This is a genomic window from Halorubrum aidingense JCM 13560 (genome assembly GCF_000336995.1).
GTDB classification, from domain to species: domain Archaea; phylum Halobacteriota; class Halobacteria; order Halobacteriales; family Haloferacaceae; genus Halorubrum; species Halorubrum aidingense.
This window is the reverse complement of record NZ_AOJI01000003.1, coordinates 1-52,706: the sequence shown is the minus strand read 5'-3', so window position 1 is coordinate 52,706 and position 52,706 is coordinate 1. Positions and strand designations below refer to the sequence as shown.

Genomic DNA, 52,706 nt, shown 5'->3' with positions numbered 1-52,706 from the left:
CCGCTCAGAGATGTGTATAAGAGACAGGGGAAGATCCAGAACCTGGAGACCGCGCTCGAGTCGACCGACCCGAACGGTCGCGTCGGTATCGGACACACGCGCTGGAGCACACACGGCCCGCCGACGGACAGCAACGCGCACCCGCACACCGACTGTGACGGGAGACTCGCCGTGGCCCACAACGGGATCATCGAGAACCACGCGGAGCTCAGAGAGGAGCTCACGGCGCGCGGACACGTGTTCACCAGCGACACCGACACCGAAGTCGTGCCGCACCTGCTCGAAGAGCACCTCGACGAGGGACGGACCCCGCTGGAGGCGCTCCAGAGAACCGTCGACCGGCTGGAGGGAAGCTACGCGCTCGTCGTCGTGTGCGAGGAGAACGACGCCCTGTACGCGACGCGAAACGGATCGCCGCTCGTGCTCGGGATCGACGGCGATCGCCGATTCCTCGCGAGCGACGTGCCGTCGTTCCTCGATTACACCTCCGAAGTGGTCTATCTGGAGGACGGTGACATCGTCCAAGCGGAAGCCGGGAGCCACACCGTCGTCGACAGCGACGGCGAGACCGTCTCGCGCGACGCGACCTCGGTGGACTGGTCACCGGAGGACGCGGAGCGGAACGGCTACCCCCACTTCATGCTCAAGGAGATCAACGAACAGCCGGCCGCGCTCGACCGCGCGCTCAAGGGGCGCATCACCGATGATTGGACCGTCGACCTCGAGTCGTTCCCGCCGGGAACGTTCGAGGACGTGAGCGAGGTCCACTTCATCGCTTGCGGGACCTCGTACCACGCCGCGCTCTACGCCCGCGAGCTGTTGGTCGATCGCGACGTCCCGACGCACGTCTTCAGGGCGGGCGAATACGTGACGAGTCCGGCGCCGATCTCGGACGACACCCTCGTGATCGCAGTGACGCAGAGCGGCGAGACCGCCGACACCCTCGAATCGATGCGACACGCCATGCGAGAGGGCGCGCGGACGATCGCGGTGACGAACGTCGTCGGATCGACGGCCGCCCGGATGGCCGACGACGCGCTCTTCATCCGAGCCGGCCCGGAGATCGGCGTCGCCGCGACGAAGACGTTCTCTTCGCAGGTCGCCGTGCTCGGACTGCTGTCGGACCGGCTCAGTACGGACATCACCGGATCGCCTGCCGAGGACAGGGAGTCGTTCCTGCGCGCGCTGAAACGACTACCGTCCCAGGTACAGCAGGTGCTCGACCAGTCGACCGTGTCGACGATCGCGAACCGCTACCAGAGCAGCGACGGGCACTTTTTCATCGGCCGCGGGGTCTCGTACCCGGTCGCGCTGGAAGGCGCGCTGAAGTTCAAAGAGATCACCTACGAGCACGCGGAGGGGTTCGCGGCGAGCGAGCTAAAACACGGGCCGCTCGCGCTCGTCACGCCGAACACCCCGGTCTTCGCGGTGTTCTCCGGCCGCCACGACGAGAAGACGCTGAGCAACGCCGAGGAAGTCCGAACCCGCGGGGCGCCGGTCATCGGAATCGCGAGCGAGAAATCGACGCACGTCAGCGACGTCGTCGACGAGTTCCTCTCCATCCCCGATACCCACCCGCATCTCACGGGGATACTCGCGAACGTCCAGCTTCAGCTCGTCTCGTATCACGTCGCCGACCTCTTGGATCGTTCGATCGACCAACCTCGGAATCTCGCCAAGAGCGTGACCGTCGAGTGATCCACCAGACCACCACGCTCCGGGGACCTATCAGTCGTCGCCGGGGTGACGAACTCGACGCGACCAAAGGCGGGGATCGAGTCTCACGGTAACTCGTACCGATGTCGGGTTCTGACCAAGTTATATTAAGCCAGGACGAGGCGTACGACCTCCTTAGCAACGCGCGACGGCGGTTCGTGATATCGTACCTCCGTTCGCAGGACGGACCGGTGGCGCTCAACGAGCTGTCGCGACGCCTCGCGGCACAGGAAAACGACACCCCGGTCGACGAGCTGACCGACCAACAGATAAAGCGCATCTACGTCTCGCTGTACCAGACCCATCTCCCGAAGCTCGAAGAAGCGGAGCTGATCGAGTACGACAGGGACCGCAGCGTTCTCGAGTTGCGTGAAGCGGCCGACCGGCTCGACGAGTATCTCCCGACGGAGGAGTCGGAAGGGCGGAGCTGGCAGCTGGTGTACGGCGTGCTCGCCGGAATCGGGCTGTTGGTGTACGTCGTCGTCGGCCTCGTGCCGTCGATCCCGATATCGATGGGCCAACTCGGTATCGCCGTCATCGTCGCATTCGCCAGCGTATCGCTCGCTCACTACGTATCCGAACAGAGCTAACCATGAGCCACGACCACGAGGCGGCCGATCCGATCCGCCGCCCGTCGCGGTCCGAACCGCGTTCCGGCGGTGATCAGCGGTGACCACCGACTGGGACGTGGTCGGGTACGTCATCAGCTCCGACCACCGCACGGCAGTGATGGGCCGGCTCGCGGAGGGGCCGGCGACGCCGACGCAGATCGCCGACAGCGTCGATCTCTCCGTTACGCACGTCTCGCGGGCGCTCCGATCGCTTCGAAAGCGCAGCCTCGTCGACCTGCTCGTTCCCGAAGAGCGACGGAAAGGGCGGATATACGGAATCACCTCGGAAGGGAGGGAGGTGTGGGAGCTCATCGACGCGAAAGGGTTAGCCGAGTGACCCGGTGACGACCCGGATCCCCCGGTGGGACGGCGGGACAACGGGGCTTCGTGTCGAGATGAACCCGCTTGGAAACCGTTGTTAAGACGTCGTTAAGTCGCGGGTAACGCCGGTAGGACGACCATTACCATAGGCTCGACGCCTCGTAGCTACGGCCGCATGCGACGAAAGCTCACTGCAGCGATCCTCATCGCCGGCGTACTACTCACCGCGTTGATCGTCGAACGGACGACGCGGCCGGAACTCGTCGACGAATACGGCGACTAGCTCGCCGACACGGAGGGAAACAGACCGATTGCTAACGCACCGCAGATACGCGAGTATCGATTATCGTTCGGACCGAAGCGGAGCGCGTGGAACTCTCAGGTGAACGGCGGCTCCCCGCCGTCGTTCTGCGAGGTATCGCTCACAGGTGTTTTTCGCGCAACACGGCAGCCGCCGAGTCGCTCAAAACGGCACGTATCGAGGCAACCGATCGTCGGTGCCGACGGTGTTTGTGCTTATACATAATTATTAACCATAGGAATACAGATACGTATCTGCACAGACAGATAACATATAAACGTATGCAAGGAAACGCCCGACGCTGCCCTAGTAGTGGTCACCCATATAATCACAGTACAGTTATATTCCTAGGTGCATGACGTACTCCTAGCAGAACCACCGGGCCGAAAAAGACGACGGCTGCGAGCGGTTCGACGACGAACCCAGTTCGGCTTTCAGAAAATCATACATGATTCAAAAAAAGGACCCTGACGACGAGAATACGGCTTCTGGCGAGCGCTTGCGGTACGCAGAGCGAGACGACACCGTGTCGACATGTACCGCCATCGTCGAAGCCGTTGCCGCCGTTTCGGACCATGACCCGGCCGATCTACCGCCTCTGTACGAGACCATCGACCCCGACGCGCTGAACACGTTGCTCGGTCCGGCGGGCGACCGCTCCGATCAGCCACTGGCCGTTTCGTTCGCGTATTTCGGGTACAACGTGCGCGTGGATCGGAACGCGGTCGAGATTCTGTCCCTGGAGTCCGACCAAGACAATTCAGAGTGAAACACGCTTCTCATCGAGGGAACGGAGCAAACGGTAATACCCCGGGGAGAAATATCGAGCCGTGTTGGTCGACACCTGCTCCGAAACGTGCGCCCCCGACGGCGCGAGAATGCGCTCCCACGCGACATGACGGTCGCTGACTCGACGGCGCTATCGACGTACACGGCCTCGATCGCTCGACGCGGGGGACGAAGCGAGTCCGGTGCGCTGGCGCTCGAACGGGAGCTGGAGCGACTGCCGGGAGTCCACGACGCGGCGGTCTCGTTCCGGAACGAGAGCGTGCACATCACCTACGACGCCGAGATCGTCTCCGCCGGCGAACTCAGGGACGCCCTCCAGAAGCGCGGCGTCAGGATCCGGGAGGATCACGAACAAGTCACCGCCCCGAACGCGCCCGATGACGCCGATCGACGGTCGGGCGCCGAGATAGAGACGGCCGACGAACCCGAAGGGGCTCACTCCGGAGGTGCCCGACTCAGTGATGCGCAACTCGGTGATGCCCCGCTCGGAGATACCCAACCCGGACGCGATCGGTCGGCGCTGCGCGTCGAGGCCGCGTTCGTCGCGCTCACGCTGCTCGGGATGGTCGTCGGACTGAGCGCGAACTGGCTCGGCGTCGGCGACGCCGTCAGTTGGGCCGGGTACGGCGCGGCCTACGTCTTCGGCGGCTGGTACGGGCTCAAAGGCGCCGTCGAGACGCTACGTCACCGGGCGGTCGACATCGACCTGCTGATGATCGCCGCCGCGCTCGGCGCGCTTTCGATCGGTGCGCCCTTCGAGGGAGCGATGCTCCTCTTCCTGTTTTCGCTGTCGAACGTGCTCCAGCACTACGCGATCGGTCGTTCCAGGCGCGCGATCACCTCCCTCGTGGAGATGCGCCCCGACGCGGCGCAGGTGCTTCGCGAGGGCACGGAAGTCACCGTCCCAATCGACGAGGTCGAGATCGACGACGTGTTCGTGGTCCGCCCAGGGGATCGGATCCCGCTCGACGGAACGGTCGAGTCCGGCGAGAGCACGGTCGACGAAGCCTCGCTCACCGGCGAATCCGTCCCGGCGCCGAAGCGCCCCGGCGACGAAGTGTTCGGCGGGACGATAAACGAGAGCGGGAGTCTCGAGGTTCGAGTGACCCGACGCGCCCACGAGTCGGCCATCACCAAGCTCATCCACATGGTCGAGGAGGCCCAAAGCGAGAAGGCGCCGACCCAGCGGCTCATCGACCGCCTCGAACAGCCGTACGTGCTCGGCGTGTTCGGGCTCACCGTCGCGGCCATCGCGCTCCCGCTGGCCCTCGGCGCAGAGTTCACGGCCACCTTCTACCGGGCCATGACGCTCATGGTCGCGGCCTCGCCGTGTGCGGTCATCATCTCGACGCCGGCGGCGGTGCTCTCCGCGATCGCGTCGGGCGGGAGACAGGGCGTGCTGTTCAAAGGCGGCGAACACGTCGAAGCCGCGGCGACCGTCGACGCCGTCGCCTTCGATAAGACGGGAACGCTCACCGAAGGCGACACGCAGCTAACCGACGTGGTCGTCCGCGACGGGGCGGAAAGCGGAGCGCTCAGCGACGATCGGCTGCTCGGGCTGTCGGCGGCCGTCCAGTCGCGATCGGAGCATCACTTGGCCGAGGCGACCGTGGAGGCGGCCGCCGAACGGGCGGTCGACGTGCCCGACGCGGACGGGTTCCAAGCGGTCGCCGGGAAGGGCGTGCGGGCGACCGTCGAGGGCGAGACGCTCCACATCGGGAACCGCAGTTACGTCGAGACGGTCCTCGGGGACGCGCCGATCGAGGGGATCGATGCGGGGCTGGAGGCGGTCGCGGACCTGGAAGCGGAGGGAAAAACGAGCGTGCTGGTCGTCCGCGAGACCGACCGCGGCGTGGCTGTCCTCGGCTGGCTCGCGTTCACCGACACCGTTCGTCCCGGCGCGGCCGAGATGATCGAGCGGCTCCGCGAGCTCGGCGTGTCACACATCGCCATGCTGACCGGCGACAACGAACGCGTCGCGCGCCAGATCGCCGACGAGGTCGGGATCGACGAGGTGCACGCCGCGTTGCTGCCGGAAGAGAAGGTCGAGCGCGTCGAGGAGCTGGTGGCCCGCCACGAGAACGTCGCCATGGTGGGCGACGGCGTGAACGACGCCCCGGCGCTGGCGACCGCGACGCTCGGAATCGCGATGGGCGGCGCCGGGACCGACGTCGCGCTCGAGACGGCGGACGTCGTGTTGATGGGCGACGACATCGGGAAGGTCCCGTACGTGCTCGGACTCGGCCGCCGGACGCGCCGGACGCTCACGGTCAACCTCGCGATCGCCTTCGGCGCGATCGCACTGATGGTCGGGGCGATCCTCCTGCGAGGGATCCCGTTGCCCCTCGCCGTGATCGGCCACGAGGGGTCCACGGTGGTCGTCTCGCTGAACGGACTCCGGCTGCTCGGGTTTAAAGAGTGAGTCCCGGTCACGGCCGAAGCCGTCTCTCTCTCGGCAGCGGCGGTGGCGCAGCGCCCTCAGTAACTCCTCATTAACAGGTCAGCGCGGCGAGCTCCGTTCGTTTCGGTTCGCCGCCCCCGGCGGTCGGAATCTGCTGTTCGACCGTGTAGACCTGGACCTCAGTCGGCTCGACGCCGTGTTCCGTCTGGACTCGCTGACAGAGGTGGGACGCCAACTGTCGCTGTTCCCGCTCATTCGTGAATCGCAGTTCGACGAGGTACCGCAGCCATAGTGCGCTCGGATAGGTGTCTGCCGCGTCGGGCGGCTTCTCCCACTCGAGCGTTCCCCCGCGAAACGCGTCTATCCGTTCGCTCGATTCGAGCGTCGTCGGCGCGACGAACCACCGCGTCGTGGTCGGCGTGTTCGGGGCGAACAGGGTCCAGACGTAGCCGTCGGCTTCGATCACGGGGTCCGCACCGGAGTCGGCGCCGACACCGAGCTCGGCCGCCGGCCAGGCGACACTCGTAATCAAGACGATCGCGAGCACGACCGTCGCCGCGACGCGAACGCCGCGGCGCACCGCGGACGGCACCTCCGTCGGTGAATCGTCCGCCATCGATCGGGGAATGCTCACGATCGGTCCGGGAATGCGGGCCCGAACGCCGGCTCCGGCCGGGCGAGAAGCGACCGCCGAGAGCGTTTCGAGCCGGTTCCACGCAGACGGCGGGAGGTACAAGAGCAGGAACGCGATGACGATGAACGGAAACAGTCCCAGACGCAGCGTGGCGATCATTCCGGCGTGTGCGGCGACGAATCCCGCCACGGCGGCCGTTCTGAGCCGTCCGGTCGAAAGGATCAACAGCGGCGACGCGGCCATCATCCCGATCCACAGCCAGTTCACGGCGGTCAGAAGCGCCGGATACTGAGTGAGCGACGGCCCCAAGAAGACGGAGAACTGTTCGAGTTCGAGGGCGTACTGGACGCCGTTGCCGGCCATCCAGGCGTCGCTCTGTGACTTGAACGGGACGTTCACGACGTAGACGATGACCAGCTGTAGCAGGACCGTCGCCGTCGCGAGGGAGGTGACGTGGGGCCGGGGCTCTCGCGAACGCGGCTCTCGCGCCCGTCGGTCGGCGTCGACGGCGTATCGCTCTCCGAGCGGGAGGAACGCGCCCAGGAAGAGCGCGACGATGAGCAGGCCGTCACCGCCGTTGAGCACGTAGGGATTCCGCGCGTACAGCGAGACGTGCAGGAGCAGTACGCCGACGAGGACCGTCCGGGTCCGATAGCCGACGGCGAGGAGAACTGCCAGCCCCCCGGCGAGCGTGAAGAGCACGGCCTGACCGGTCACCGACCCCGAGACCGTATGCAGCGACGCCGTCGCGAGGGTCGGAAACAGTTCCGCAAGCGCGGAGCGGGGCAAGACGCCCCAGTCGGTGTAGAACGTCCGTAGTTCGCGGGCGCGGAACAGCAGGTCGCCGACGACGAGCAGTCCGAGCGCCACCCGGAACGCCGCGAGACCGCGGGTGTCGATGCCGAAACGCGATCCGAGGAGAGAGCCGAGATGGCGACGGAACTCGGTGGTCGATGTGGCCGAGGCGCCCGAGGTGGCCGAATCCCCGGACCCGCGGGGTGATAAAGCAGTCACGTTGTTGAGAATTCTCCGGGTGACTGTAATAGGTCTTCTGTCGCTCTCGACATGTCACATCACGTGGAGGAATTCGCGCGGAAATCACGCGGTGAGCTCGCTCGGTGAGCCCGCGTGGGGAACCCGCAGCTGCTCTCGGTTCGTCACGTCTTCCGTCGGAGAGGGAGAAAACTGACCGCGACGACGCCGCTTCGGTGCGTCACCGATCGACGGCGTCGGGGTCGAAGGGGCTCGCGGTCTCCCAGTAGCGCTCGAACGTCTCCGCGGCCCACTCTTGGACGGTCTCCTCGTCGGTGTGGAGCGACGCCTGCAGAATTCCGCTGTCGTCCCGCACGAGGAGGGTCACCGTCCCGTCGGTGATGGTGACGGCGAGCGGAATATCGTCTCGGCGGACGCGGATCTCCGCACCGTCGCTGTCGGCGAGCGCCCGCAGCTGGGTCCACAGTCTGTCTTCCGCTGCGAGCGCCTCGATGGCGCTCTCCGAGAGCACGGCGCGAACCGTCTGTTCGCCGGCCGCGACCCGAGCGCGGATCGTCGAGAGGCTCTGCTCGTTGAGCGTGTGCGAAAACGCGCGCACGTCGGCGGCGTCGTCCATCGCCTCGAGAACGTGCTGTAACGGGGCGCTCGGATGCGTTCGAGTCGGAACGGTGACCGTCGCGTCGGCGAGGTGGCGCAGATCGAATCCCAGTTCGTCCGTCGGGAGGTGCGCGACCACGCCGCGGAGCTTGGCCTCCGTTTCGAGGACCGACACCAGATCGCCGATCCCGTCGGCGACCAGCTTGCCGGTGGCCGTGGCGGCGTACTCGCTGCCGTCGCGTCTGACCCACGATCGGTCGGCGAAGTCCTCGAGGATCCGTCCGAGCGTCGCCTGCGACGCCCCGGTGGCCGCTGCGAGACTCCGGCGCGTGTGTGACTCGGCGGCCAGCAGTCGCAACACCGCGACCCGGTTCTGCGACCGGGCGAGAAACTCGATCTCCTCAAGCGGGGCCTCCATGCGAGCACGGAGTGGTCCCCCGGATAAACCCGCTTCGTTCTTTTTTGTGTTACGGAGGTTCACTTCCAGCACTGTGTCATGTCGTGAGCTGTTTGGTACCGTGAGCTGTTTGGTACCGTGAGCTGTTTCATGCCGTGAACTGTTTCACGTCATGAAGTATTTCATGCCGTGATCGGATATCACCGCGCTCGTGTGTTTCTCTCCGCGGAATATTTTACGAATTCCGTTATACGTCTCCGGAAACTATGCGAATATATGCCTGCGATCACGAAGAAAATCACGCAATCGTTCGAATCTGTTTCTGAGGTGTTGCCGTAGCGTGTTCTCGCGGCGAACCGGTGCGTTGTTTCTCGTTTCGGCGGTGCTGTTCGGCGGGACCTTCATCGCAGCGAAGGCCGGACTGGCGTACTTTCCGCCGCTGTTTTTCGTCGCCGTTCGCTTCGACATCGGAGCGGTCGTTCTGGCGGCGTTCGCAGCGACCACCCTCTCTCGAGCGGAGCTGCGCCCGCGGACCGCTGGCGACGTCATCGGCATCCTCGCGACGGGCGTGCTCGTCATCGGGCTGACGAACGCGCTGCTGTTCGTCGGGCAACAGGACGTGACCAGCGGCGTGGCCGCGGTCGTCTTCAGCCTGAACCCGATTCTGACGCCGGTGTTCGCCGCCGTCCTGCTCTCAGAAGACCGCCTTTCGGTTCGCGGCTCGGCGGGGATGGTGTTGGGGCTACTCGGCGTCGGGCTGGTCGCGAACCCCGGTTCGACGGCGCTGCTCGGCGGCGGGATCGGGATTCTACTGCTGTTCGGCGCCGCCGTGACGAGCGCGCTCGGTGCGGTAGTGATCCGTCGCGCCGAGTCGACGATGTCGAGCACGGCGCGGACCGTCTGGGGCGTCCCGCTGGCCGCCGTTCTCTCGCACGGTCTCAGCCTCTCGGCCGGTGAATCCGTTACCGGGCTCTCGGTGCCACCGGTCGCGCTCGCGGCGCTGCTCTACGTCGGCGTCTTTTCGGGAGCGATCGCGTACCTCGCCTACTTCGCGCTCATCGACGAGGCCGGTGCGACCGAGGCGAACCTCCTGTTTTATCTCGTCCCTGTCGTCTCCGCGGTCGGGGGCTGGGTCCTGCTCGGAGAGACGCTGCCGCTCATCTCGCTGGTCGGGTTCGGCGTCATCTTCGTCGGCTTCCTACTCGTCAGCGGCCTCCCGACCGGTGTTTCGGGGGCACTCAGGCGTGCCGTCGACGACCGACTCGTCGGCAGCAGTTCTTGAACGTTACCGCAGTGCTGTTCGATTATTCTACTGATCGGCCGGTAGTTCCGCTAATTCAGTCGGAAATTCGCTCGTACGTGAGTTAGACAGATCGGTTGAGACTCACATCGTACACACGAAAACGGCTAAGTACGTTGGCTCACATTGTACACATAATGAGCACCAACAAAAAGCGCGTGCAATTTCGAGCCCCCAATCGTCTCATCGATCGGGCTGACGCGCTTGCCGCGGTTCTCGGAGAAGACCGGACAGACGTCCTGGTGACTGCACTTCGAGAGTATCTCCAAGATGCGACGCACGACGATACACTCGTCCAAGAGATCGCTGCCGCCTACTACGACGACGAAATCGCCTACGAGCAGCTCAAAGCACTCGTCGGCGCTGAAGAGGCAGCAAACCTTCGAGTGTTGAAACAGCAGTTGGACGAAGCGTTCATCGACGAGGTCGCCGGCGTATAGATGGCAGCGCTCGTCGCAGACACATCTGCACTCGTGAGTCTGGGGATCGCTACTGACGACGATCCCGACCCGCTCTCACTCTGTCTCTCCCGGTACGACGTCGTCGTTCCGACGGCGGTCATCGACGAACTCCGAGAGATTTCCTCGTACGATGATGTCCATGGACACGCCGCCTCCGTCGTGCTTGACCGATCAGATTCGTTCACGACGCAGTCGGTCAACCTCGATGCCGAGTTTCCGCTCGATGACGGTGAAAACGCGGCGGTCACTCTCGCGAACGAGCTCGGTGCTGCGCTTTTTCTCTGTGACGAGTTCAATCGACTTGGCTTGATCCACGCCTCACTCGCTGATACCCGGCTCGTCACGACACCGACGCTGCTCTCGGTTCTCGTTCGAACCGAACAGCTATCGGCTGCCGATGCTCGACTGCTCCTCGATGCAATTAGTGACACCCGTAGCTGGGAGGCGAACAGCTACGTGCAACGAGCTCACTCGTTGCTCGAGGATGTCTAACGACGGCTGTATTGAGGTGCTTTTGTGGGGATAACGCAGAGCTGGCAGTTTCTCAGACTGTTTCTGCAACGTCGAAGCAGAAACCCCTGACGAGTGGCCGAGAACGTTCACTTTCGGATGGCACCCGCTTATCTGAACACTCCCGCAAACCTAACTGTTGAATCTGAGTTTTGGATCTGAGACGAAGATATAAGATAAGAAAATAAGATTGGTGCCTAAGATGGAAACCTAAGACCGAGATCGGGGATGGATATCGATAAGGCGGTCGTGTCGTGGACACGAATAAAGCGGTCGTGTCGTGAACATGACTTCGATCGCGGATCGCGACGAACAGAGGAGAGCCGATCGCACGAATTGGCTCGAGACAGTCAGCGCTTACTCGAGTCAGTCAGCACTCATTCGAAGGAGTCGACACTCCGCTCCGTGCGACACTCCGCTCCATGAGACACACTTCTCCATGAGACACCCCTCTATCGATGTGTTCACTCCGCATCGGCAGACCTCGCCTGAGACACACACCCCTCTATCGATGTGTTCGACCGGTAGGTATCGACTGGATAACGGTCGGAAGTTGGCAACTTGCGGTCGACTATTGTGGAAATCGGCCGATCAAACCGTATGATACGCGCGATTAGAGCTGAATAGCGTCGGACAGCGTCGAACGACATGTGCGGTATTTTGTCGTTAGCAGGACCACAAAAACCGCGATGTCGAAACACATCGAACACATCGATAGAGGGGTGTGTGTGTTGTTTGTTGTTAGAAAAAGAAGAGAAGAGAGAAGAAAGAACGAACAAAGAGCAAACTAAAACGGGCGAGAGGATGCGTTGCGTGATCTAAGCGGCTCTCCGGCAGCTTCCGGCTATTCACTCGACCGAGTCACCCGACTCACCCCCCACCCACCAAAGACATCGAACACATCGATAGAGGGGTGTGTGTCTTCGACCTCGAGTCGGCTAACACATCGCCGGCCGTCATCGTGTTTTTGGGATCCAGTTGTTAATATCGGCTTCATAAAAGCGAACGAGAATCTGAAACGAGGGATCACACTTCGATAGGGGTGGGGAACCTTTTTAATACCAGCCTGTATCTGTCGTTCTATGGGTACTGACGACTCCGACGACTCCTCTGCTGAATCGGAGTCTCTGGAGGATGAGACTACGGCTCAAACCGATCTCGCGAGCGCGACGAAATCTGAGACATCATCTCAGCCATCATCTCAGTCATCATCTCAGCCATCACAAAACACATCACAAAACACATCACAAGACAATACATCACAAGACAATACACCACAAGACGACGCATCGCCGCACGTGACCGCCTCCGACCAGCCGTCCGCGGGGGACGCCGAGAGCTCCTCACAATCGATCGAGGATATGCTCCTCGAGTTCGACGAGCAGAAAGGGCTCATCCGCGACCGATCGCTTCTCGATCCGAACTATGTGGTCGAAGAGGACCGCATCGTCGGTCGCGACGCGCAGCTCCAAGAGGTCACGAAGATGCTCCGCGTTGCACTCGGGGACAACCGGCCGCCGAATCTGTTCCTGTACGGACCGTCTGGAACGGGTAAATCCCTCATCACGAAAGCCGTTTGTAACAACATCAGTCGCATCTGTGACTCTCGTGATATCCGGTTCGGCACTATCGAGGTGAATTGCCAGGACTTGGACACGCTCGGCGTCGCGGTGTACGAGCTCGCTCAACAGGCCGCGGACGAGGCCGGCGTCGAGGTTCAGGTTCCGAAACACGGGGTCGCGACCAAAGAGAAGTGGGACGAACTCTACCGCATCGTGAACCGGCACTTCGACTCGGTCGTGTTCGTTCTCGACGAGTTAGACATGCTCGTTGGCCGGCGAGATAAACAGGACCCCGCGTTCTCGCGGCTCCTGTACCAGCTCTCGCGAGCCGGTGCGAACGACGAACTGAACGCGTACATCTCGGTCGTCGCCATTTCGAACGACACGAAGATGATGGACGCGGTCGGGAGTCGCGCGGTCAGTTCGTTCACTCCGGAAGACGTCCACTTCGACGACTACGACGCGAACCAGCTTCAGGCGATCCTCCGGCGACGCCAGGACGCGTTCCACGACGACGTCGTCGACGACGACGTGATCCCGCTTGCGGCGGCGTTCGCAGCGCAGACGCACGGTGACGCGCGCAAAGCGATCGATCTCATGCGAGTCGCCGGCGAGCTCGCTGAACGCGAAGGCGATTCCCGCGTTCGCGAGGACCACGTCCGAGCCGCGCAGGCGAAAGTCGAGAAGAACCGGGTGTTAGAGGTGGTTCGCGGGATCAGCACGCAAAAGAAGCTCTGCCTGTACGCGACAGCGGCGGTCGCTTCACAAACGACCGACGGGACGGCTCGGAGTACGACCGGGTACCGAGTGTATCAGTACCTCACCGACGCGATCGACGCCGATCAGTACCACCAGGAAACGTACGTCAACAAGATGAAAGAGCTCACGACGTACTCGCTCGTCGATTTCGAACGACGGAGCCACGGCCCCAGTTCCGGGATGTTTCTCGAGTTTCAGTTCGGGGAACGGCCGGAAACGATCCTCGAAACGCTCCGTGAGGACTCCCGCATCGAGATGGTCTCCGAGAGCGAGGTTCAATCCGTCGTCAAAGCCCAGATCCGGAACCAAACGTAGCCGGATCGAACCACCGCTCGAAGTGTGACTCTCTGGTAGACACCCCTCTATCGATGTGTACAGTCAGTCTGTTATCAGTCCACAATTGGTAGTTCTGTTATTTTTCTCGCCTAACCTGTTTCAGCTGACTGGGGACACCCGACACCCCTCCATCGATGTGTGATTAGCAGGTAGAGAGCTTAAAAAGCTTTAATTCGGGGTTTAATCGTTACCGGTGGAAGGCCGTCTCGGAGGTCCGGAGTTAATTTCGCCAACCGATATCCTCCGAGAGACCCCTCTATCGATGTGTTTGAGAGCGTTACCTAGACACACCCCTCTATCGATGTGTAACCAAGGGCGGTTGCTCCCACACGCGCCCATCGACGGCGTCGAGTTCACGCCGAATCTGAGCGAGGGTGGTCGTCCGATGCCTGGGGTCTGGTGAGATCTCCGACAGGCAGTACGCGTTGACTCGGTGTGTCAGTACTGCAGTTCAAGAGCGGTTTCGCTCAGCTCGATAGCAGATCTTTTCTGACCACCCCTACCGCAACTTTATCCTGTTATGAAATCAACAATAATATCATATCCTCGTCTCAAAACAACATTTCTAAACACAATATATAATTTTGATATATATGCCGATATGTGATTGGATACTGATCCAAAGATCGGATCTGGAGATCGACCGAGAGCCAATTAACAATATAACCTTGGACTGCAGTTCGTGATTCACTGTGGTTCTGATTGTTGTCGATGTGATCATACTATTGGCTTCTGTATATCTATATGCTCCATATAGAATATTCAAAGTTAATTTCAACAAGTTATCTCACTTTTGTGTCTTTGATGAAGCTCCACCTTGACGGCACGTTCTCTCTCTACGGGATCGGTGAACTGCTCACAAATCGCTCTCTGAATTCGAACTCTCCACTGAGACAGCCGAACACACTATATATTCAATATATTATGTATGTCTGAATGTCTAATATTACTTACGGTTGAGTGCTATACTCGACGGAAATATAATTACGGCTTCGAACCTTCGCTGCCCGCCGAAATCGACACCCGAACGATCCCGCTCTCAGCGGCCGGCGTCGAGGCGGTTCACGTCACCGTCCCGTCGGTCGACACCCGCTCGCCATCGTCGGGCACGATGACGTCGTCCGTCGCCGCCCGCAGCTCCGCGCGCGTGAGCAAGCAGTGATTGATAGCTTCCATGTGGACGACTGCGACGACCGCATCGGTCGCGTCACGGACCGCCACCACGTCGTCGATCCCCATCGTGATCGGGCGGCCCTCGGTAAACCGCGCCGCTCCGCCGTTGAGAACGACGAGGTCCGGATCGTATCGATCGAGCGTCTCCGAGACGGCGTCGTACCAGACCGTGTCGCCCGCGACGTAGACCGTTTCGTCGCCCTCGAAGACGAACCCGGAGACCGGTCCCATCTCGGCCGCTAGCTCGCCGTGTCCGTGACGGCCCGGCGTCCGCGAGATCGTCACGCCGTCGAACGTCGTCTCCTCTTCCACGGGTCGCAGATCGGTGAACCCCTCCTCGGCGAACGCGTCCGCCTCCTCGGGCTGACAGAACAGGGGACCGTCCGCGTCGAGCGCCGCCTTCGCGGCGTCGTCGAAGTGGTCGGGGTGGCGGTGCGTGACGACGACCGCGTCGTGCGCGAGGTCGACGTCGGGCATCGCCACGAGGGGGTTTCGGCGATCGTTGGGGGTGTTCTGAATCGGCGGCAACGCGCCGGCGTCCGCGAACAGCGGATCGACGAGGAACGTCTTGTCGTCGACGGTGACGAGGGCGGTCGCGTTCCGGACGAGGCGGACGGTGGCGCTGGCGTTCGAGGGCATTCGACGCTCGATTGGCGTCCCGTCGTGTTGAGCCTTGCTACACGTGATCTCGCTCACGCCCCGCGTTCCCTAGTCCATCTCCCGCTTCACGCAGTACCAGTACGTCGGCCCGAAGAGCGCGAGACACCCCAACACGAGGAGGCCGTCGATCACGGCAATGGTGTATCCGGCCGTGCCGCGCTCTAAGAGCACCAACGGGAACACGAGCAACAACCCCATGACCGCACACACCGCCAGAATCAGGGGTATCTGGTCGCGTTGGCTGCATATCGCGTCGAGGAGTGCGTTTCTGCGGGTCATGGATCGTTGTGAGAATCGGTCGATAAAGACGTTCTGATCGTCGCTTCGGGTGTTCCGTCCCGACCGTGGCTTCGGGCGTTTCGTCCCGATCACGCCGGCTTGAGGCGGGGAGCCTCAGTCCTCGATCGCGCTGCTCTCCCAGTACTGGTGGTCTGGTTCCGATCTGAAACACGCGACCCGGTGAGAACGGCTGGAGTCCGCTCGATCGCTGGACGCTTCCAGATCGCTGAACTCCTCCAGCTCCGGCTGCAGCCGTGTACACGTCTCTCTCGCTTCCGGACACCGAGTGTGAAACCGGCAGCCGCTCGGCGGGTTGACCGGATCGGGGATGTCGATTTTGCGCATCGGCGGGTCGCTGGCCTCCGTCGCGTCCAGCGAGAGGTTCGGCGTCGCCCAGCGTAACACCTCCGTGTAGGGGTGCTGGGGATCCGCGATGAGACGCTCGGGCGGACCGACTTCGACCAAGTTCCCGAGGTACATCACCCCGACGCGGCCGTCGCCGTGTTCCGCGAAGTATCGCGCGTTAGAGAGGTCGTGTGACACGAAGACGAACGACGTGTTGAACTCCGACTGGAGGTCGAGCATCAGATCCATCATCTCGACCCGCAGGGAGACGTCGAGAGCGCTGATCGCTTCGTCGGCCAGTATCACGTCGGGGTTCATCAACAGCGCACGCGCGAGCGCGACGCGCTGTTTCTCACCCCCGCTGAGCTGATGGGGGTACCGGCTCGCGAAGTCGTGTGCCGGCGTCATCCCGACACGCTCCAGCAACGAGTGAATCCGTTCTCGACGCTCACCGGCCGTTATGTCGGGATGCGTCAGCCGGATCGGTTCCGCGAGCGTCTCGACGATCCGGCGGTTCGGATTCAGCGAGCTCCCCGGGTCCTGATGGATGATCTGCAACGACGACCGGACGTCCTTGAACGACAGGTCGGTGTTTCCGGCTTTCGTCTCCCAGATGTCCCGACCGCGGTACTTGATCGCCCCACCGGTCGGCTGCTGCAGTCCGATGATCGTCTTCCCGAGCGTGGTTTTCCCGCAGCCGCTCTCCCCGACCAGGGCGAGCACGTCGTTCTCTTCGATGGCGACGGAGATACCGTCGACCGCTTTGACGACGTCGGGGTCGTCGAACAGTTCGAGGATTCCCTGCTCTTTCTCGAAGTGCACCTCCACGTCCTCCGCGGCGATCAACGGCTCGGCGTCGGTCTCCGCGTCGGCGGTGTCACGAGCGCGGCTCATCGACGCTCACCTCCCGTCGACCGCCCGGCCTCGTCGCCCCCGGCAAAGCTCAGTGCGATCTCCTCTCGGGCCTGCTGCCAGTGGTGGCAGGCGACGGTGTGCTCGTCTTCGACCTGATCGAACGACGGCGCGTCTCGCGTACACGTTTCGGTCGCCAGCGGGCACCGATCGGCGTACGAACAGCCCGTCGGCACGTTCACCGGCGCCGGGCTCTTCCCGGGGATCGGCTGCATCTCCTCGAGCGGGGCATCGATGTTCGGCGTCGAATTGAGCAGCGCCCGCGTGTACGGGTGCGCCGACTCGCCGATGATCCGATCGCGGGGGCCCGCCTCGATGAGTTCGAAGGCGTACATGACGGCCATCCGATCGGCCAGCGACGCGACGAGGGGTAGGTCGTGGGTGATGAACACCATCGTCACGTCGTACTTCTCTTTGATGTCTTCGAGCAACAGGAGAATCGATCGCTGCATCAGCAGGTCCAGCGCGGCCGTCGGCTCGTCCATGACGAGGACCTCCGGCTCGAGCAGGAGGCTCAACGCGATGAGCGCGCGCTGTTGCATGCCGCCGCTGAGCTCGTGGGGGTACGAGTCGAGGACCCGTTCCGGATCGAGATACAGGTCCGAGAGGATCTCTCGCGCGAACTCCATCCCGTCCGGAACCGATTCGTTGTGTGCCTTGAGCGTGTCTTGGAAATGCGCGCCGACTTTCATCGTGGGGTTGAACGAACTCATGGCCCCCTGGAACACCATCGAGACGTCCGCCCATCGGTACTCCATGAGCTCGTCGTCGGTGAACTCCAAGATGTCGACGGTCGTGTGCTGATCGGGGTGATAGAGCACCTCGCCCGAGAGGTGGCCCGGTGCGGGGATCGCATCGAGCAGCGCCGAGGCGAGCATCGACTTCCCGCTCCCGCTCTCGCCGACCACGCCGAGTATCTCGTTGCGCTCGATCGAGAACGTCACGTCGTCGAGCACGTACGTCTCGCCGTCGTCGAACGTCACGCTCGCGTTCTTCACTTCCAAGATCGGATCTTCGACGGCGTCGTTCGAGCGATGCAGCCGTTCGGATGTGGTCGTCATTTAGTGGTCCTCCGTCATCGCCGCGTCGGTTTTGGTTCTGGTCGATTCGGAGTTTTCCGCCAGGCGCGTCCGGACGCGGGGGTTGAACACCCTGTCCATCCCCTGACCAAGCAGGATCAGCCCCAGCGAGAGCCCCATGATCGCGATCATCGGGAAGATCAGCCAGTGAGCGGCCTCCCACGTGAACAGGGCACCGCCGCTGTACGCGTAGTTCAGCGTCACGCCCCAGTTCTGTGCCGAGTACGGCAACACCCCGAGAAAGAACAGCCCGATAGACGCGAACACGACGTAGCGGGCCGCGAACACGAAGTTCACCGTGACGTACGGCATCAGGTTCGGGATGATGTCTTTCTGCAGGATCCGCGGCGTGCTCACGCCCATCGTCCGGGACGCCTCGACGTAGCTGTCCTCTCGGATCGTGAGGACCTGCGACCGCAGCGACCGCCCCAGGCCCGCCCAGTAGTTGATGTTGATCAGGATCCCGAGGACGATCGGGTTTTTCGGGTTGAACGTTACCGCCAGGATGATCACCAGTGGAAGGCCGGGAATCGCCATGACCACGTCGGAGATGGACATCAGGACGCGATCGACGACACCGCCTTTGTACCCCGCGAGGGTCCCGACGAGCACGGCGACGCCGGTCGCCCACACGCTTCCCGCGATGATCATCAGCAAGATGTCCGGCGTGGAGTGGATGATCAACGACAGCAGGTCGACGCCGGACATCGTCGTGCCGAGCGGGTAGTCCCAGCTCTGGAACGGGCCGGCGAGCTGTGTCGCCTGGTTCGTGGACGGGGCGCGGTAGAGATCGAAGACGGCGATCAGCGCCATTCCGAGATAGATACCGAGGATCAACAGCCCGATACGGGTCCGCCGGTCGGCCCACGCGACGATCGCCGGCTTGCGGATCCGTTCTTCGAAAAACTCGTCGGCGCGCTCCCAGCGGGTCACGTCGGCCGACACGCCGCTGTCGCTCCGCCAACTGACGTTCTCGTTCTCGTCGGCCTCAGTAGGCATCCGACTCACCTCGACTGATCCGCGGATCGATCATCCCGTAGGTGAGATCCGCGATGTAGACTCCGATCACCAACGCGACGGTGATGACGAGGAACGTCCCCATCATCAGCGGGTAGTCGTTGGACTCCAGGGCGGACCACATGTAGTACCCGAGACCGGGATACGAGAATATCTGTTCGAGGATCACCGTCCCGCCGAGTCGGAATCCCAACAGGAGGAGGAATCCGGTATATAAGGGGAGAATCGCGTTCCTCGCGACGTATCGAGTCGCGATTCGGCTGTCCGAGAGGCCCCGAAGCCTGGCGACCTCGACGTAATCGTTGCCCAGCACCTGAATGCTGTTCCCCCGCATCGCGAGCGCCTGGCCGCCGATCCCGGTGATCGTGTACGAGAAGATCGGCAGCGCGGCGTGGTGGAGCGCACTGGTAAAGAACGCCATGTTCACGCCCGTTTCGACGCCGACCCCGACCGTTCCGGCCGTCGGGAACCAGCCGAACTGGTACGCGAAGACGAACAGCGCGAGGACGGCGACGACGTAGAACGGCACCGACATGAGCGTGACCGACACTCCCGAAACCAGCTGATCGAACCGGGACCCCTCCCAGTACGCCTGAATCGCTCCGAGCAGAATCCCGAACACGAAGATCAGGACCGTCGAAACGAGGACGATGAACACCGTCCACGGCACCGCTTGCGCGATGATCCGAGAGACGGGCTCGCCGAGTGCGATCGACGTTCCGAAGTCGCCCTGCCCGGCTGCGAGCATGTAGTCGGCGTACTGTTCCCACAGCGGTGCGTCCGGTCTGATGTTCTGTAAGTTCGCGATCCGCGCGTCGACTTCCGACGCGGGCACGCCCTGTCTGAGGAGGTTCGCCCGAAGCAGCGAGAACGGGCCGCCGGGGAGCAGTCGGATCAGCCCGAACGACAGGCTGGCGACCAGAAACACGGTGACGAACATCCTGGCGGTCCGTCGCAAGTAGTAGTGTCCCATCTGTGTTGTGTGTGCGGTTAGCTAGTGTACGCGGTTGGTGCGTCCACGTTTCAATTCCCGCTCGCGGTGAATTCGCCGACCCGCGGCAGCCACTGGGACGCCCATTTGATCCCCAGGTTGGGGTTGTCCTCTTCGGGGGTGTTGAAGTTCTGCCCGCTGATCCACGTCTGCTCCTGTTTCTCCGTCACCGCGACGAAGGGGAGCGTCTGGTTGTGGTGCCACGCGACGCGACGGATGACGTCGGTCGCCTCGTCGTCGCTCGTCATCGACGTGATCTCTCTGATCTCTTCGAGCGGGTTGATCGTCATCTCGCCCGACCCGTCCATTGCCGGAATGGTCTTTTCGCCCGTCGGGAACGCGTGGCCGCCGTCGATGTCGGGACAGAGCATCTCCCACCGGAGCGGGTAAAACGGGAACGAGGACCGCGCGCCGCCCGGGAGCCAGTAGAACGCGCCGACTCCGAAGTTGCCCTCAATGTACCCGCCGTAGAAGTCGCTGATGGGCTTCGAATCGATCTCGAAATCGAACCCGAAGGCGTTCAACTGATCGACGACCGTGTTGGTCGCCGTCGTCCAGTCGGTCCACCCGCTCGGCGTCGCGTACTGCGCGCTGATCGACTCGCCGTTCTCGTCTTCCCACACGCCGTCGGTTTTCGTGTACCCGGCGTCGCGGAGCAGTTCGGCGGCGGCGTCCGTCTGTGACGCGGACGGCCCGTACGTCTCGAAGCGATCCATGTCGTCCCCGAGCCAGCGTTCCTGGTCGTCGACCGCGATCGCGGTAACGGCGTCGGGAACCGCCTTGGTCCGCGGCCCGGCGTTTTGAGCGACGTTCTCCCTGTTCACGACGTGCGCGATCGCCTGCCGGACGTTTTGCTTCCCGAAGTGCTCGTGCTCGTGGTTGAACACGATCCCGTATCCCCACTTGGCGGGCGTGTTGATCTCCTGTACGTGGTCGGGCATGCTGTTGGCGATGTTCGGCGGCGCGAACATGCTCGACATGGCGTCGAGTTCGCCGCCCCGCATCCCCTGCTGTAACGCGCTGTTGTCGGCCCGCTGGAGGATCTGTAGCTCGGTGAAGTTCACGTTGTCCGCGTTGTAGTACTCCTCGTTCCGCGTGAGCGTCCACGCCTGCTCGCTTTTGGACTCGAAGCTGAACGAGCCGTTTCCGACGACGTCCTCCTCCCACGCGAACTGCTGGACCTCGGCGGCGTCCTGATCGAGGTACTCCTCGTACACCGGGCTGTAGGCGTAGATCCGGTCGGACTGCGACCCGATCGCGTGTTTCAACAACAGCGGGTTCGTCTCCTCTTCGAGTTCGAACACGACCGTCTTGTCGTCCTCGCCCGCCTCAACGCTCTCCGCGAAGTCCCAGATCGCACCCGACGTCTTCTCTTCCAGCCGGAACTGCGTCACGAGGTCTTGAGCGGTGACCGGCTCGCCGTTGTCCCAGTTGAGGTCCTCTCTGATGGTCAGCGTGAACGTCTCGCCGTCGACGGACCAGTCTTCGAGTCCCACCATCTCGAACTCCTGCGTCTCGAAGTTGTACGCGACGAACCGCTCGAAGACGTGCGCCCCGACGATGTCGTCGTAGTTCTGGGTCGCGATCGGGTTGAGGTGCATGTTCGCGGGAACGCCGTTGTTCGTCGCGGAGACCATCGTGGTGTCGTAAACCTGTGACCCCGACGACCCGTCACCGCTCTCGGTGTCGTCCCCGTTCGAACTCCCATCGCTCCCGCTGCCCCCGTCGTCCCCGCCGCTCGTCCCGGAACAGCCGGCGAGTGCCGACGCACCCAGCACGCCCGCTGCTCGAACTAATCGACGACGATCAACGTAGATGTTACCACTGCTGTTACCGCTTGACATGTTCGTTCGCTCAGAACCGTTATCACTTTATAAATCATTTTATAAATTAATTTATAATATATAGATTTCATATACTGGCCGTTTGGACTGTCGGTCAGGCCCGTCGAGAGTCGCCTACGCGTCCGAAACCGGGCCGAGGCGCAGAGGTTCACTCCGTCGCCGGCGAATCCGATCGTCCCGGATCCGGACCGTATCAGCTCTCCACCGAAGATTTATAAACGGGTGCAAAGAGGTCTGTGGTATGGCAGATTCAGCGGAGCGCTTAGCGTATCGCGACGACTCGCTTTCGACGACGCAGCGGGTCGAGGACCTCCTCGATCGGATGACGGTCGCGGAGAAAGCCGGTCAGCTCGTCGGGACGTGGGCCGGTGACCTCGACACGACGAAGGGGGTCGAAGACGTCGAGTCGGAGGTGATCGACCACGGGGTCGGGGCGGTCGCGTCCTTCGGCTGGGCGGGGGCGCTCGACACGCGGCTCGACGATGTCGTCGAGACGGTGAACCGGCTCCAAGAGGTCGCGCGAACCGAGACGCGGCTCGGAATCCCGCTGCTGTTCAACGTCGACGCCGTCCACGGCCACGCGTACGTCGCCGAAGGGACCGCGTTCCCGAACGGCCTCGGGATGGCGGCCGCCCGGAACGAATCGCTCGCCGAGTCCGCGGCCGATATCACGGCGACGGAGGTCCGAGCGACGGGTGCACACCAGAACTACTCGCCCACCTGCGACGTCGCCCGTGACCCTCGGTGGGGGAGAACGTTCGAGACGTTCGGCGAGAGCCCCTTCCTCTGTGGCGAACTCGCCGCCGCGAAGGTCCGCGGCTACCAGGGCGACGACCTCGGCGCGTCCTCCTCGGTGATCGCCACCGCGAAACACTTCCCGGCGTACGGCGAGCCCGTCCGCGGTGAAGACGCGTCACCGGCGGAGGTCTCGGAGTACGCCCTCCGGAACGTCTTCGTCCCGCCCTTCGTCGAGGCGCTCGAGGCGGGTGTCGCGTCGGTGATGCCCGCGTACAACGCGACCGACGGCGAACCCGCTCACGGGTCGCACCACCTCCTCACCGAGTACCTCCGCGGCGAGTTGGGCTTCGACGGGACGATCGTCTCCGACTGGAACGGCGTTCGAATGCTCCACGACGACCACCGCGTGACGGCCGATCACCGCGACTCGGTCCGCCGGACGCGCGAGGCCGGACTCGACCTCGCCTCCGTCGACGCCGTCGCTCACGCCGAACACTACCGGTCGCTCGTCGCGGACGGCGAACTCCCCGAGTCGCTCCTCGACGAGAGCGTCCGGCGGGTGCTGCGTCTGAAGTTCGAACTGGGGCTGTTCGAAGACCCGTTCGTCGACGCGACGGCCGCCGACACCGCCGTCGGCGCCGACGACCACAGACACCACTCGTTGGAGGCCGCTCGGCAGTCGATGACGCTGCTCTCGAACGACGGCTCCCTGCCGCTCGACGCTGACGCCGACGTCCTCGTCACCGGTCCGAACGCCGATAATCCGATCAATCAACTCGGCGGCTGGAGCGTCCCGGAACCCGAGGGAACGGACGTCGTCACGATCCGAGACGCCGTCGAATCGATGTCGACGGGAACGGTCTCGTACGAGCGCGGCGCGGGTATCGCCAAGCCGGACGACATCGAGGCCGCGGTGGCGGCCGCCGAGACCGCCGACGTGGCGATCGTCGCGCTCGGGGAAAACTGGTACCTCCACGAGTTCGGCCCCAACGCGCTCAGCGGCACCGGCACCGACGAGTTCCCCAACCGAACGGCGCTCGAACTCCCCGACGCGCAGCGCGAACTTGTCGAGGCGATCGACCGGACGGGTACCCCGGTGGTCGGCGTTCTCGTCACGGGCCGGCCGCTCGCCGTGAACTGGCTCGCCGACCACGCCGCGGGGCTCCTGATGGCGTACTACCCCGGAACGATGGGCGGCCGGGCGGTCGCCGAGACGCTCTTCGGGGAGAACGACCCGAGCGGTCGGCTCCCGATCTCGATCCCGCGCTCCGCCGCTCACCTCCCGACGCGGTTCAATCACATGCCTCATCCGACGCCGATCGGTCCCGACGAGCACCTCGACTCGTACGATCCGCTGTTCCCGTTCGGTCACGGCGAAAGCTACGCGACGTTCGAATACGGCGAAATCGACGTGGACGAGACGACGATCGAGCCGGACGGGTCGACGACCGTGCGCCTCCCCGTGTCGAACACGAGCGACCGGCGCGGGACCGCGGTCGTGGACCTGTACGTGCGGCCCGACGTCAGCTCGCGGGTACGGCCGGTACGGGAACTCCGCGGCTTCGACCGCGTGTCACTCGCGCCAGGCGAGACGGGGACGGCGGAGATCGCGCTCACGGCGGAATCGCTCGGTCTCGCCCGGGCCGACGGAAGCCGGTCCGTCGAGCCGGGCACCTACACGATCGAAATGGCCGATCGGAGCGCGACCGTGACCGTCGCGCGGCCCGACGAGTAACGCTACCCGCTCGTCTCGGTATCCGCGGCGGCGTCCAACGGGAAGTCGATCGATTCGATGCTGATCCGGTGGGCCTCGATATCCTCGTACACCGCGCCCCACGAACCGACCGAGAGCGTTTCCTCGCCCGTATCGATGAACACCGTCGCATAGCTGGAGAGGTCTTCTAACGCGAGGTGGTTCCGCTCGCTCGCGAATCGAGTCGGGTAGAACGCGCCGGTGAGTCGTCCGCGAACGACGCAGTCCTGCCGGCTTCGGATGTAATTTCCGTGGATCTCGACGCCGACGTCCGCGCCGTCGTCGAACAGCGGCACGACGTCTCGCATGAACTCCTCGAGCGAGTCGTACTCGGTCCACGATACGCCACCGTCGAACAGGGGGTCCCACATGTGCCACTGGCAGCTCACGAAGTACCAATGGGTGATGAACGAGAGGATGTGGTCGTTGATCAGGACCCCGTAGTCCTCGTCGGCTCGCGTGTTCGGCGTGAAAAACAGCCAGTGGCGGTCGATGATCGACAGGAACGGACCGGGAATCGTTCCGACTCGAATGTTGAGGGCGGTGTCCTCGAGCCCTAACGACGCGGCTTTCTCGCGGAGATCCGGCTCGGCGTAGAGGTGTATCCGCACGAACACCCCGCGCTCGGCAGCGGCTTCGAGTTCGGGCAACAGCAGCTCGAGCTGTTCGAGCGTCATCGTGAACTCGGCGGTCACGGCCGCCTCGTTCAGCTGGGCACGGACCCGTTCGTACACGGTCTCGGGCCGTTTTACCACGCCGACCCGGTGCTCGTCGTGGTCCGGCTGCTCCCACCGCTCCTCGAGTTCGTCGGCCGCGCTGGTCAACAGCGAGCCGCGCGACCGGAGTTCGGCCAGCATCTCGGACGGCTCGCGCGGCTTCGCGCGGAGTCGCTCGCCGTCGATCGTCTCGACGAACCCCCGTTCCTCCAGCGACCGGAGCGTGTCGTACACCTGCGACGTCGGTATGTCGGACTTGCTCGACACGTCGACGGCGGCCAGTTCGCCGTGCTCGATCAGCGTTAGATACGCGGCCGCTTCGTACTTTTTGAGCTCGGTGTTTTCGAGCGCCCGGCGGAGTGCGTCGGCGTCCATACCCCCGTTCTGTGGGCCGCTTACAAATAACCTCGTGGGGCTCAAATCCGTCAGACATGTCTAATAGTTTATCACAAATCCGTACATATATTTTTGACATACCGTGTCGAGATGAGATACTCCCGCTCTAGAAGCATCTTATGGACTGTGTCTCTATGATTGTAGAATTTCATATTTTATATTATGTTTTCTCGATTTTCGGTCCTCGCTGTTTCGTATTATTTGTGATACTAGCGCCGTATTACAGATCGCTATACGCCCGCCTCTCGCCGAGTGCGGTTCTCGAACGAGACGCTGGCGAGGTCGACTGTGGGACACGCAACCACTCTCGATCCGGCCGGGGCGAGTCGATCTTCGCTCTACATTACAACTGTACAATTGTAATCCACGCTGATCGAGAGGTCGAACTGCGGGACGGCATTCGGACGGCGCCGGTGGACGCACGGTCGCTTTCGATATACCAACACTCACGGGATAACCACACCATTCATCGTTATGAAACGGACCTTCGCTGCTCCCGGCCGATACACCCAAGCTGCGGGCGCGTTGACGCAACTGGGCGATCAGGCGGTGCGACACGGTACCTCGACGCTCGTGATCGCCGACGATACGGCTTGGGACTTGACCTCCCAGGCCGTCGAGGAGCGCTTCGACGCCACGGTCGGAACCGCCGAGCGCGTGCGGTTCGGCGGTGAGTGTACCGCCGTTGAAATCGACCGTCTCACTACCGATGACGTACGCGTGGAACTCGACCACGGTCGGTGTGAAAACCGAAGAAACGGTACTCATCGCCGACGACCGCATCGAAGTCCTCTCGGACACGGGGGACGTACCGACGCGAACCGCCGAAGCCGTCGGCTTTGACGTCGAAATACCCGTTGCGGATCTCCTTTCGCAGTAGCTCACAGCTCAAAAGATACGATAACTTACTATTCTCTAATTCTGTTATCTATTCTGTTGGTTCTAAGCGCTTCTTTTATTACTGTAAAAGGACCCACGAACTTATCACAAAAATCGCTATTATCTTACTGTCCATATTTATATTCTGATAAATATGATGTATATTAATAAGCCATCTACCTCGGGTAGATGTCTATACTCATGAAAATTTGGAAGTTTTCTCAACTATCTATTTATAAACTATTTTCTCATCGACCGGATGGTCCATCTCACTCCGCGTCGAGCGCCGAAAGCGTGAGTAAGGCGAGACCGCCTCTGCTCGTGCGTCGGTCAGGCGAAGATCCCGGTCGGCCGCGCGGCGGTTTCGGCTTCCCGATCCGTTTTGAGAAAGTATCTTAACGGCGGTTCTTATATGAACGGTATGCACCTCCTCTGCGTTGATGATGACGCAGATATCTTGGATCTCACGGTCACGTTTCTGGAACGCAAACTCCCGACGGCCACGATACACACCGCGACGCACGTCGACGAGGCGCGAACGCTCATCGAGACGGAACCCATCACGTGCGTCGTGAGCGACTACGAGATGCCGGACCAGACCGGCCTCGCGTTCTTGCGCGCGGTCCGCGAGGACCACCCGTCGCTACCGTTCATCCTCTTTACCGGGCAGGGATCGGAGTCGATCGCCAGCGACGCCATCTCCGCCGGCGTCACCGATTACTTACAGAAGGGCGGCCCGGAGCAGTACGACCGCCTCGCCGCGCGCGTCCGTCACGCCGTCGCCGAGTATCAAACGGAACACGAACTGCGGGAACGGGTCAAAGAGCTCACCGCGATTCAGGCCGTCAGCGACCTGCTCGCCGACGGCGACGGCCAGTCCCTCGCGGAGCTCGAACAGGTCGTCGCGTCCCTCCCGCAGTCGCTCCAGTTCCCCGAGACCGCGGTCGCGTCGCTCGTCGTTGACGACGACGAGTTCACCTCGCCCGGGTACGAGCCGCCCGCTCGGAAAATCTCCGCACACGACGTCACCACCGCCGGCAACGAGCTCGCGCTCACGGTGGGCTACGCGACTGACCCCGCGCCCGAGTCGGACGACGTCTTCCTCCCCGAAGAGCGAGCGCTCCTCACCACGATTTTGCAGTTGGTCACGGCGTACCTCGACCGGCGACACGTCCTGTCGGACCTGCGAGAGGCGGACCGGCGTCTCACCCTTATTCTCGAACACGCGACCGCAGTGATGTACCTCAAGGACACCGACGGTCGGTACGTGTTCGTGAACGCGGAGTACGAGCGGCTGTTCGGGCTGGGAAACGAGGAACTCGTCGGGCGCCGTGACGCCGATCTCTACCCCGCCGACGTGGTCGAGGCCGTCGAAGCGAACGACCGGCGCGTCGTCGAGACGGGCGAGCCGATCGAAGTCGAAGAGCGGATCGCGGTGCAGGGCGAAGACCGGACCTACCTCTCGTTGAAAGTTCCGGCGCTGAACGACGCCGGCGACGTGGAGGGCGTGTTCGGCGTCTCGACCGAAATAACTGACCAGAAAAAACGAGAACGGCAACTCGAAGCGCTCAACCGCACGATCCCGCGATTGCTGTCCGCCGAGACCGCCGAGGAGGTCGCCGAACGCGGGGTCACCGCCGCCCGTGAGATCTTGAACCTCCAGGCGAACGCGATCCACCTGTACGACGCGGAGCGTGCGGCGCTCGTTCCCGCCGCGTACACGGACACGGTGACGGAACTCATCGGCGAGCCTCCGTCGTTCCACGCCGGCGAGAGCATCGCCTGGCGGGTCTTCGACGACGGGATCGCGACGGCCATCGACGACATCCGGACCGACCCCGACATCTACGATGCGGAGACGCCGATCCGAAGCGAACTCCATCTCCCGCTCGGCGAGCACGGCATCCTGATCGCTGGCTCGCCCACTCCCGCCGCGTTCGACACGCAGGACGTGACGATCGGTGAACTACTCGCCGCCCACCTCGTCACCGCGCTCACCCAGGTCAACACCAAACGGGAGTTACGCGACCGGGAAGCGGAGTTGGAAGCGCAAAACGAGCGGCTCGAACAGTTCGCCAGCATGGTCTCACACGACCTGCGCAACCCGATCTCTATCGCGCGCGGGCACCTCGATTTATACCGGGAGGCGGGCGACGAGTCGCACCTCGAACCGGTCGACACGGCGCTGACCCGAATGCAGGACCTCGTCACAGACCTCACCGCGCTCGCACGCCACGGGATGCCCGACGTGGACCACCAGCCGGTGTCGTTACCCGACGTCGCGAGCGACGCGTGGGAACTGATCGACACGCGGTCGGCGACGCTCTCGACGGAGCCGTGTACGGTGACCGGTGACGAAAGCCAACTCGCGGCGCTCTTCGAGAACCTGTTCCGAAACGCGGTCGGCCACGGCGGCGCGGACGTGACCGTCCGCGTCGGCCCGCTCGACGACGGGGCCGGCTTCTACGTCGAGGATTCCGGCGACGGCATTCCCGAGGACGAGCGTGACGACGTGTTCGATCACGGGTATACGACGGGGTACGGCGGCAGCGGGATCGGGCTCACGATCGTCTCCCGCATCGCCCAGGCTCACGGGTGGGCGGTCACGCTCACGGACGGCACGGACGGCGGCGCGCGGTTCGAGTTTCGGGCCGCGAGCGACGAGTCCGAGTCGGCTTGACTCTCCTCACGCGTGGCGGGCACGCACCCGCTGACCGACTCGATCGGCCGTTTTGAGCGCGTCGCGAACCATCGGCGACGTGACCTCGAACGGCTCGTTGTGGATCGTCTCCTCGGGGTCGCACGCGGCGTTGGCGACCGTTTCGAGCTGTGCCGTCGTCGGGTCGTCGAGCCCGATGTCGGAGAGCGTTACCGGCAGGGACAGCGCCAGCGAGAACTCCGCGTAGTCCTCGATGAACGCGTCGTCGCGGCCCTCGAGGACCAACTGCGTCAGCGTTCCGACGTTCACCTTCTCCCCGTGCGTCGCGTGGTGCGTCGCGTCTAACTGCGTCAACCCGTTGTGTATCGAGTGCGCGGCGGCCAGCCCACCGCTCTCGAAGCCGAGCCCGCTGAGCAGCGTGTTCGCCTCCGTCACGGCCGAAACGCTCTCCGTGACCGCACCCTGTTCGACGCCGTCGACGGCCGTGATCGCGTGTTCGCGGAGCGTCTCGTAGCAGAGTTCCGCTAGCCGGTGTCCCGCCCGCGTGGGGGTTCCACCGACGACGTTCTCCCCGGCCGATCGGCGCGTCGCGTCGGCCTCGAACCACGTCGCGAGTCCGTCGGCGATTCCGGATCGGAAGAACCGGGCGGGCGCGTCCGCGATGATCGCCGTATCGACCAGCACGAGGTCGGGGTGTCGCTCGTAGAACCAGTACGACTGGAACTCCCCCGCTTCGCTGTAAATGACCGACAGGGCGCTCGTCGGAGCGTCGGTCGAGGCGACGGTCGGCATCGATACCATCGCTCCGCCGGTCTCTTTGCGGACGGCTTTCGCCGTGTCGAGCGCCTTTCCCCCGCCGGCGCCGATGACGACGTCGGCACCGTGCTCGTCGACGGCCGCCGCGATGCGTTCGATCTCCGACTCCGACGCCTCGCCGTTGAACTCGAGTGACCGCGCTCCCAACCCCGCCGCTTCGAGACTGTCGAGGACCCGATCCCCGACCAGGTCGAGGACGACTTTGTCGGCCAACAGAACGCACTCGCTTCCGAGCGAGTCGACGTGCGTGCCGATCGCGTCGGCGACTCCGCGGCCTTGGACGTACGACGCCGGCGATTTGAATACGTGAGACATACTCGTACATCACACACAACCTTCATAAATATTCGTGACTAAGTCCCTCGTAGACCGATCCACGGCCGTCGGGGACCCGATCCGCCGAACGATTCAACTGGCTGTCCGACGAAGGACCCACCGGAAGCACACCGCTGAGGTAACACCGCATGTTCACAAACAGAACCGACGCCGGCCGACAACTCGCGGACGTCCTCGACGATCACGACCTTGAGGCCGATATCGTCCTCGCGGTGCCGCGCGGGGGGCTCCCGGTCGGGCGAGTCGTCGCGGACCGCCTTCGCGTCCCCCTCGACATCGTCGTCGCCCGGAAGCTCGGGGCGCCACAGAACTCGGAGCTCGCCGTCGGGGCCGTCGCCAGCGACGGGACGGTCTGGCTGAACGACTCGCTGATCGCCCAGTTCGGCGTCGACGACGCGTCTCTCGACGCGCAGATCAAGCGCGAGCGCCAGACCGCACGGGCGACCGTCGAGCGCTATCGGGGTGACCGCCCTCCGCTCGACGTCGACGGCAAGCGGGTGGTGGTCGTCGACGACGGCGTCGCGACCGGCGCGACCACGATCGCGTGTCTCCGGCAGATCCGGGCCGCGGGCGCCGAGCACGTCGTCTTGGCCGTCCCGGTCGCACCCCCCGACACGGCCGAACGGCTCCTCGCGGAAGCCGATGCGGTGATCTGCGTCGAAACGCCGCCGCACTTCAGCTCGGTCGGCCAGTTCTACGAGTCCTTCGAGCAAGTTTCAGACGATGAAGCCGAAGCGTACCTCGAGCCCGACACCGGGTGACCCCGTCGCGATCCGCTCTTGTCGGCCGCTATCGGCCATTTAAATAGATAACTCACCGCAATTCCCGATCTGCGACTATATAACTGATCGATTAGACGGAGTCTCCGAGTAGAACGACTTCAACTTCCGGAACCGATCAAAACTATCGCACGATACTAGCAACTCAACCGCGTGTCGACACGCGCTCTAACTACCACTTCTACAGATATACACGATCTCTGAGTATTACGCATCTGGACCGGCCCCCAAACGTCGATCCACGCGCGGCGAGACGTAGCCGTGTAGTCGTCGAGCGACACGTCTCGAGAACGCGTCGTCACCGATCGACGCACGGTCCGAGTCACGGACGACTGGCTCTGCCGTCTTACCATCGATAACCTGAGCGCGCTTCGCCGAGTCCCGCAGGCCCACGGCGTCCCCAGCTGTAGCTCCCGATTCCGCTGTTGCTGTGGGTGGTCGCAACCGGCTGTGCCGCCGCGAACCCCTGATCACCGTGCCGAGGCCAGCGGTGGGCGCGGCGGTACTAATTATATAATTTATAGCACATGACTCTAAAGATTTAACATTTCATACTATATCTCTCGTCGATCGTTCGGCGGGTGCAACTCGGTGCGCCGGTCGGTTCTTCGACCCGCACCGGCGGCGCCGGGCCTGTCCGGCTGCCATACTCATTACAAGCATGCGATTGTAATTGAATACGTCTCTGAAATGCCGCCGCGATGCCCGTCGGGATCGCCCTCGAGGCTGTTCCGATCGTTGACCGCCCGCATCCGTCCCTTCCCTCGTCGGTATCTTTCCTCGTCGGTACCATCCCTTTTTCTGCGTGTTTGCCCCAAATAATCACTATTGATCATCTATATTATGTCCCGCGATGCGGGACGGACTACGGCGGATACCTGTCTCATCTGTAGTATCTTTCTACGAACTTCCGCCGAATAGCGGGCGTTCCTCGAAAATCGCTCGAACGGCCGCCCCGCCTGTGGACCCACTCTTCGCTTCATCATCCCGCATTGCGGGATTTCCATCTCTCGGTACCGTACAGATGCTCGATTCACGGCGATATACTGCCGTAAAACGGGGGATTGCTCTGATAACCGAGTCAAATATCTCTAATTCGGGTATACGTCAATTTACAAGTACTCGATGTTCAACTCGATCTCGTTAACGGTACCCAACAGGAGGTTCGGTAGCTCCTCGTGGAAGTAGTCGCCCGTCAGGCGGTTGGCCGGTCCCGACACGCTGATCGCTCCGAGCACCGTGTCGCTCCCGTGTCGGATCGGTACGCCGACCGCCCGAAGCCCGACGGTCGACTCCTCGTCGTTGAACGCGTACCCCCGATCTCTGACGGTTTCGAGCTCCGCGTCGAGCGCTTCTCGCTCGGCCGTTTCGGGAGCGGCGGTCCCGTCGAGGATCTGCTTTCGGCGGTCGGCCGGCAGATTCGCCAGGATCGCCTTTCCCGCCGCGCTCACGTGTAGCGGGCCGCGCTTGCCGATCGTCGCGTCCGTCTTGACGGCGTCGGGGCCCGCGTGGGTGTACATGTACACCCGCTCGCCGTGCTCCTCGGTGATGAACTGGACGCGTTCCGACGTCTCCTCGCTCAGCTGTCTGACTTTCCGGTGTATCAGTTCGTTCGCGGGGAGCGTCTCCCGTCGCCGTCCCCCGTGCGTCAGGAACCGGAGGCTCAACGCGTACTCGTTCCCGTCGCGAACGATGTACCCGCGCTCGTGTAGCGTGGTGAGGTGGCGGTGTGCCGTGCTCGTCCCGATTCCGACCCCGTCGGCGACCGCGTCGATGCTCGCCGACCCGGCCTGATGGAGGAACTGGACGATGTCGAGTGTCGTCTCGACCGCTTTGACCCGCGACCGGTCCGACGTGTCTGTCATATCGTCACAAAAACGACCGAGGGTAATAATTGTCCCGCATCGCGGGACGAGACGGATGTCAATTCATTACGACCGATTCGCTTGGAAGCCCCGGTCGGTCGATTTTCGCCCCCCGAACGCGAGTCGCTATGCGAGCGGCGGGGCGGCGGCGTTCACTCCGGGCGGTAGTATCCCGTCCCGTCCATCAGCCGACGCTGGGTCCGGTAGACGGTCACCGACTCGACCGCTGGGACCGACTGATCGACCTCGGCGGTCGCCGCCATCGTCCCCTTCGGGTGCCCGAGCGTGACCGTCGAACCGGGGTCGTCGGCGACTTCGTTGGGGATCGTTCCGGGAAGCTGTGCCGCCGCAGCGGTACAGGAGACGCCGGTGACGGCGTACACCGGGTGGAGTTTCCCCATGCTCATGTACCTCGCCGTCAGGTCGATCTCCTCGGCCGCGACGTCGCCTCCCTCCGGCGTCGTGTAGTCCGTCGGCGGGGCCACGAAGACGAGTTTCGGGTAGCCGGGCGTCTCGATCGAGGCGTCCTCGGGAGTGTCCACGAAGCCGAGTTCGACCGCGACCGTCCCTCGGATCCGTTCGAGTCGCTCGAGCAGGTCCGCGTCGCCGTCGATCTCCGCGCGACCCTCGGTGGCGGTGAGTCCGATGTCCGCCGCGCGGACGAACGCGATCGGGGTCGTGACGTCGAGCACGGTGGTCTCGATCGTCTCCCCGTCGACGTCGATTTCGATCGTCGGGCCGCCGAGCGGGAACAAGCCGTCCGTCATCGCGCCGGCCGGATCGTGGAACGTCGTGTCGATCTGCGCGCCGGTTCCCGGCACGCCGTGGATCTTGAAGTCGCCGACGCTCGCCGCGCGGCCGTCACACAGCGGCACCGTCTGAGTGATATCGGCGTCGGTGTTCGTGTTGTACAGCGCTATCGTCACCGCGTCGTCGTCGTCATCGACCGGGACCATCCCCTCGTCGACGGCGAACGCGCCGATCGCACAGGTGAGGTTCCCGCAGTTCCCCCCGTAGTCGACGACCGCGTCCTCGACGGCCACCTGCCCGAACGTGTAGTCGATGTCGACCCCCTCGCGATCGCTCGGGGAGACGATCATCAGCTTCGAGGTCGTCGACGTCGCACCGCCGAGCCCGTCGATCTGCCTGTCGTCGGGACTGCCGAACAGCGAGAGGATCGCCTCGTCGCGGTTCTCGGCCGGCAGGTTCGCTCGGGGAATGAACACGCCCTTGCTCGTGCCGCCGCGAACGATGGAACACCCGATCGCGCGCTGGTCGCCGACCAGTTCGTCGCTCATTCCGCCGCTCCGACGTATTCGGCGGTCTCCTCGGCGGCGATCTTCCCGAACACGGCCCCGTTCGCGAGGCCGGTTCCGCCCGGGTAGTTGTCGAAGAACAGCCCTCCGGTGGTGTTGCCCGCGACGTACAGCCCCGTGATCGGGCGGCCGATGGTGTCGAGCGCGCGGGCGCGGTCGTCCGTCGCCGCGCCGCCGAAGCCGAATGTGATCCCGCCGGTGACCCGGTATCCGTGGTAGGGGGGCTCATCGAGCGGCAGCGCCCAGTTGGACTTCTCGAGATCTAGCCCGTCGGTGTGGTTTCCGTCGAGCGAATCGGGGTCGAACTCTCCGGGGTCCGTCGCCGCGTTGAACGCGTCGACCGTCGCGGCGCCCTCTTCGGGCTCCTCGCAGCCGAGTTCGGTGAGCACTTCCTCGACGGTGTCGCCGGTCACCCAATCGCCCGGCCCGGTCGCGCGCATGTGCTGTTTCAGCGGGTCGTCGATGACGATGAACGCCTCGTGGCCGGGCTCCTCGAAGATGATCCGGCCGAGCTTGGCGTACGTGTGCGCCCGGGCGTCCTCGCCCTCGTCGAAGAAGCGCTCGCCATCGTGGTTCAACAGCACGCCATACTGGTACCCGTCGACGCGGTTCGCTCCGCCCTCGTAGTCGGGCGACTCGCTGTCGATGAGCGCCATGTGGGCGCCGCCCCACTGGCCGTCCGCGCGGGCCCCCGCGTCGAGGACCATCTCGATCCCCTCGCCGGTGTTGTACCGGCTGCCGCGGACCTTCATCGCGTCGTAGTCGGAGCCGTAGTACCGGGTCCGCTTCTCCTCGCTCGACTCGTAGCCGCCGGCGGCGACGATCACGGCGTCGGCGTGGTATTCGACGTCACCGTCGTCGTTGCGCGCTCGGATCCCCGACACCGCACCGTCGTCGAACAGGATCTCGCGGGCCTCGGTGCGGTACTCGAACGTCGCGCCCTCCTCTTCGGCGGCTTCCACGAGGTCCGCGACGAGTTCCTCGCCGTCGAAGAACGTCCGCGCGACCGTGTATCCGACGTTGAGCGGCTCCATGTCCCAGCTCACCCCGCGCTCGGTGAGCCAGTCGATCGTGGGGCCGATGTTGTCGACGATGGTCCGGGCCAGGTCCTCGTCGGCCCGTCCGTTCGTCTGTTTCATGATATCCGCGTAGAAGTCGTCGGGCGTGTAGTCGTCGATGTTGTACTCGTACCCGTACTCCTCGAGGTTCGAATCCGACGACGCGACTCTGAACGATTCGCTGTGTCGCGTGTGCCCGCCCCGCTTCGCTTTCGGCGACTTCTCGATGACAGTGACGTCGAGTCCCCGCTCGACCGCGCGATTGGCCGCGCTCAGCCCGGCGATCCCACAGCCGACTACGACGACATCCTGGTCGGTGACGATTTGCATCTCCAGTGATCATCTATGATGAACGGACATAGACGTTTCGTCCTCCCGTTGTCATCACCTGTTCTCACCGTCGTTGTCGCCGTCGTTGCCACCGTCGCTATCGCCGTCGTTGTCGCCGCCCGAGGATATATTCGTGCGGCCGCTGAGGGGAGCGGTATGGACGCAGTCGTGATAGACGAGTTCGAGTCGTTCGACGTCGCCGATATCCCCCGCCCGGAGCCGAGCACCGGAGAGGTCCTCATCGACGTGTCGCGAGTGCAACTGAGCGTGACCGAGTGCCTGCTCTACCGCGGCGAGTCGGTCGCCCACTACGACGCGGTGAAACGCCAGATCCGGGACGCAGATTCCGGCGTACAGCTGTTCGGCCACGAGTTCTGCGGGGTCGTCGCCGAGTGCGGCCCGGACGTCGACGACTACCAGGTCGGCGACCGCGTGTACGCGCCCGGCAAGATCCACTGCGGAGAGTGCCCGTACTGCCGGTCCGGGTACGAGAACTACTGTCCGAACACCGAGGCGATCGGCTACGATCGCCCGGGGGCGCTCGCGGAGTACGTTCGACTCCCGGTCGAGCCGATCCAGCGGATCCCGGAGGGCGTCTCCGACGCCGAGGGCGCCGCGCTCCAGCCGCTCGCGAGTTCCGTGCTGTGCGTGGCCGACGCCGAGATCGATCCCGGCGACGACGTGCTCGTCATCGGCGCCGGCGTCATGGGGTTCCAGTGCGCTCTGCTCGCGAAGCGCTTCGGAGCGAGAACGGTGTACGCCGCAGACGTCCGGGACCGGCCGCTGGAACTCGTCGCGGCCAACGGCGCGATCCCGATCGACGCGACCGAGACCGATCCCGTCATGACGGTTCGCGAGGCGACCGGGGGACTCGGAGCAGACGTGGCGATCGAAGCGGTCGGCGGCACCCAGTCGCACGCGACCGCCGGCGACGACCCGCTCGCACAGGCGTTCCGCGCAGTCCGTCGCGGCGGGACGGTCCTGCAGGTCGGTCACATCTCGGGCGACGTCGAGACGACGCCCCGCGCCGCCAGATCGAAGGCTGTCCGCTTCGAGAACCCGCGGAAGGGCGTCGCCGACCTCGGCCCGGGAGTCGACACGGGGACGCTCGCCGGCGAACTCGTCGCGAGCGGCGCGGTCCCGATCGAGGAGAACGTCACCCACGAGTTCGCCGGTCTCGACTCGTTCGGGACTGCCGTGGACGTCACGCTCGACAAGGGGGCACACGACGCGCTCGGCCCGGCACAGATCGTTCTCGACTGATACGCGCTCCCCTCCGAAACTGACGCCGCCGCCGACGGGCTCAGCGGCTGACGATCCCGACCCCGTCTTCGACCGAGACCTCCGTTCCGAACGGCTCCGAGAGGGCGGCGAACCGGGCGAGTATCTCCTCGGCGCGATCGCCGCTCGCGAGCGCCGGCGTTCCGCGCCGCGGAAGCGCGCGCTCTTGGCCGAGCGAACACGGGTACAGCCGCAGCGACGCCAACTCGCCGTCCTCGAACTCACAGACCGGAACGATCGTCTCCCAGTACCCGTCTCGGGCGAGACTCCCTTTTGGGTCCCCGTTCGCGTCGCGGTAGCGCGAGCGGAACAGCGCCGCCGGGTCGGTCGCATCGTCGACGCCGTAGTAGTCGTAGCTCTCCGCGGGCAGCCGCTCGATGGTCTCGGTCTGGTACGCGAAGTTGCCGAGCGAGTAGAACACCGGCCGCCCGCGGTACAGTTCCATCCCGCGCAGGACGTGCGGACCGGTCCCGACGAAGAGGTCCGCTCCGGCGTCGATGCAGTCGCGCGCGAACGACCGGACGTAGTCGGGGGTCTCGTCGGTGTTCCGCACGCCACCGGGCGCCTGATGCCCGTGCAGGCTCGCGATCGCGTAGTCCGCTCGCTCCGCCGCGACCGCGACCGAATCGAGGTACGCCTGTCGCTCGTCCGCGAGGGGCTCGAACCGGACGCTCGGCAGCGCTTCGTCGTCGACCTCCTCGAAGAACGCGTGGAGGAACCGCTCGTAGGGGCGGTCCTTCCAGTCGGGGTCCTCGCGGACCAGCCACGTCTCGTGGAGGTCGTCGAGGCCGAGGTCCGTGCGCAACTCCCGGAGACGAGCGAGCCCGTCGGCGGACGCCCCGTGTATCCAGCGGAGGTGGAGGGGGTTGATCCCCGTTCGTCCGGGGTGGTCGGCCGAGGCGGGGCCGGCCTCGCTCCCCGGCGCGATGCTGGCGTTCGCGGCGACCAACCCGACTCGGCCGCCGTGGGTGTCGACGTACGCGGGACGCCGGGCGTCCGCGAGCGACTCGCCCATCCCGGCGAACGGCAGTTCGCGCTCCCGGAGGGCGTCCATCGTCGACCGCATTCCGTGCCGGCCGTAGTCGAAGGAGTGGTTCGACGCGGTCGCGAACAGGTCGAACCCGAACGCGTCGAGCTCGTCGAGCACGAACGGCTCGGCCCGCATCAGGATGCCGGCCAGCGGGCTGAGGTACTGGTACTGCGACGGAACGGGCGGCAGCGGCGTCGCGGCGGCGTCCCGCTCTGGCAGGACGACTTCGAGGTTCGCCACCGCGGCGTCGGCGTCGTCGATGACGCCGCGGAGGTCGCCGATCTGTCGGTCAGCGTCCGCGGCGGGAGTGAGTCGTCGCGTGACGATCGCGTCGCCGGCGGCCGCGATCGTGCACGATGACCTCGATTCGCTCGTGCTGCCTGGGTCGCTCGTACTGCGTGGTCCGCTCATACCGTCCGCTCGACGCCGCCCACTAAGACGTTTTCGCGGCCGATCGCGTAGGCTTATTTCCCGTGGGCGTCATCTGTGCGCATGGTTCACCACCGCTCACGACACCAACGCGGAGTCGACGGTCACCTCATCCGCGGCGGCACGAGCAAGGGTTTCTTCGCGTCGAGCGCGATCCTGCCCGAGGACCCGACGGCGCGTGACGAGTTCGTCCTCGAACTGTTCGGCTCGCCGGACCCCCTTCAGGTCGACGGGCTGGGCGGGTCACACACGCACACGAGCAAGCTCATGCTCGTGGACGCGGCCGACCGCGACGACGCCGATCTGCGGTACCGATACGCGCAGGTCGGCATCGAGAACGCGGTCGTCGACTGGGACGGTAACTGCGGGAACCTCGCGAGCGCCGTCGGCGTCTACGGCGTCCTCGAGGGGCTCGTCGACGCGACCGAGCCGACCACGACGGTGCGGATCTACAGCGAGAACACCGACTCGCTGCTCGAACAGGACGTGCCCGTCGTCGACGGGGAGCCGACGCCGTACGGGTCCTGTCAGATCGACGGCGTCCCCGGGTCCGGCGCGCGGATTCCCACGCGGTACCTCGATCCCGGTGGCGGGATGCTCGGCGCCACGCTCCCGACCGGAAACCCGACCGACGAACTCGCCGTCGACGGGGAGACGTACACGGTCTCCATCGTCGACGCGACGAACGTGACGGTGTTCCTGCGGGCCGCGGACCTCGGGCTCGACGGGACCGAATCGCCCGCGACCCTCGCGGAGCGGGACGGCCTCCTCGACCGACTCGAACGGATTCGCGGTGCAGCGTGCGTGAAACTCGGATTGGTCGACGACCCCGCGGACGCGGTCGACGAGCGACCGACCATGCCGTTTATCGCCGTCGTCGCCCCGCCGACGGCATATGCGACGACCGTCGGATCGACGGTCGAGGCGGCCGACGTCGACGTCGTCGCGCGAATGGTCTCGACCGGACACCCGCATCACGCCTACGCGACCACCGGGGCCATGTGTCTCGCCGCCGCGACGCGGGTACCGGGAACGGTCACCGAGGCGGTCGCCCGCGGCTCGGGTGAGGCGGTTCGGATCGGGCACCCGAAGGGGACGATTCGCATCGGCGTCGAAACCGGGGCCGCCGCCGGCGACGGAGCGCGGACGATCGACGCCGTCTCCATCGACCGGACCGCGCGGCTCCTGATGAGCGGCACGGCGTTCGCTCGGGACCTCGATCGGGTGTAACCGGGTCTAGCCGGATCTGCCGTCGTTAAAAAACGTCAGTCGTCGCGACTTCCGATCGGCTCCGTTTGCTCAGTCGAAGATCGACTCGACGAGCGCGCCGTCGTCGACGACGACCTCGCCGTCGAGCCGGACGGTCGGCGTCCGGACGACGCCGTCGAGGTGGATGTCGCTTTTGAGCGTGCCGCCGAGCGACTCGTTGTCGCCGACCGCGAAGTGGACTGTTCCGGCCTTCTTTTTGTCCTCGGCGAGGTTGCCGATGAGCTTCGCCTCGGGGTTGGTGCCGATCGCGAACTCCGCGATGTTGCCGGCGTTCTCGTCGTTCTCGTCGATGATGCGCCGGAGTTCGTCGGCGTCGTCGCCGCCGGTGACGTCGGTGACGAAGCCGTCTTCGACCTCCAGGGTGATCGGCTCGTCGACCTGTCCCAGGTTGTCCATCGAGACGTCGATAACGATCTCGCCGTTCGCGGTCCCCTCCGCCGGGTGGGTGGGTGACTCTCCCGGCGGGAGCGTCGCGAAGCCGTAGTTCTCGTGGTAGTAGCCGTCCAGCGAGAACGCCGAGCAGCCCTCCAGGCTGAAGGTGATGTCCGTGCCCTTGTCGCTCGTGACGTGGGCCTCGGTGGCCGCGTCGAGCACGTCGCGGACCGCCTCGGTCCGTCGGCGGAGCTCTTCGAAGTCGACGCTCATCGCGCCCTCGACCATCATGTCCTCGGTGACGCTCCGGAGGATCCCGAACCGAGTGCCGGCCTCCGCGGCCGCCAGTCGCGACCGCGTGTGCGTGATCGCGTGGCTCGTACAGGTGAACGCGACGTCTGCGGCGGCCATCGCCTCCGCGACCGTCGTCGGCGGCTCGTTGCCGTGACTCTCGAGAAGCGGCATCGTCATCGTGATCGCCTCGCCGCCCGCTCCCGCCGCGGCTCGGGCGATACTCCGTGCGACTCGCTCTTTTCTCGCGTCTGCGATAACGAGGACCTCCTCGCCGGGCTGAACGTCGAGACAGTCCTCGACGATACCCCGTGCTGCCGCCGCCATTTCGACGTCTAACATTATGACCAGATCGATCGATCATTGGGAAATACATAAACACGTCGGTGCGATCCGATCACATGTCTCGATCCTGTGAGTATTCGCGGCCGGCTCCCGAATTCGGCGCATCGGGTACCCGGGCGCGGCAGGGAGCTCGACCGACCGGTTCAGGAACGCGACCGACCGGTTCAGGAACGTATTAGTAGCCCGCTGTGTGTTGTCGGGACATGGATTCCATCCAAGAGATGAAAGGAGCGAGTATCGTCGTCGACACCTGCGCCGCGATCGAAGCCGGCGAGGACGTGCTGGTCGTGACCGACTGGCAGGTCGCGGACGTCGCCGAGCGCGTCGCCGCGGCGGCCAACGAACGCGACGCCAACGTGACGATGACGATGATGGACCCCCGCGAGTACGACGGCAACGAGCCCGAAGACACCGTCGCGGCCGCGATGATGGAGGCCGACGTGATCATCACGCCGGTCCACCGGTCGATCACTCACTCCAGCGCGACCGCCGAGGCGAAGGAGAACGGCGCGCGCGTCATCAGCATGGTGAAGTTCACCGACGAACAGCTCATCCGCGGCGGGCTGTACGCCGACTACGAGGGGATGCGCCCCCACTGCGAGGAGATGGCGCGGAAGTTCTCCGAGGCGAGCGAGGCGCGCGTCACGTCCCCGCAGGGGACGGACGTCACCGTCGACTTGGAGGGTCGGGACGGCAACTCACACCCCGGGATCGCGGACGAGGCGGGCGAGTTCACCGCGCTGGTGCACATCGAGGCGAACATCTCTCCGGTCGAGGGCGGCACCGACGGGACCGTCGTCTTCGACGGCGCGATCCCGAACCTCGACATCGGCGTCCTCGAGGAGCCGGTTCGGATGGAGATCGAAGACGGCGCGGTCACCTCGGTTGAAGGGGGCAAGGAGGCGCAGAAGATCGCGCGCGTCTGGGCCGAACACGACGACCCGGCCGTCTACAACATCGCCCAGCTCGCGGTTGGTATGAACCCCGAGTGTCCCGATTTCAACGGCTGGTTCTCGAACGACCACGGTCGCTACGGCAACGTCCACTTCGGGATTGGCACCAGCAGCAACCTCGGCGGCACCACCCGCGCACCCGTTCACTTCGACGCGATGATGGCCGAACCGACGCTCGAACTCGACGGCGAAGTCGTCGTCGAGGACGGTGACTTCACTTTCTTCTGATCCACCCGGTATCCGTTTATAATATCTATTCTCCTCATTTTCGCCGCCAACAATTGGAATACTGCACGTTCTCGGGTTCTACCGATGCGTTCGTAAATAAACTCGATTTCTTAATAGAGTCGTGTACCAAAAGATTCAAATAGGGTTCTGACTTTCGTTACGTTTGTATGGGAGACAATAACGATCGATCGTCTGCTACCCGTCGTGACTACATCAAGTACACCGGTGCCGCATCGGCGGCGGCGATGACCGGCCTCGCCGGCTGTTCGGGCGGGGGCGACGGCGAGTACCCCGACGGAGACATCACGTACATCATCCCCTTCTCGGAGGGCGGCGGAACCGACACGTACGCCCGCCAGTTCATCAGCCACATGGGAGACGAACTCGGTACGAACATCGCGATCGAGAACGTCCCCGGTGCGGCGTCGCTTCGCGGCACCGGCCAGCTGTACAACGCCGATCCCGACGGCTACACCATCGGTGGGTTCAACCCGCCGTCCACGCCCGTCTCGGCGATGGTCAACCCGCCGGAGTACGACATGACCAAGCTCGAAGGTATCGGGACGTACGCGCGGACGCCGTTCGTCGTCGTCGCGAACCCCAGCTACGAGATCGAGGGCTTCGAAGACATGATCGACCGCTACGCCGACGGCGAGCTCGAAATCTTCTCGGGGAAGGAACGCGGCGGCGTCGACCACGTGCTGGCTCTCCTGATGAAGGGGAACGACAGCTACGACCTCCAGTGGGACCGATACGTCGGCTACGACGGGACCGGCCCGGCCGTTCAGGCGACCATCTCCGACGAGGTGCCCGTCTCGATCGCCACCGACACCGGCGCCGCTGGCGCGGCCGAAGACGACCGCATCGACGTCCTTGCGTGTCTATCGAGTCAGGGCTCCGAAGTGTTCCCGGACATTCCGAGCACCACCGACCTCGGCTACGACAACATCGACTTCCTCGGGCAGCTCGTCCGCGGCGTCTTCGCCCCGGAAGGGACCTCCGAGGACCACATCGAGGTGCTGACGGAGGCACTCGAAGCGGCCCTCCAGACCGACGAGGTCCAGAGCTGGTCCGAAGAGACCGGTAACGTCGTCGAGTACGGCGGCCCCGAGAGCGCCTCCAACGCCGTCGCCGACGCGTTCGAACAGATCCCCGAACAGGTCGACCTCGAAGCGGTCCGCGACGCCGCGAGCCAGTAGGCGCACCGCTTTCCCACCGCGGGTTTGTCATCTGCCGCACCACCAGCCGAGACCATGTGTATTAATACCACTCAAACACCAGTACCACGCAAGCATGTCACGTAAATCGCTGTATCGACGGCTGTCCGAACGGTTCGATCAGGAGCGCGTCCTCCTGATCGTGCTCATCCTCGGGTCGGGCTTTGCGCTCGTCGAGACGTTCCGCTTCGACATCAGTGCGGCCGCGCGCTTCCCGCGACTGACGGGGTCGGTCGTGTTCGTCGGTGCGCTCTTGATCTTCTTCTCGAAGTACCTCCCCGAGGGGCTTCGAGCCGTCGTCGAGGAGTCGGCGGGCGTCTTCGAGGCCGACGAGGACTTCGAGAAGCGCCAGCAAAAGGCCGAAGAGCAGCAACAAGCGGGGGCCGACACGGCGCAGACCGACCGGAACGAGTTCTCCACTGTCGGGCGACCGATCCACGATTCGGTGTTTACGGCCCTCGTTATCACCGGATACGCCGCGGTCGGCTTCGCGATCGGTATCCTCTGGGCGACGCCGCTGTTCGTCGTCGCGTACGGGTACTGGTTTAAACAGCCGTGGCACCTCACCGGCGTGCTCGCCGTCATCGGCTTCGCGATCGCGTTCGGCTTCATGTCGGTGCTCGGCGTCCCGCTCGACCGCGGTGAAATCTTCCTCACCAGCGGGGTGTTCTAGATGGCTTTCGCCGCCTTCTCCGAGGCGCTTTCGCTCGTCTTCAGCTGGCCGACGCCGCTCTGGGTGGTCATCGGGCTGACGCTCGGCATGATCGCGGGCGCTCTCCCGGGGATCGGCTCCTCGCTCGGGATGGCGATCATCTTGCCCCTGACGCTCCCATTGGGCCCGATCAACGCGATCATCCTGCTCGTGAGCATGTACAGCGGCGCGATGTACGGCGGCAGTATCTCCGCCATCCTGGTGAACGTGCCGGGGACCGGCGGGGCGGCCGCGACGACGTTCGACGGCTATCCGATGGCGAAGCAGGGACGCGCCATCGACGCGCTCTCGATGTCCGCGACCGCGTCCGCGGTCGGCGGGTTCCTCTCCGTGATCACGCTGCTGCTCATCTCGCCGATCCTGATCGAGGCCGTGTTGCTGTTCGGCTCGCCCGAGTACTTCCTGATGGCGATCCTCGGACTCTCGATGATCACCATCGTCGCCGACGGCTCCATGGTCAAGGGGCTCGTCGCCGGCGCGGCCGGGCTGCTGATCACGACGATCGGCATCGCCCCGAACTCCCCGGAGCTCCGGTACACCTACGGGAGCCTCGGGCTCTACGACGGCATCGACTTCATCGCGGCGCTCATCGGGATGTTCGCGATCGCCGAGATGCTGAAGCTCGCCGGCCAAGAGGGCGGGATCGCGGACGGCGATATCGATCTGACCGGAAGCACGCTCTCCGGCGTCAAGGAGACGCTTTCGCACCCCGGGACGATCATCAAATCCGGCTACATCGGCATGTTCATCGGTGCGATTCCGGGCGCCGGCGCGACCGTCTCGAACTTCCTCGCGTACGGCGAGTCGATGCGGAGCTCCGACGACCCCGGCTCGTTCGGTAACGGCAACCCCCTCGGCGTCATCTCCAGTGAGGCGTCGAACAACGGCACCATCGGCGGGTCGCTGATCCCGACCATCTCGTTCGGGATCCCCGGCAGCGGCTCGACCGCCGTGCTGCTCGGCGGCCTGCTGATGCACGGACTGCGCCCCGGCCCGCAGCTGTTCGAGACCGACCTGCACATCACCTACGCGTTTCTGATCGCGCTCCTGATCGGCAACATCTTCATCATCCTGATCGGCGTGCTCGTCGTCACTCGCCTGGCCAAGCTCACCCTGATCGACACCCACATCATCATCCCGATGATCCTCGTGTTATCGATGGTCGGCGGCTACACGCTTCGCTCCAACTGGGTCGACGTGATCACCGTCCTCCTGCTCGGGTTCTTCGGATACATCATGGTGCGGAAAGATTACTCGATAATCGCGTTCGTGCTCGGGGTCGTCTTGGGACCGATCGCCGAGGAGAACCTCATGCGATCGCTTCAGATCTCCGGCGGCTCCTACGACATCTTCGTGACGAAGCCGCTGTCGCTGCTCATCACGGCGGCGATCATCCTGATCCTCGTCGGGCCGTACGTCAAGCCCGCGCTCGAAAAGCGGCTCGCGTAGCTCCGGGCTCGCGCAGCCCCACTCCGGACGCGTTCTGTCGATTCGTCCGAGCGCTATTTTTCACAGTCTTCACGCGAAACACCGGAGGCACTTTCAGCAACTGTGAGCGACGAGCGATCCGTCGTCGATCACGAGTTCCCCGTCGAGACGGAGGGTCGCTGACCGACAGATTCCGTCGAGATGCAGCGGCGCCGGCCGCCCCGCGTCGACCGCCGGAGTGCCGGTCAGGGTCGGCCAGGCGGTGACGTCGCCGAGGCCGACGTGGGCCGTGCCGCGGAGCTTCTTGTCGTTTGTCGCAACGCCGGTCGGTCGCGTCCGGGGATTCATTCCGAAGCCGAACTCACCGACCGACCGACACCCGTCTGCGTACTCGTCCAACGTCCTCGCGAGCCGATCGGCCTCGCTCCCGCCGTCGATCCCGACCACCCGTCCGTCCGTGACGGTCAGTTCGATCGGCGTGTCGACGCGCCCGATGCGGCTCATCGACGTGTCGACGACGATCGTTCCCGCCGCGGACCCCGGCACGGGGGTGAGGTCCGTCTCGCCGGTCGGGAAGGCGGTGTGACCGTGTTGGGCGGCCGCGTCTCCGTGGCTCTTGCGGGCCGTGATCCCGGTCACCGAGGCCGTCACGTCCGTTCCGCTCGGCGCGGTGAGACGGAGCTCGTCGGCCGCGGTCAGTCGATCGGCGACCCACTCGACGTCTCGGCGCATCCGACGGGCCGTTCGGGGGTCGAGATGCGCCGCCGCCGTCCCGCCGGTGAGCGCGTCGACCGTCGCGTAGACTTTCAGGTGCCGGCCGCCGTTACGAACGAACTCGAGTATCTCCGGCGGGAACCCGGCGTACGCCCCGCAGTTGACGACGACGTCGGCCCGCTCGATCGCCCCCGCGACGACCGGTCGAAGCGGGTGGTTCCGGACGTCGTTCGGGACCGTCGAAAGCGTCGTCACGTCGGCTCCGACGGCGGTCAACGCGGACCACAGCGCCGTCACGGCCGCCCTCTCGGTCCAAGTCGGTGCCAGCAGCGCCACACGGTCATCGGCGCGTACGTTCGTCTCTGCCAGCCGCGTCACCGCCGGGATGAGTTCGGGGACTCGTCCGTCGTTCATGTCCGAGCAGTTGACGCGCCGGAGAATAACCGTATCTACGGGGAAACGGCAGCGATCGGTCCGGAAGGGGTCACCGTCACCGCTGCATCGAGCCTGCGCCGTCACACGACGAGGGGCCAGTAGAACAGCCACGACAACACGATCACGAGTCCCCCGTGGACCATGGTCACGAGCCCGAAGGCGAACACGTCACCGAGCCCGAGCGGGCCCTTGTCGTACGAGAGCAGCACCGACGTCGTGTTGAACGGGAAGAACGTCGTCGAGCCGACGACGATGAGCACCGACAGCGCGAGGTACAGTTCGTTGAGGCCGAGGACGCTCGCGAACTCCATGATGATCGGCAGGGTGACGACGATCGCGGCCGACGCGGTCGAGAACCACAAGCGGATGAAGACGGCGAGCACGAGGAGGGTCCCGATCACCAGCCACGGCGCCATCGCGCCGAACGGGACGACCGCGATGAGCGTCTCGACGACGTAATCGAGGGTCCCCGTCGCCTCCATCGCGTCGAGGATGGAGAACATCGCCCCGATGAGAAAGAGGATCCCCCAGCTGACGTCGGCGATCAGGTCGCGGTCGACGATACCCACGCCGGGGACCGAGAGCACCGCGACGGCCGCGGCCGCCGGAACGATCGTCGGAATTCCGGCGAAGGAGCCGGCGATCCACGCCACGACCGCACCCAACATGACGAGGGTGACGATTCGCTGATCCCGCGTCAGCGCTGTCTCGCCGTCGGTCGAGTCGTCGTCTCCGTTCACGTCGAACACGTCGCCGACTCCGTCCTCGGTGTTGCCGCCGTCCGCTTCGGCCCCCGCGCTGCCGCCGTCCGGCTCGGCCTCCGTGTTATCGCCGTCCGCTCGGGTCTCTCCGTCGCCGTCCGCCGTCGTGAGCGTCAGGTCGTCATCGACGCCGTACACGATGAGGGCGCTGACCGTCGACAGCCAGAACAGCAGGGCCATCGGGGGGATCATGTACACGGCCCACTGGACCCAGGTGATCGTGCGAACGGACTCGTTGATCAGCTGTGAGGTGATGATCGCCATCCCGCCGCCGGTCATCAGCATCATCGACCCGATCGGGTTGATGTGGCCGAGCACGATGAAGGAGGCCTTGCGAAACGCGCCGTCGTCCGGGAGCCCGTACGCGTCGGTCATCTGGTTGACGACGGGAATGAACGTCACCGCCCGCGCGACCGCCGACGGCATCAAAAGCGACAGTCCGACCATGTGCGTCGACAGCGAGCGCACGGTCGTCCGCGGCGTGCTCTGCGTCGAGAGCATCCGGCTCGCGACGATCTTCCCCAGTCCGACCTTGGAGATCGCCCCCCCGAGGAGCAACAGCAGCAGCAGGAAGAAGACGAGCGTCGACGCGAACCCGCTGACCGCGTCCTCGAACGCCGGGACGAGCCCGAGGGCGAACAGCAGCACCGGAGCCAGCGTGCTCGACACGACGTACGGGACGGCCTCTGTCAGCCACAACACGAGCGCGAAGAGAAAGACGGCGAGCACGAGCTGCATCTCGCGTTCGAGTCCGCCGAGCGGCGGCGCGAGCGTGCCCCCCACGAGGACGGCGATCGAGACCCAGATCCCCGCAACGCCGAAGCTCGGGAGGGGCAAACTGCCGACGGCAGCGCGCAATCCGCCCTGAGAGGCAGGCATATTCTCTAACCAACGCAGGTGCGCCTCAAAAACACCACGGAGCAAGCAAACCAGGTACAGGTGGCGATCGGAACGACGATCGGAACGACGATCGGAACGACGATCTGAACGAGCACAACGGCCGCGACGGGCGGCCGTCCGGAATCGGCTCGCGTCGCGTCGTCCGCGGCGTCCCACTGAAAGCTATAAGAGTGCTCGTCACAGAGTCGTTGGCAACCATGACAATTGTCGCCGGGGTCGAGCGGATCGATCGAGAGAGCAACGCCGTGATCGAGGGGCGAAAGCACGCCGAAGCGTTCGGAGAGGACCTCCACGTCGTCCACGTGTTGAGCCAGTCCGCGTTTCGGGACCTCGAACAGGACAGTCTCAGCGACACGGGTAAAACCGTCCCCGTCGACGACATTCGGGCGTATGCCAAAGAAATGGCCGCCGACGTCGCGAGCCGAACGACCGACGACTACGAGGCCGTCGGCCTCGTCGGCGACGCCGGCGACGAACTCGTTCGGTACGCGGAAGAACAGGACGCGAGCTACATCTGCGTCGGCGGTCGCCGCCGCTCCGCGGTCGGCAAGGCGCTGTTCGGCAGCGTCACGCAAGACGTCTTGCTGAACGCGGACTGCCCGGTCGTCACGCACGTTCGACCGGAGAAGAAGGAATGACGAGCGGAGCGCCGCGCGCGCTCGTCGACCAGGACGTGAAGCCGCGCGACGTGCTCGAGCGCGCGGTCGGCGACGCCCTCGCGCTCGAAGTCGGCGTCGACCCGACCGAAGAGGCGCTGATCGACGCGCTCGACGGCGTCGAGGTCCTCTTTACCACGTCTCGGCTGCCGGTCACCCGACGGGTGCTCGCGAATGCCGACTCGCTGCGACTCGTGGCGAAGATCGGAACGGGGATCGACACCATCGACCTCGACGCAGCCGCCGAGCACGGCGTCGCCGTCGTGTACACCCCGGGAATGAACGCGCTCTCGGTCGCCGAACACGCGCTGACGCTGCTGTTGGCCGTCAAGCGGAACGTCCTGATAGGCCAACGCGCGCTGGAGGCGGGCAAGTGGCGTGACGAGGTGCCGAACGCGCGCCCGGTCGCGGGCACGTCCGTCGGTATCGTCGGCTTCGGGAACGTCGGATCGCGTCTGGCGGGGCTGCTCGACGGGTTCAACGTCGACGTGTACGCGCACGACCCGTACGTCCACGAGATCGACGCCCAGATCACGGGTGCGACGCTCACGGACCTCGAAACGGTCCTTTCGGAGCCCGAAGCCGTCATCGTCACCGCGGAGCATACTGCGGAGACGCGCGGGATGATCGACGCCGACGCGCTCGCGACGATGGCGGACGACGCGGTCCTCGTCAACACCGCGCGCGGTCCGATCGTCAACACCGAAGCGCTGATCGCCGCCCTCCGCGACGGAACGATCGCGGGTGCCGGACTCGACGTCTTCGAGACCGAGCCGCTCCCGGCCGACTCCCCGCTTCACGAGTTCGAGAACGTCGTCACGACGCCGCACATCGCGGCGTCGTCGGTTCGGGCCCGATCGGCAATCATCGAGACGCTCGTCGAGTGCACCTTCGAGATCATGGACGGCGGCACGCCGCCGGAGCGGTTCGTCGCGGTCCCGCCGATCGAGAACTGACGGGCGTAGCGCCGCGGTTTCACCCTACGAGTTTAAGTCCGTCTCGTCGTTCGGTAGAGTATGGTCCGCAAATACGACCCGGAGAACATTCCGTCGGTGTACAACCTCGCTGACGCGCCCGTCGCGAAGGAAGGGCCCGGATTCGAGCAGGTCGTCTTCCGAGGCGTCGACCAGATGGTCGGCATGACGACGATCGGACCGGAGAGAGAGGACAAGCCGCAGCACAGCCACCCGTGGGAGCAGACGACGATCGTCATCGAGGGCGAGGTCGACTTCCTCGTCGACGGCGAGCGCGTCTCGCTCGGCACTCACGACGCGGTGGAGATCCCACCAGACGTCCCGCACGCGTCCCGTGCCGTCACTTCGGAGCCGGCGCGCTTGCTCGCGTTCTGGCCTCTTCGGGAGGACCGACTCGACGCGACTGACTACCAGGAGGAGTTCGATGTCTAACTGCGCCGCGACGGGTCGAGCGAGGATCGAGGTGAGACACGCATGGACCTAACCGGAAAAACCGCCCTCGTCACCGGGTCGAGTCGGAACATCGGCCGATCGACGGCGGTCCGGCTCGCGGAGGCCGGGGCGGACGTGGGAGTCACGGCGCGCTCCGACGAGGAGGGCTGTGCGGAGACCGCGCGTCTCGTTCGGGACACCGGGAGCGAGGCCGCGGTCGCGCTCGCCGACATCGGCGATCCGGACGCCATCCGGTCGATGGTCGACGAGATCTGCGATCGGCTCGGCCCGATCGACGTGCTCGTGAACAACGCGACCTACCGACCGTCGAAGCCGTTTCTCGACGTGGAGACGCGGGACCTCGACCGCGTGCTCGCCGTCAACTTCAGGGGCGTGTTCCAGACGACGCAGGCGGTCGTCCCGGACATGATCGACCGCGGCGGCGGCTCGGTCGTGAGCCTGATCGGCGCGATGGTGTATCTCGGCAAGCACGGCCACGCCCACTCGTACGGCTCGAAACTGGGGATCGACGGACAGATACGACAGCTGGCGACCGAACTCGGCGCCGACGGAATTCGCGTCAACGGCGTCTCGCCCGGGCTCATCGACGTCGATCGGACGCGAACCGAGGAGTGGGACCGGATCGAGCGAGAAGTGATCCGCTCGACCCCGCTCGGACGGCTCGGTGACGTGGAGGAGGTGGCCGACGCGTGTTGTTTCCTCGCGTCGGACGCCGCGTCGTTCGTGACCGGACAAGTGCTGCACGTCAACGGCGGGACGTACCCGACGCCGACTCTGGTCCCGGAGTCGTAGCCCTCGCGAACGCTATTTGGCGTTCACAGCAGACGCGAGCTCCACCCGCCGTCGACGGGTAACACAGACCCGGTGACGTACGACGCTGCCGGAGAGGAGACGAACGCGACCGCTTTCCCGAACTCCTCGGTCGTTCCCATCTCCGGCAGCGGGAGTTCCGCGACGCGGAGTTCGCGCACTTCCGCCTCCGTCAGCCCCTCGCGTTCGGCGCGCGCGGCGATCTTCGACTCGATCCGGTCGGAGAGCACTCCCCGCGGTGCCACGCAGTTTGATCGGACCCCGTTTTTCCCCTCCTCGTTGGCGAGCGTTTTCGAGAGCCCGTAGATGCCCGGGCGAAACACGTTACCGAGCGTGCCGTGTGCGGTCGGCTCCGCCGCGGAGGCGGCGACGAGGTGCGTGACCGCGCCGCCGCCGTCGCGGAGCGCGGGCAGGGCGGCCTTACACTGCACCACCGTGCTCCGGAGCACGTCGTTGTACCCCCCGTCGAACGCTTCTAAGGGGGTGTCCTCGAAAGAGGCGTTGTTCGGACCGCCGTGGTTGGTCACCAGCACGTCCAGTCCGCCGAACGCTTCGATAGCCGCCGCGATACCCGACTCGATCGCGTCGGCGTCGGCGAGATCCATCTCGACGGTGAACACCGCGTCGTCGTCACAGCCGGTCTCTTCGAGTATCGACTCGCGGGCCGCAGCGAGGTTGTCCGCGCTCCGGGAGGCGATCGCGACGTTTGCTCCCTCCGCGGCGAACTGGGTCGCTGCACCGAGTCCGAGCCCTTTGCTTGCCGCCGCGACGAACACGGACGCTCCGCTGAGTCCTAACTCCATGCGTTGGTGTCTCTTTGGGAGGAGGTAACGTTTCCGTTCACGGTAGGGCTGGTGTCACGTGGCTCTAGGGCTGGTGTCACGTGGCTCCCGGAGCACTGTGGGCGGACTCACGCTGTCGGACGCTATCGGCGCGCCGCTTTCACCTCCTCTCGGACGTCGTCGACGAACGGCTCGAACTCGGGATTCCCGCCCTCACGGACCCACCGGTAGGTGACGACCCCGTTAGCGTCGATCACGAAGACGCTCCGCTGGGCGGACTCGATCGAACCGTACATATCCGGATAGACGACGTCGTAGGTGCGGGTGACCTCGTGGCTCCAGTCCGAGAGCATCGGCACGTCGAACCCCTCTTGTTCCATCCAGACGTTCTGCGCGAACGGGAGATCGACGCTGACGCCGTACACCGAGGCGTCGAGCGCCTCGAAGGAGCCCAGTTCGCTTCCGAACGTGCACATCTCCTCGGTACACCCACCGGTGAACGCACCCGGAACGAACGCGAGCACGATCGGACCGTCGCCTATCGCCGCCGACAGCGTGAATTCGGAGACGTCGTCGTAGCCGTCTCCGCCAGCCAACGGGACCGTGAAGTCGGGTGCGCGGTCGCCTTCAGAAACCATGCCCGATCGTCTCGCGGACAGCGACCTAATGCTAACGGGTCGTCGGCCGTCGCGATATGAGCTAATTGCTGGGCATATCCTGTAATATTCCCTTCGCTTCTCTGGATCGTGTTGGTTTAAGTATCGGTTCCAGCAGACGGCGACGTGTCCGAGACGTGATTCTGCTGCCGTCGGCTCTGCGTTCCTAGCTATCTCTGAAAGTAGAATAGTTCATCATCATCTATCTATACATATGTGTTTGATACCTTTTATTACGGTGACTCGCGATTTGAACTCGGAGCGACGTTTCTGAGAGTGGCTCTGAGCGGTGTCCGCTACCACTCACAAGAAATAGCGCGTTCTCAACGTGGCATTTTTCTCTGAAAACGCAGAGAAATTCCTGTCTCTTATACACATCTC

The 52,706-nt window shown here is 64.5% G+C and carries 43 protein-coding genes and 1 pseudogene; 24 read left to right on the top strand and 20 right to left on the bottom strand.

Annotated elements, in window-relative coordinates; translation table 11 throughout:
- The 5 genes from glmS to C461_RS01185 all read left to right on the top strand — a co-directional run.
- The coding region (gene glmS / locus C461_RS01205) for a glutamine--fructose-6-phosphate transaminase (isomerizing) (RefSeq protein ID WP_007997892.1) at positions 1-1,698 on the top strand (1,698 nt) is incomplete at its 5' end.
- Positions 1,699-1,799: 101 nt separating this feature from the next.
- Positions 1,800-2,306 (top strand): DUF7344 domain-containing protein, encoded by a 507-nt coding sequence (locus C461_RS01200; protein ID WP_007997891.1) that lies wholly within the window; start codon positions 1,800-1,802, stop codon positions 2,304-2,306.
- Positions 2,307-2,385: 79 nt separating this feature from the next.
- The gene (locus tag C461_RS01195; RefSeq protein ID WP_007997890.1) at positions 2,386-2,664 is read left to right on the top strand and encodes a winged helix-turn-helix domain-containing protein; all 279 of its coding nucleotides are present in this window, start codon (positions 2,386-2,388) and stop codon (positions 2,662-2,664) included.
- 811 nt (positions 2,665-3,475) lie between these two features.
- Positions 3,476-3,718, top strand: coding sequence for a HalOD1 output domain-containing protein (locus C461_RS01190; RefSeq protein ID WP_204365325.1), 243 nt, complete (start codon positions 3,476-3,478; stop codon positions 3,716-3,718).
- Positions 3,719-3,844: 126 nt separating this feature from the next.
- Positions 3,845-6,160 (top strand): heavy metal translocating P-type ATPase, encoded by a 2,316-nt coding sequence (locus tag C461_RS01185; protein WP_007997887.1) that lies wholly within the window; start codon positions 3,845-3,847, stop codon positions 6,158-6,160.
- 70 nt (positions 6,161-6,230) lie between these two features.
- Here the strand turns inward: C461_RS01185 and C461_RS01180 are convergent, their stop codons facing one another.
- Both C461_RS01180 and C461_RS01175 read right to left on the bottom strand, forming a co-directional pair.
- Complete coding sequence (locus C461_RS01180; protein WP_152418282.1) at positions 6,231-7,787, bottom strand: HTTM domain-containing protein; 1,557 nt, start codon at positions 7,785-7,787, stop codon at positions 6,231-6,233.
- Between the two features lie 199 nt (positions 7,788-7,986).
- Positions 7,987-8,781, bottom strand: coding sequence for a helix-turn-helix transcriptional regulator (locus C461_RS01175; protein WP_007997883.1), 795 nt, complete (start codon positions 8,779-8,781; stop codon positions 7,987-7,989).
- Between the two features lie 319 nt (positions 8,782-9,100).
- Here C461_RS01175 and C461_RS01170 point away from each other — a divergent pair, with 319 nt between their 5' ends.
- From C461_RS01170 to C461_RS01155, 5 genes and pseudogenes are all read left to right on the top strand, one after another.
- Positions 9,101-10,042: a DMT family transporter gene (locus C461_RS01170; protein ID WP_007997882.1), complete on the top strand. Its 942-nt coding sequence runs from the start codon at positions 9,101-9,103 to the stop codon at positions 10,040-10,042.
- Between the two features lie 155 nt (positions 10,043-10,197).
- On the top strand, positions 10,198-10,500 hold the full coding sequence (locus tag C461_RS01165) for a hypothetical protein (RefSeq protein ID WP_007997881.1): 303 nt from the start codon (positions 10,198-10,200) through the stop codon (positions 10,498-10,500).
- The gene (locus tag C461_RS01160) at positions 10,501-11,013 is read left to right on the top strand and encodes a hypothetical protein (RefSeq protein ID WP_007997880.1); all 513 of its coding nucleotides are present in this window, start codon (positions 10,501-10,503) and stop codon (positions 11,011-11,013) included. It abuts the gene before it with no gap.
- 34 nt (positions 11,014-11,047) lie between these two features.
- Positions 11,048-11,149: pseudogene (locus C461_RS16015) on the top strand (IS6 family transposase); the annotation flags it as partial.
- A 964-nt stretch (positions 11,150-12,113) separates the two neighbouring features.
- On the top strand, positions 12,114-13,667 hold the full coding sequence (locus tag C461_RS01155; RefSeq protein WP_193365797.1) for an orc1/cdc6 family replication initiation protein: 1,554 nt from the start codon (positions 12,114-12,116) through the stop codon (positions 13,665-13,667).
- Between the two features lie 1,083 nt (positions 13,668-14,750).
- Here the strand turns inward: C461_RS01155 and C461_RS01150 are convergent.
- The 7 genes from C461_RS01150 to C461_RS01120 form a co-directional block, all read right to left on the bottom strand.
- Complete coding sequence (locus tag C461_RS01150; RefSeq protein ID WP_007997878.1) at positions 14,751-15,500, bottom strand: MBL fold metallo-hydrolase; 750 nt, start codon at positions 15,498-15,500, stop codon at positions 14,751-14,753.
- A gap of 69 nt (positions 15,501-15,569) precedes the next feature.
- Complete coding sequence (locus tag C461_RS01145; protein ID WP_007997877.1) at positions 15,570-15,800, bottom strand: hypothetical protein; 231 nt, start codon at positions 15,798-15,800, stop codon at positions 15,570-15,572.
- A gap of 114 nt (positions 15,801-15,914) precedes the next feature.
- Positions 15,915-17,039, bottom strand: a complete 1,125-nt coding sequence (locus tag C461_RS01140; protein WP_007997876.1) for an oligopeptide/dipeptide ABC transporter ATP-binding protein — start codon at positions 17,037-17,039, stop codon at positions 15,915-15,917.
- Positions 17,036-18,118 carry an ABC transporter ATP-binding protein gene (locus C461_RS01135; RefSeq protein ID WP_007997875.1) on the bottom strand — a complete coding sequence of 361 codons (1,083 nt, stop codon included), beginning with the start codon at positions 18,116-18,118 and terminating at the stop codon, positions 17,036-17,038. The genes C461_RS01140 and C461_RS01135 overlap by 4 nt, the downstream gene beginning before the upstream one ends.
- The gene (locus tag C461_RS01130) at positions 18,119-19,135 is read right to left on the bottom strand and encodes an ABC transporter permease (protein ID WP_007997874.1); all 1,017 of its coding nucleotides are present in this window, start codon (positions 19,133-19,135) and stop codon (positions 18,119-18,121) included.
- Positions 19,125-20,126 carry an ABC transporter permease gene (locus C461_RS01125; RefSeq protein WP_007997873.1) on the bottom strand — a complete coding sequence of 334 codons (1,002 nt, stop codon included), beginning with the start codon at positions 20,124-20,126 and terminating at the stop codon, positions 19,125-19,127. The genes C461_RS01130 and C461_RS01125 overlap by 11 nt, the downstream gene beginning before the upstream one ends.
- Positions 20,127-20,176: 50 nt before the next feature.
- Positions 20,177-21,922, bottom strand: coding sequence for an ABC transporter substrate-binding protein (locus C461_RS01120; protein WP_007997872.1), 1,746 nt, complete (start codon positions 21,920-21,922; stop codon positions 20,177-20,179).
- A gap of 307 nt (positions 21,923-22,229) precedes the next feature.
- Between C461_RS01120 and C461_RS01115 the strand changes: the two genes are divergently transcribed.
- Positions 22,230-24,461: a glycoside hydrolase family 3 N-terminal domain-containing protein gene (locus tag C461_RS01115; RefSeq protein ID WP_007997870.1), complete on the top strand. Its 2,232-nt coding sequence runs from the start codon at positions 22,230-22,232 to the stop codon at positions 24,459-24,461.
- 2 nt (positions 24,462-24,463) lie between these two features.
- Here the strand turns inward: C461_RS01115 and C461_RS01110 are convergent, their stop codons facing one another.
- Positions 24,464-25,570, bottom strand: coding sequence for a TrmB family transcriptional regulator (locus C461_RS01110; protein ID WP_007997868.1), 1,107 nt, complete (start codon positions 25,568-25,570; stop codon positions 24,464-24,466).
- A gap of 730 nt (positions 25,571-26,300) precedes the next feature.
- Between C461_RS01110 and C461_RS14945 the strand changes: the two genes are divergently transcribed.
- Both C461_RS14945 and C461_RS01105 read left to right on the top strand, forming a co-directional pair.
- Entirely contained in the window at positions 26,301-26,471 is a 171-nt protein-coding gene (locus C461_RS14945) for a hypothetical protein (RefSeq protein ID WP_007997866.1), read from the top strand.
- A 420-nt stretch (positions 26,472-26,891) separates the two neighbouring features.
- Positions 26,892-29,150: a PAS domain-containing protein gene (locus tag C461_RS01105; RefSeq protein WP_049906189.1), complete on the top strand. Its 2,259-nt coding sequence runs from the start codon at positions 26,892-26,894 to the stop codon at positions 29,148-29,150.
- A gap of 6 nt (positions 29,151-29,156) precedes the next feature.
- Here the strand turns inward: C461_RS01105 and C461_RS01100 are convergent, their stop codons facing one another.
- Positions 29,157-30,260 carry a glycerol dehydrogenase gene (locus C461_RS01100; protein WP_007997863.1) on the bottom strand — a complete coding sequence of 368 codons (1,104 nt, stop codon included), beginning with the start codon at positions 30,258-30,260 and terminating at the stop codon, positions 29,157-29,159.
- Positions 30,261-30,409: 149 nt separating this feature from the next.
- Between C461_RS01100 and C461_RS01095 the strand changes: the two genes are divergently transcribed.
- Positions 30,410-31,042, top strand: coding sequence for a phosphoribosyltransferase (locus C461_RS01095; RefSeq protein ID WP_007997861.1), 633 nt, complete (start codon positions 30,410-30,412; stop codon positions 31,040-31,042).
- Positions 31,043-32,172: 1,130 nt separating this feature from the next.
- Here C461_RS01095 and C461_RS01090 read toward each other — a convergent pair.
- The 3 genes from C461_RS01090 to tcuA all read right to left on the bottom strand — a co-directional run bounded on the left by C461_RS01090 (position 32,173) and on the right by tcuA (position 35,629).
- The gene (locus C461_RS01090; protein WP_007997860.1) at positions 32,173-32,925 is read right to left on the bottom strand and encodes an IclR family transcriptional regulator; all 753 of its coding nucleotides are present in this window, start codon (positions 32,923-32,925) and stop codon (positions 32,173-32,175) included.
- Between the two features lie 152 nt (positions 32,926-33,077).
- Positions 33,078-34,223: a 2-methylaconitate cis-trans isomerase PrpF family protein gene (locus C461_RS01085; protein WP_007997857.1), complete on the bottom strand. Its 1,146-nt coding sequence runs from the start codon at positions 34,221-34,223 to the stop codon at positions 33,078-33,080.
- Entirely contained in the window at positions 34,220-35,629 is a 1,410-nt protein-coding gene (tcuA, locus tag C461_RS01080; protein ID WP_007997855.1) for an FAD-dependent tricarballylate dehydrogenase TcuA, read from the bottom strand. The genes C461_RS01085 and tcuA overlap by 4 nt, the downstream gene beginning before the upstream one ends.
- A gap of 156 nt (positions 35,630-35,785) precedes the next feature.
- On the opposite strand from tcuA, the gene C461_RS01075 reads away from it, so the two are divergent.
- Positions 35,786-36,892 (top strand): zinc-dependent alcohol dehydrogenase, encoded by a 1,107-nt coding sequence (locus C461_RS01075; RefSeq protein ID WP_007997853.1) that lies wholly within the window; start codon positions 35,786-35,788, stop codon positions 36,890-36,892.
- Positions 36,893-36,932: 40 nt separating this feature from the next.
- Here C461_RS01075 and C461_RS01070 read toward each other — a convergent pair whose 3' ends face one another.
- Positions 36,933-38,351, bottom strand: a complete 1,419-nt coding sequence (locus C461_RS01070) for a CapA family protein (protein ID WP_007997852.1) — start codon at positions 38,349-38,351, stop codon at positions 36,933-36,935.
- An 81-nt stretch (positions 38,352-38,432) separates the two neighbouring features.
- On the opposite strand from C461_RS01070, the gene C461_RS01065 reads away from it, so the two are divergent.
- Positions 38,433-39,599 carry a PrpF domain-containing protein gene (locus C461_RS01065; protein ID WP_007997850.1) on the top strand — a complete coding sequence of 389 codons (1,167 nt, stop codon included), beginning with the start codon at positions 38,433-38,435 and terminating at the stop codon, positions 39,597-39,599.
- A gap of 69 nt (positions 39,600-39,668) precedes the next feature.
- Here the strand turns inward: C461_RS01065 and C461_RS01060 are convergent, their stop codons facing one another.
- Positions 39,669-40,643, bottom strand: a complete 975-nt coding sequence (locus C461_RS01060) for an aminopeptidase (RefSeq protein WP_007997848.1) — start codon at positions 40,641-40,643, stop codon at positions 39,669-39,671.
- A gap of 206 nt (positions 40,644-40,849) precedes the next feature.
- Here C461_RS01060 and C461_RS01055 point away from each other — a divergent pair, with 206 nt between their 5' ends.
- The 4 genes from C461_RS01055 (at position 40,850) to C461_RS01040 (ending at position 45,205) form a co-directional block, all read left to right on the top strand.
- A complete protein-coding gene (locus C461_RS01055; protein WP_007997845.1) occupies positions 40,850-41,827 on the top strand; it encodes an aminopeptidase in 978 nt (325 codons plus the stop codon).
- Positions 41,828-41,994: 167 nt separating this feature from the next.
- Positions 41,995-43,026, top strand: a complete 1,032-nt coding sequence (locus C461_RS01050) for a Bug family tripartite tricarboxylate transporter substrate binding protein (RefSeq protein ID WP_193365796.1) — start codon at positions 41,995-41,997, stop codon at positions 43,024-43,026.
- Between the two features lie 94 nt (positions 43,027-43,120).
- Positions 43,121-43,717, top strand: coding sequence for a tripartite tricarboxylate transporter TctB family protein (locus C461_RS01045; protein ID WP_007997841.1), 597 nt, complete (start codon positions 43,121-43,123; stop codon positions 43,715-43,717).
- Positions 43,718-45,205, top strand: a complete 1,488-nt coding sequence (locus tag C461_RS01040) for a tripartite tricarboxylate transporter permease (RefSeq protein ID WP_007997839.1) — start codon at positions 43,718-43,720, stop codon at positions 45,203-45,205.
- 93 nt (positions 45,206-45,298) lie between these two features.
- Here C461_RS01040 and C461_RS01035 read toward each other — a convergent pair whose 3' ends face one another.
- Entirely contained in the window at positions 45,299-46,312 is a 1,014-nt protein-coding gene (locus C461_RS01035; protein ID WP_007997837.1) for an aminopeptidase, read from the bottom strand.
- 101 nt (positions 46,313-46,413) lie between these two features.
- On the bottom strand, positions 46,414-47,973 hold the full coding sequence (locus C461_RS01030; protein WP_049906182.1) for an SLC13 family permease: 1,560 nt from the start codon (positions 47,971-47,973) through the stop codon (positions 46,414-46,416).
- Between the two features lie 218 nt (positions 47,974-48,191).
- Between C461_RS01030 and C461_RS01025 the strand changes: the two genes are divergently transcribed.
- Genes C461_RS01025 through C461_RS01010 form a run of 4 tightly spaced genes read left to right on the top strand, consistent with a single transcriptional unit; the run spans position 48,192 to position 50,869 of the window.
- Entirely contained in the window at positions 48,192-48,632 is a 441-nt protein-coding gene (locus C461_RS01025) for a universal stress protein (RefSeq protein ID WP_007997833.1), read from the top strand.
- The gene (locus tag C461_RS01020; protein ID WP_007997831.1) at positions 48,629-49,606 is read left to right on the top strand and encodes an NAD(P)-dependent oxidoreductase; all 978 of its coding nucleotides are present in this window, start codon (positions 48,629-48,631) and stop codon (positions 49,604-49,606) included. The genes C461_RS01025 and C461_RS01020 overlap by 4 nt, the downstream gene beginning before the upstream one ends.
- Positions 49,607-49,666: 60 nt before the next feature.
- Positions 49,667-50,056 carry a cupin domain-containing protein gene (locus tag C461_RS01015; protein WP_007997828.1) on the top strand — a complete coding sequence of 130 codons (390 nt, stop codon included), beginning with the start codon at positions 49,667-49,669 and terminating at the stop codon, positions 50,054-50,056.
- Positions 50,057-50,098: 42 nt separating this feature from the next.
- Positions 50,099-50,869, top strand: a complete 771-nt coding sequence (locus tag C461_RS01010) for an SDR family NAD(P)-dependent oxidoreductase (protein WP_007997826.1) — start codon at positions 50,099-50,101, stop codon at positions 50,867-50,869.
- A gap of 23 nt (positions 50,870-50,892) precedes the next feature.
- On the opposite strand, the gene C461_RS01005 is transcribed toward C461_RS01010, so the two are convergent.
- Both C461_RS01005 and C461_RS01000 read right to left on the bottom strand, forming a co-directional pair.
- Positions 50,893-51,690, bottom strand: a complete 798-nt coding sequence (locus tag C461_RS01005) for an SDR family oxidoreductase (RefSeq protein WP_007997824.1) — start codon at positions 51,688-51,690, stop codon at positions 50,893-50,895.
- A 122-nt stretch (positions 51,691-51,812) separates the two neighbouring features.
- Positions 51,813-52,307 (bottom strand): redoxin domain-containing protein, encoded by a 495-nt coding sequence (locus C461_RS01000; RefSeq protein ID WP_007997822.1) that lies wholly within the window; start codon positions 52,305-52,307, stop codon positions 51,813-51,815.
- Positions 52,308-52,706: the final 399 nt, after the last annotated feature.

Bases quoted from the DNA above. Each gene is read 5' to 3' on its own strand.
- C461_RS01105 (WP_049906189.1), top strand. From the start codon at position 26,892: ATGCACCTCCTCTGCGTTGATGATGACGCAGATATCTTGGATCTCACG.
- C461_RS01160 (WP_007997880.1), top strand. From the start codon at position 10,501: ATGGCAGCGCTCGTCGCAGACACATCTGCACTCGTGAGTCTGGGGATC.
- C461_RS01005 (WP_007997824.1), bottom strand. From the start codon at position 51,690: ATGGAGTTAGGACTCAGCGGAGCGTCCGTGTTCGTCGCGGCGGCAAGC.
- C461_RS01130 (WP_007997874.1), bottom strand. From the start codon at position 19,135: ATGCCTACTGAGGCCGACGAGAACGAGAACGTCAGTTGGCGGAGCGAC.
- C461_RS01055 (WP_007997845.1), top strand. From the start codon at position 40,850: ATGGATTCCATCCAAGAGATGAAAGGAGCGAGTATCGTCGTCGACACC.
- C461_RS01100 (WP_007997863.1), bottom strand. From the start codon at position 30,260: ATGTCTCACGTATTCAAATCGCCGGCGTCGTACGTCCAAGGCCGCGGA.
- C461_RS01085 (WP_007997857.1), bottom strand. From the start codon at position 34,223: ATGAGCGACGAACTGGTCGGCGACCAGCGCGCGATCGGGTGTTCCATC.
- C461_RS01135 (WP_007997875.1), bottom strand. From the start codon at position 18,118: ATGACGACCACATCCGAACGGCTGCATCGCTCGAACGACGCCGTCGAA.
- C461_RS01070 (WP_007997852.1), bottom strand. From the start codon at position 38,351: ATGAGCGGACCACGCAGTACGAGCGACCCAGGCAGCACGAGCGAATCG.
- C461_RS01095 (WP_007997861.1), top strand. From the start codon at position 30,410: ATGTTCACAAACAGAACCGACGCCGGCCGACAACTCGCGGACGTCCTC.
- C461_RS01020 (WP_007997831.1), top strand. From the start codon at position 48,629: ATGACGAGCGGAGCGCCGCGCGCGCTCGTCGACCAGGACGTGAAGCCG.
- C461_RS01040 (WP_007997839.1), top strand. From the start codon at position 43,718: ATGGCTTTCGCCGCCTTCTCCGAGGCGCTTTCGCTCGTCTTCAGCTGG.
- C461_RS01165 (WP_007997881.1), top strand. From the start codon at position 10,198: ATGAGCACCAACAAAAAGCGCGTGCAATTTCGAGCCCCCAATCGTCTC.
- C461_RS01145 (WP_007997877.1), bottom strand. From the start codon at position 15,800: ATGACCCGCAGAAACGCACTCCTCGACGCGATATGCAGCCAACGCGAC.
- C461_RS01090 (WP_007997860.1), bottom strand. From the start codon at position 32,925: ATGACAGACACGTCGGACCGGTCGCGGGTCAAAGCGGTCGAGACGACA.
- C461_RS01175 (WP_007997883.1), bottom strand. From the start codon at position 8,781: ATGGAGGCCCCGCTTGAGGAGATCGAGTTTCTCGCCCGGTCGCAGAAC.
- C461_RS01065 (WP_007997850.1), top strand. From the start codon at position 38,433: ATGGTTCACCACCGCTCACGACACCAACGCGGAGTCGACGGTCACCTC.
- C461_RS01185 (WP_007997887.1), top strand. From the start codon at position 3,845: ATGACGGTCGCTGACTCGACGGCGCTATCGACGTACACGGCCTCGATC.
- C461_RS01050 (WP_193365796.1), top strand. From the start codon at position 41,995: ATGGGAGACAATAACGATCGATCGTCTGCTACCCGTCGTGACTACATC.
- C461_RS01035 (WP_007997837.1), bottom strand. From the start codon at position 46,312: ATGAACGACGGACGAGTCCCCGAACTCATCCCGGCGGTGACGCGGCTG.
- C461_RS01125 (WP_007997873.1), bottom strand. From the start codon at position 20,126: ATGGGACACTACTACTTGCGACGGACCGCCAGGATGTTCGTCACCGTG.
- C461_RS01010 (WP_007997826.1), top strand. From the start codon at position 50,099: ATGGACCTAACCGGAAAAACCGCCCTCGTCACCGGGTCGAGTCGGAAC.
- C461_RS01060 (WP_007997848.1), bottom strand. From the start codon at position 40,643: ATGTTAGACGTCGAAATGGCGGCGGCAGCACGGGGTATCGTCGAGGAC.
- C461_RS01140 (WP_007997876.1), bottom strand. From the start codon at position 17,039: ATGAGCCGCGCTCGTGACACCGCCGACGCGGAGACCGACGCCGAGCCG.
- C461_RS01030 (WP_049906182.1), bottom strand. From the start codon at position 47,973: ATGCCTGCCTCTCAGGGCGGATTGCGCGCTGCCGTCGGCAGTTTGCCC.
- C461_RS14945 (WP_007997866.1), top strand. From the start codon at position 26,301: ATGACGTACGCGTGGAACTCGACCACGGTCGGTGTGAAAACCGAAGAA.
- C461_RS01150 (WP_007997878.1), bottom strand. From the start codon at position 15,500: ATGCCCTCGAACGCCAGCGCCACCGTCCGCCTCGTCCGGAACGCGACC.
- C461_RS01115 (WP_007997870.1), top strand. From the start codon at position 22,230: ATGGCAGATTCAGCGGAGCGCTTAGCGTATCGCGACGACTCGCTTTCG.
- C461_RS01200 (WP_007997891.1), top strand. From the start codon at position 1,800: ATGTCGGGTTCTGACCAAGTTATATTAAGCCAGGACGAGGCGTACGAC.
- C461_RS01075 (WP_007997853.1), top strand. From the start codon at position 35,786: ATGGACGCAGTCGTGATAGACGAGTTCGAGTCGTTCGACGTCGCCGAT.
- C461_RS01045 (WP_007997841.1), top strand. From the start codon at position 43,121: ATGTCACGTAAATCGCTGTATCGACGGCTGTCCGAACGGTTCGATCAG.
- C461_RS01025 (WP_007997833.1), top strand. From the start codon at position 48,192: ATGACAATTGTCGCCGGGGTCGAGCGGATCGATCGAGAGAGCAACGCC.
- C461_RS01000 (WP_007997822.1), bottom strand. From the start codon at position 52,307: ATGGTTTCTGAAGGCGACCGCGCACCCGACTTCACGGTCCCGTTGGCT.
- C461_RS01015 (WP_007997828.1), top strand. From the start codon at position 49,667: ATGGTCCGCAAATACGACCCGGAGAACATTCCGTCGGTGTACAACCTC.
- C461_RS01110 (WP_007997868.1), bottom strand. From the start codon at position 25,570: ATGGACGCCGACGCACTCCGCCGGGCGCTCGAAAACACCGAGCTCAAA.
- C461_RS01155 (WP_193365797.1), top strand. From the start codon at position 12,114: ATGGGTACTGACGACTCCGACGACTCCTCTGCTGAATCGGAGTCTCTG.
- tcuA (WP_007997855.1), bottom strand. From the start codon at position 35,629: ATGCAAATCGTCACCGACCAGGATGTCGTCGTAGTCGGCTGTGGGATC.